At 67.9% G+C, this 57,671-nt stretch carries 40 protein-coding genes (1 of these 40 running past the window's edge); 7 read left to right on the plus strand and 33 right to left on the minus strand.

All coding sequences use genetic code 11. The features are described 5' to 3' along the window. Window positions 1–75: 75 nt before the first annotated feature. Entirely contained in the window at window positions 76–1,197 is a 1,122-nt protein-coding gene (locus KF833_19455; GenBank protein MBX3747492.1) for a trypsin-like serine protease, read from the plus strand. Here KF833_19455 and KF833_19460 read toward each other — a convergent pair. Then, window positions 1,194–1,556, minus strand: coding sequence for a YhbY family RNA-binding protein (locus KF833_19460; GenBank protein ID MBX3747493.1), 363 nt, complete (start codon window positions 1,554–1,556; stop codon window positions 1,194–1,196). The genes KF833_19455 and KF833_19460 overlap by 4 nt on opposite strands. Window positions 1,557–1,717: 161 nt before the next feature. Between KF833_19460 and KF833_19465 the strand changes: the two genes are divergently transcribed. Together KF833_19465 and KF833_19470 are read left to right on the plus strand one after the other, a co-directional pair. Further along, entirely contained in the window at window positions 1,718–3,613 is a 1,896-nt protein-coding gene (locus tag KF833_19465; protein ID MBX3747494.1) for a carbon starvation protein A, read from the plus strand. A 363-nt stretch (window positions 3,614–3,976) separates the two neighbouring features. After that, complete coding sequence (locus KF833_19470; protein ID MBX3747495.1) at window positions 3,977–5,158, plus strand: ATP-binding protein; 1,182 nt, start codon at window positions 3,977–3,979, stop codon at window positions 5,156–5,158. A gap of 27 nt (window positions 5,159–5,185) precedes the next feature. On the opposite strand, the gene KF833_19475 is transcribed toward KF833_19470, so the two are convergent. Genes KF833_19475 through KF833_19485 form a run of 3 tightly spaced genes read right to left on the minus strand, consistent with a single transcriptional unit; the run spans window position 5,186 to window position 10,669 of the window. Continuing rightward, entirely contained in the window at window positions 5,186–7,966 is a 2,781-nt protein-coding gene (locus KF833_19475) for a serine/threonine protein kinase (protein MBX3747496.1), read from the minus strand. Window positions 7,967–7,997: 31 nt separating this feature from the next. After that, window positions 7,998–8,573 carry a sigma-70 family RNA polymerase sigma factor gene (locus KF833_19480; GenBank protein MBX3747497.1) on the minus strand — a complete coding sequence of 192 codons (576 nt, stop codon included), beginning with the start codon at window positions 8,571–8,573 and terminating at the stop codon, window positions 7,998–8,000. Window positions 8,574–8,575: 2 nt separating this feature from the next. Next, entirely contained in the window at window positions 8,576–10,669 is a 2,094-nt protein-coding gene (locus KF833_19485) for an ATP-dependent DNA helicase (protein ID MBX3747498.1), read from the minus strand. Window positions 10,670–11,042: 373 nt separating this feature from the next. Between KF833_19485 and KF833_19490 the strand changes: the two genes are divergently transcribed. The 3 genes from KF833_19490 to KF833_19500 all read left to right on the plus strand — a co-directional run bounded on the left by KF833_19490 (window position 11,043) and on the right by KF833_19500 (window position 19,183). Further along, the gene (locus tag KF833_19490) at window positions 11,043–14,201 is read left to right on the plus strand and encodes a hypothetical protein (GenBank protein ID MBX3747499.1); all 3,159 of its coding nucleotides are present in this window, start codon (window positions 11,043–11,045) and stop codon (window positions 14,199–14,201) included. 1,182 nt (window positions 14,202–15,383) lie between these two features. Next, entirely contained in the window at window positions 15,384–16,391 is a 1,008-nt protein-coding gene (locus KF833_19495; GenBank protein ID MBX3747500.1) for a type II secretion system protein, read from the plus strand. 851 nt (window positions 16,392–17,242) lie between these two features. Then, on the plus strand, window positions 17,243–19,183 hold the full coding sequence (locus tag KF833_19500) for a hypothetical protein (GenBank protein ID MBX3747501.1): 1,941 nt from the start codon (window positions 17,243–17,245) through the stop codon (window positions 19,181–19,183). A 115-nt stretch (window positions 19,184–19,298) separates the two neighbouring features. On the opposite strand, the gene KF833_19505 is transcribed toward KF833_19500, so the two are convergent. The 13 genes from KF833_19505 to KF833_19565 all read right to left on the minus strand — a co-directional run bounded on the left by KF833_19505 (window position 19,299) and on the right by KF833_19565 (window position 44,720). Further along, on the minus strand, window positions 19,299–24,980 hold the full coding sequence (locus tag KF833_19505) for a S8 family serine peptidase (protein MBX3747502.1): 5,682 nt from the start codon (window positions 24,978–24,980) through the stop codon (window positions 19,299–19,301). After that, complete coding sequence (locus tag KF833_19510) at window positions 24,977–25,537, minus strand: hypothetical protein (protein ID MBX3747503.1); 561 nt, start codon at window positions 25,535–25,537, stop codon at window positions 24,977–24,979. The genes KF833_19505 and KF833_19510 overlap by 4 nt, the downstream gene beginning before the upstream one ends. A 139-nt stretch (window positions 25,538–25,676) precedes the next feature. Then, complete coding sequence (locus KF833_19515) at window positions 25,677–25,934, minus strand: addiction module protein (GenBank protein MBX3747504.1); 258 nt, start codon at window positions 25,932–25,934, stop codon at window positions 25,677–25,679. A 456-nt stretch (window positions 25,935–26,390) separates the two neighbouring features. After that, entirely contained in the window at window positions 26,391–36,563 is a 10,173-nt protein-coding gene (locus tag KF833_19520; GenBank protein ID MBX3747505.1) for a chitobiase/beta-hexosaminidase C-terminal domain-containing protein, read from the minus strand. Between the two features lie 559 nt (window positions 36,564–37,122). Continuing rightward, window positions 37,123–38,058 carry a flagellin gene (locus KF833_19525; protein MBX3747506.1) on the minus strand — a complete coding sequence of 312 codons (936 nt, stop codon included), beginning with the start codon at window positions 38,056–38,058 and terminating at the stop codon, window positions 37,123–37,125. A 54-nt stretch (window positions 38,059–38,112) separates the two neighbouring features. Continuing rightward, a complete protein-coding gene (flgK, locus tag KF833_19530; protein ID MBX3747507.1) occupies window positions 38,113–39,540 on the minus strand; it encodes a flagellar hook-associated protein FlgK in 1,428 nt (475 codons plus the stop codon). A gap of 14 nt (window positions 39,541–39,554) precedes the next feature. Further along, window positions 39,555–40,052 (minus strand): flagellar protein FlgN, encoded by a 498-nt coding sequence (locus tag KF833_19535; GenBank protein MBX3747508.1) that lies wholly within the window; start codon window positions 40,050–40,052, stop codon window positions 39,555–39,557. A 6-nt stretch (window positions 40,053–40,058) separates the two neighbouring features. Then, window positions 40,059–40,433: a rod-binding protein gene (locus KF833_19540; GenBank protein ID MBX3747509.1), complete on the minus strand. Its 375-nt coding sequence runs from the start codon at window positions 40,431–40,433 to the stop codon at window positions 40,059–40,061. Window position 40,434: 1 nt separating this feature from the next. After that, complete coding sequence (locus KF833_19545) at window positions 40,435–41,544, minus strand: flagellar basal body P-ring protein FlgI (GenBank protein ID MBX3747510.1); 1,110 nt, start codon at window positions 41,542–41,544, stop codon at window positions 40,435–40,437. Window positions 41,545–41,548: 4 nt separating this feature from the next. Then, a complete protein-coding gene (locus tag KF833_19550) occupies window positions 41,549–42,178 on the minus strand; it encodes a flagellar basal body L-ring protein FlgH (protein MBX3747511.1) in 630 nt (209 codons plus the stop codon). Next, the gene (flgA, locus tag KF833_19555) at window positions 42,150–43,154 is read right to left on the minus strand and encodes a flagellar basal body P-ring formation protein FlgA (GenBank protein ID MBX3747512.1); all 1,005 of its coding nucleotides are present in this window, start codon (window positions 43,152–43,154) and stop codon (window positions 42,150–42,152) included. Before flgA ends, KF833_19550 begins: the two co-directional genes overlap by 29 nt. 16 nt (window positions 43,155–43,170) lie before the next feature. Then, entirely contained in the window at window positions 43,171–43,953 is a 783-nt protein-coding gene (gene flgG, locus KF833_19560) for a flagellar basal-body rod protein FlgG (protein ID MBX3747513.1), read from the minus strand. 20 nt (window positions 43,954–43,973) lie between these two features. Next, the gene (locus tag KF833_19565; GenBank protein ID MBX3747514.1) at window positions 43,974–44,720 is read right to left on the minus strand and encodes a flagellar hook-basal body protein; all 747 of its coding nucleotides are present in this window, start codon (window positions 44,718–44,720) and stop codon (window positions 43,974–43,976) included. 174 nt (window positions 44,721–44,894) lie between these two features. On the opposite strand from KF833_19565, the gene KF833_19570 reads away from it, so the two are divergent. Further along, window positions 44,895–45,155 carry a hypothetical protein gene (locus KF833_19570; protein ID MBX3747515.1) on the plus strand — a complete coding sequence of 87 codons (261 nt, stop codon included), beginning with the start codon at window positions 44,895–44,897 and terminating at the stop codon, window positions 45,153–45,155. 7 nt (window positions 45,156–45,162) lie between these two features. Here KF833_19570 and KF833_19575 read toward each other — a convergent pair whose 3' ends face one another. From KF833_19575 to KF833_19650, 16 genes are all read right to left on the minus strand, one after another. After that, window positions 45,163–45,450, minus strand: a complete 288-nt coding sequence (locus tag KF833_19575; protein MBX3747516.1) for a hypothetical protein — start codon at window positions 45,448–45,450, stop codon at window positions 45,163–45,165. Then, window positions 45,440–46,195 carry an OmpA family protein gene (locus tag KF833_19580; GenBank protein ID MBX3747517.1) on the minus strand — a complete coding sequence of 252 codons (756 nt, stop codon included), beginning with the start codon at window positions 46,193–46,195 and terminating at the stop codon, window positions 45,440–45,442. Before KF833_19580 ends, KF833_19575 begins: the two co-directional genes overlap by 11 nt. Before the next feature lie 18 nt (window positions 46,196–46,213). Then, window positions 46,214–47,083, minus strand: coding sequence for a flagellar motor stator protein MotA (gene motA / locus KF833_19585; protein MBX3747518.1), 870 nt, complete (start codon window positions 47,081–47,083; stop codon window positions 46,214–46,216). Continuing rightward, window positions 47,080–47,913, minus strand: coding sequence for a FliA/WhiG family RNA polymerase sigma factor (locus KF833_19590; protein ID MBX3747519.1), 834 nt, complete (start codon window positions 47,911–47,913; stop codon window positions 47,080–47,082). Before KF833_19590 ends, motA begins: the two co-directional genes overlap by 4 nt. After that, window positions 47,910–48,149, minus strand: coding sequence for a hypothetical protein (locus KF833_19595; protein MBX3747520.1), 240 nt, complete (start codon window positions 48,147–48,149; stop codon window positions 47,910–47,912). The genes KF833_19590 and KF833_19595 overlap by 4 nt, the downstream gene beginning before the upstream one ends. An 81-nt stretch (window positions 48,150–48,230) precedes the next feature. After that, window positions 48,231–49,322 (minus strand): hypothetical protein, encoded by a 1,092-nt coding sequence (locus tag KF833_19600; protein ID MBX3747521.1) that lies wholly within the window; start codon window positions 49,320–49,322, stop codon window positions 48,231–48,233. Beyond that, a complete protein-coding gene (gene flhA / locus KF833_19605) occupies window positions 49,319–51,439 on the minus strand; it encodes a flagellar biosynthesis protein FlhA (GenBank protein MBX3747522.1) in 2,121 nt (706 codons plus the stop codon). The genes KF833_19600 and flhA overlap by 4 nt, the downstream gene beginning before the upstream one ends. Before the next feature lie 4 nt (window positions 51,440–51,443). Then, window positions 51,444–52,532: an EscU/YscU/HrcU family type III secretion system export apparatus switch protein gene (locus KF833_19610; protein MBX3747523.1), complete on the minus strand. Its 1,089-nt coding sequence runs from the start codon at window positions 52,530–52,532 to the stop codon at window positions 51,444–51,446. 28 nt (window positions 52,533–52,560) lie between these two features. Next, the gene (fliR, locus tag KF833_19615; GenBank protein ID MBX3747524.1) at window positions 52,561–53,340 is read right to left on the minus strand and encodes a flagellar biosynthetic protein FliR; all 780 of its coding nucleotides are present in this window, start codon (window positions 53,338–53,340) and stop codon (window positions 52,561–52,563) included. Between the two features lie 17 nt (window positions 53,341–53,357). Then, on the minus strand, window positions 53,358–53,627 hold the full coding sequence (locus tag KF833_19620) for a flagellar biosynthetic protein FliQ (GenBank protein ID MBX3747525.1): 270 nt from the start codon (window positions 53,625–53,627) through the stop codon (window positions 53,358–53,360). Between the two features lie 43 nt (window positions 53,628–53,670). Then, window positions 53,671–54,471: a flagellar type III secretion system pore protein FliP gene (gene fliP / locus KF833_19625; protein ID MBX3747526.1), complete on the minus strand. Its 801-nt coding sequence runs from the start codon at window positions 54,469–54,471 to the stop codon at window positions 53,671–53,673. A gap of 32 nt (window positions 54,472–54,503) precedes the next feature. Then, a complete protein-coding gene (locus KF833_19630; GenBank protein MBX3747527.1) occupies window positions 54,504–54,980 on the minus strand; it encodes a flagellar biosynthetic protein FliO in 477 nt (158 codons plus the stop codon). A 374-nt stretch (window positions 54,981–55,354) separates the two neighbouring features. After that, complete coding sequence (gene fliN / locus KF833_19635; GenBank protein ID MBX3747528.1) at window positions 55,355–55,612, minus strand: flagellar motor switch protein FliN; 258 nt, start codon at window positions 55,610–55,612, stop codon at window positions 55,355–55,357. 14 nt (window positions 55,613–55,626) lie between these two features. Continuing rightward, window positions 55,627–56,646 carry a FliM/FliN family flagellar motor switch protein gene (locus tag KF833_19640; protein ID MBX3747529.1) on the minus strand — a complete coding sequence of 340 codons (1,020 nt, stop codon included), beginning with the start codon at window positions 56,644–56,646 and terminating at the stop codon, window positions 55,627–55,629. Between the two features lie 15 nt (window positions 56,647–56,661). After that, on the minus strand, window positions 56,662–57,213 hold the full coding sequence (locus KF833_19645) for a flagellar basal body-associated FliL family protein (protein MBX3747530.1): 552 nt from the start codon (window positions 57,211–57,213) through the stop codon (window positions 56,662–56,664). Between the two features lie 9 nt (window positions 57,214–57,222). Then, a protein-coding gene (locus KF833_19650) for a flagellar hook-basal body complex protein (protein ID MBX3747531.1) crosses the window boundary here: on the minus strand, window positions 57,223–57,671 show its final stretch. The gene runs 805 nt beyond the window's last position; 449 of the gene's 1,254 nt are visible here — the last part of the coding sequence; its start codon lies beyond the right edge, outside the window; the stop codon is at window positions 57,223–57,225.

A 57,671-nucleotide genomic window follows, 5' to 3' on the forward strand; every position in this document is an offset into this window, starting at 1 on the left:
CCATTCGGCCATTCGGCATCACGACGCATCCAGGATTGACCTCAGCCGGGTATTCCGGCAGAGGAAGGTCGGTTCATGAATCCCAGACACCTCGGCCCCGCGCTTGCGCTGATCGCGTTCCACCTGCCGGCCGCCGCTGCGGATACGTTCTTTCCGTTGCCGACCGCCCCGCTGGCGTCGCTCATCCCGTCCCCACCCGGCACGCTCGCCAGCCAGGCCACCCTGGCCCATGTCATCCAGGCCGGCCATCCCGCCCCCCATCCGCTCTCCGGCATCCTCCCGGACAACCCAACCCTCCGGATCGACCCGAATACCACCACGTCCCCTTTCGCCGGAGTCGGCAGCCTCTTCGCCAACGACGATCCCTCCACTCCGTTCGGCGTCCTCTGCACGGCCACCCCCATCTCCTCTTGGCAGGTCCTCACCGCCGCCCATTGCCTCGATATCGTCGATGGCGACGGCCGCTCCGATGTCCGCCCCGAAAACGCCCTGTTCATTCTCAATTACGGCAGCGACTTCAGTCACATCATCCCCGCCGCTTCCATCACCCTGCACCCCGACTACAACGGCTACTCCGGCCTCGGCGTCTCGGATGACCTCGCCATCCTCCACCTCACTTCACCCCTGCCTCCCGGCGTTCCCATTTATCCCCTCGCCGATCCCAACTGGCTCAGTGTCGCCCCCGTCATCCTCGTCGGCTATGGCGACTCCGGGGATGGCGTCAATGGCTACTCCGTCGGCTCCCAGTTCTCCATCAAGCGCGTCGGCGTCAACCTGATCGAATACGCCGAACTCGACGATGATGGCGGGCCCGAAGTCGAGATCATCGCCTGGGACTTCGAATACGAGGGCGACCCCGGCCGGTACGACCTGTTCGGCATCCCCTTCGCCTTCCCCAACCGCCTCGAAACCACCCTCGGCAGCGGCGACTCCGGCGGTCCCGCCTTCATGCTCAATCCCTACGACCCTTCCGACCCGCAATTGTACCTCGCCGGGGTCAATACCTTCTCCTTCTGGTTCGAAGGCGTGCCCAACCATGACCAACCCGGCCGCTTCGGCTCCGGAAGCGGCGGCATCTGGCTCAATGCAGAATACCAGGCCTGGATCACGAGCGTCCCCGAGACCTCCACCTGGCTCGCCGGCGGCGCCCTCCTCAGCCTCTTCCTCCTCACCCGCCGCCGCCCAGCCTCCCGCTAACCCGAACGGTCGCCCGAGAGTTCGCCTGCCCCATCCGCCCGCCCCTCGCCCCCCTGCGTGCGCGACAGCTTGCGCTTCGCCGGATCCGGATTGCCCCGGTACAACACCACCACGTGGCCGACCCGCTGCACCACCTGGCTGCCCGTCCGCTCTGACAATTGCGCCGCCAGTTCCTTCTTCCGATCCTTCCACGCCTCCAGTTTCACCTTGATCAACTCGTGATCTGCCAACGCCTGGACGGCCGTCGCCACCACGGCGTCCGTAAGCCCCTCCTTTCCGACAAACACCACCGGTCGGAGGTGCTGCCCCAAGGACTTCAAGCGGCGAAGTTCGGTCCCCCCCAGTGCGGCGCCATTCATGCGGACCCCAGCCTAGGCGCCGCCGGCCCCAATCGCCAGCGCATCCCATCCCGCTCCCCGGTTCAACCACGGCTGGCAATTCCGGGGCGATTCCGGTTTCCTCCCCGGGTTCCGCCACCGGGTCGGGCCGGCATGCCGATCCTGACGGGAACCCCAGCGCCATGGGCACCCTGACCATCGCCATCCTCTCCGGCCTCGGCTTCCTCGTCGCGTATCACACCTACGGCCGCTGGCTCGGCAGCCGGATCTTTGCGCTGTCCGCCCGCGCGGTCTGCCCTTCGTTCCGGCTCCGCGACGACACCGACTACGTGCCGACGCCAAAGTTCGTGGTCTTCGGACACCACTTCACTTCGATCGCCGGGACGGGACCGATCGTGGGGCCGGCCATCGCCATTCTCTGGGGCTGGCTGCCCGCCCTGCTCTGGGTGGTTCTCGGTTCGATCTTCATCGGGGCGGTCCACGACCTCGGGGCCCTGGTGGTCAGTCTCCGCAACAACGGCCGGTCGGTGGGCGACATCGCCGGCCGGGTGATGAACCGGCGCGTGCGGTTCCTGTTCCTCTTCATCCTGCTGCTCGCCCTCACGGTGGTCCTGGCCATCTTCGGACTGGTCATCGCCAACGTCTTTCGCCAGTACCCCGCCGCGATCGTCCCCTGCGTGCTCCAGATTCCCCTCGCCATCGCGGTGGGCGCGTGGCTGCGACGGCGTGGCTCCAGCCTGTTCGGGCCTTCCCTGGTGGCGTTGGGCCTGATGTACCTCACCGTCCTCTACGGAGATTCCGGGTGGCTCCACACCCTCAACGTCGCCATGGCCGGCTGGTCCCACCTGACCTGGGTGGTGGTGCTCCTCCTCTATGCCTATGTGGCCTCGGTCCTCCCCGTCGGCACCCTCCTGCAACCCCGGGACTACATCAATTCGCTGCAACTCCTGAGCGCCCTCGGCCTGATCGTCCTCGGGCTGGCGGTGGCCGCCTTCGCCGGCGGCGCCCCCCTGGCGGACGGCTCCCGCCCGGCGCTGACCCTGGCGGCTCCGATGATCGATCTCCGCCCCGCCGGTGCGCCGGCCATCTTTCCGTTCCTGTTCATCACCATCGCCTGCGGGGCCATCAGCGGCTTCCACTGCCTGGTCAGCAGCGGCACCAGCAGCAAGCAGTTGTCCAGCGAAACCGACGCCCGCTTCGTCGGCTACGGCGGCATGCTCACCGAAGGCTTCCTGGCCGTCCTCGTCATCCTCGCCTGTTCTGCCGGCCTCGGGCTCGGCATCACTGCGGGCGGTTCCACCCTCATTGGCTCGGAAGCCTGGGCCGCCAAGTACCGCGACTGGGCCTCCATCGGAGCCATCGGCGCCTTCGTCGAAGGGGCTGCCAACTTCCTCCGCGCCGCCGCCGTTCCCTCCACGGCCGCCGCCGCGCTCATGGGGGTGCTGGTGGCGTCCTTTGCCGGAACCACCATGGACACCGCCTGCCGCCTCCAACGCTATGTCGTCCAGGAACTCGCCCGCACCCTCCGAACCCCCATCCCGGCGCCTGCGCCGAACCTCCAACCCGTCCGAGCCGTCGCGTGGCATCCGCTGGCCTGGCTGCAGAACAAGCACGGCGCCACGCTATTCGCCATCACCATCGCCGCCCTCCTCGCTGCCGCACCGCCCCCCGGCAAGGCCTGGGGCTGGGACACCGCCGGCCAGGGCGGTTTGATTCTCTGGCCCCTGTTTGGCGCCACCAACCAGCTCCTGGGCGGCCTCTCGTTTCTGGTGATCACCTTCTATCTCTGGCGCCGCGACAAGCCGGTCTGGTTCCTCATTCCGCCCACCCTGTTCATGCTCGCCATGCCCCTCTGGGCCATGTCGGTGCAGTTGTTCATTGGCAGTGGCAGCGCTCCCGGCTGGATCTCCGGCGGCAACCTCGCCCTCGTCGCCCTCGCCGCCGGCACCCTGATCCTTCAGGTGTGGATGATGGTCGAGGCCATCGCCATGTTCCCCAAAGCCCGCGGCATCCTCGAACCCGGCAGCCTCGAGGCCCTGCCAGCCCGGGAACCGACCCCCTCCCCCGCCCCGCACTGACCCGGGATGGGCCCGGTTCCATCGCGCCGCCGACGATGAAATGACCCCTGATACCAAAACTGATGGTCGGAACCGAATTCCAGCCTGACCGCCCCGCCCGCTGACGTGCTGCCGCTGGTGAGAGACACCGAGGTGTTGGGGCCGTTGGGATGTCCGTCGAACAGCGCCCCCTGATTGCCGGAGAGAAACGGGGCGGCGTATTGGCCACTCAACGATCCCTGCACCGCCTTCGCATCCCCGACAACCGTCACCACGCCATCCCTCCCGCCTGCCCCGTGGGCAGATGCCACACCCGGACCAGTCCACCTGTAACCTAGTCTTCCTTGCATTTGTGGATCTATACTCCATAAATGCAAGGAAATCATGATTCCTCGCCAGCTCATGGGCACCGTGCTGGAGCGTCTTTCGATCCAGTCCGCCGTCGCCCTACTCGGTCCCAGACAGATGGGCAAGACCACCCTCGCCCTGCAAATCGCCGAATCGCGCCCCTCCCTGTACCTCGACCTCGAATCCGAGGCCGATCGCAGCAGGCTCGCCGAGCCCGAATTGTACCTGGCGGGGCATGTGGACAAGCTCGTCATCCTCGACGAGGTGCAACGGCAACCGGGGCTGTTCCAATCGCTCCGTGGCCTGATCGACCGCGGTCGCCGGCACGGCACGCCCAACGGACGCTTTCTCCTCCTCGGCTCGGCGTCGCCCGAACTCCTCCGGCAATCCGGGGAAACCCTGGCCGGACGCATTTCCTATCTGGAACTTCCCCCGTTGGGCCTGGATGAGGTGGACCCCTCGGCCTCCCATCCACTCTGGGTGCAAGGCGGCTTTCCGGAGAGCTATCTGGCCCGGGACATCGAGGCCAGCCTCCTGTGGCGACGCGACTTCATCCGGACCTACCTGGAGCGCGACATTCCCCAACTCGGACCGCGCATCGCCGCCGAAACCCTGAGGCGCTTCTGGACCATGCTGGCGCATCGTCACGGGCAATTGCACAACGCGGCCGAACTGGCCCGTGGCCTCGCGGTGGCCGGCAAGACGGTGGCCGCCTACGTCGATCTCTTCGTGGACCTCCTCCTCGTCCGCCGCCTGGAACCCTGGCACGCCAACTCCGGCAAGCGGCTGGTGAAGTCGCCCCGGCTCTACCTTCGCGATTCCGGACTGCTCCATTCCCTTCTCGGAATCTCCGACCTGGAATCCCTCCTCGGTCATCCCATCGTTGGCAGCAGTTGGGAGGGATTCCTGATCGAGAACCTGCTCGCCGCCGCACCCGAATCCGCCCGGGCCTGGTTCTATCGAACCGCCGCCGGCGCCGAAATCGATCTCGTGCTCGACCTGCCCCGCCGGGAACGGTGGGCCATCGAAATCAAACGGACCCTCGCCCCTTCCATCCCAAAAGGTTTCGCCTGCGCCTGCGCCGACCTCGCTCCCACCCGTCGTTGGATCGTGTACCCGGGCGAGGAACGCTTTCCGCTCGACCCGTTCACCGAAGCCATCCCGCCCCTCGAACTCCTGGCCGAACTCCGATCCTTCCCCAAACCTCCCGCCGGTTGATCCGAACCGGCCACCCTCCGCCCCCTGTCACCGGGGCATCCCACCCGCCGGCCCTGCGGGCAGACGCCACACCCCGATGCCCGGCGTCCCGCCCGCCTCCCAACGCCCGCGAATCGCCAGCACTTCCCGACCCGGTCCTTCCCCAAAACCGGTCGCCCGTACCTGCACGCCCCACTGCGGCGCCTTCGCCGCTCCTCCCGGTCCGATCCATCGGAGCGGGTGCCCGTGGACGAACGCCTCGCCTTCCTCCAACCCCGAGATCCGTGCCGCCCATCCCGGTTCCAATCCGCCCCCGTCCCAGACACCCCTCAACCACCACCCGCCCTCCCCTTCGGGCAGTCCGTCCTCCCATGCCGTATCGTCGAAGCCGGCGTCCGTCCACCCGACCGGCGGCGGCTCGCGTCGGTGCCGCCAGCGGACCCGTGGCCGCGCCGCCTCAACCGTCGCCGCCTCCCGGGCCCGCCAGGCTTCGAGCCACCGCCACAGGTGCGGCGCCAGACCATGCCGCTGCGGCCGCCACACCTGCATGGTCAGCAGATGGCCCAGCGCCTCGTCCGGCCGGTCGGTCGCGTCGTAAAGCAGCGCCAGGTTCTGCCGCAGGGTCAGTGTCAGTTCGTGGTTCTCCCCGCCCAACCGGACCAGCGTCGCCAGCGATTCCCGGTACAGCGATTCCACCTCATCCCAGCCCCGCCGGTAATCGTACAGGTACGCCCCAAGGTTGTTCCGGGCCCGCGCCGTCCGCAGGTGGTGCGCCCCGTACCGTTCCTCATGCGCGCGCAATCCCCGTCGCAGCCACCGTTCCCCCTCCTCCTCGCGGCCCGCCGTTCCCTCCCGACGTGCCAGCAGATGCAAGGCCGGATAGGCATCCACTTCCGGCACCGCCGCCGCCCGTTCCGCCAGCGCCCAGGCCTCCGACGCGGTGGCAAAGGCCTCCTCGTGACGTCGCAGCCGGTAGAAGTTCCAGGCCAGCCGGATCCGGGTTTCGAGGGTGACCGGATGGTCCTCGCCCAGAAGCGCCTTCGCCCGCCCGGCCGCCTCCTGCGCCAGGGCCAGCGCCGGGGTGGTCTGCCCCCCCTGCTCAAGGGCCCCGCTCAAGGTTGCCAGCGCCCGGACGGTCCGCTCATCCCCTTCCCCAAACTCGCCCCGCCACAAGGCGTAGGCCTCCCTCAGATGGGCCTCGGCCAGGACATGCTCGCTCAGGTTCAGGTACACCCGCCCGAGCACGGTATGGATGGAGGCGAGGACGCGCGCCTGGCCTTCGAGGCCGCCGGGCAACCGGCCTGCCGCCCGATCCATCACCGCCCGCAAGGTCACCTCCCGCTCCGGTTCGCGATCCGGATCGGCAAGGCCAAACAGGTCCTCGGTCACGAACTGCGTCACCGCTTCCGCCGCCGCCGCCTCCGTACGCGCCCGGCGCGCCTCGTCGTCAGCCCGCTGCCGGGCCTCCTGCAACTGCGCCAGCAACCGCTCCAATTGCTCGCGCGCGGTCTGCTCGGTCTGCAACTGCGCGCTGGTCGTCTCCTCGGCCTCGAGGGCCCGCAGCGCCAGTCCCAGACTCGCCAGGCTCGTCGCCACCAGCAGCACCACCACACCCGCCGCCACCCCCACCGCGGTCCCATGCCGCCGCACGAACTTCCCCGTCCGGTAGGTCCAGGTCGGAGCGGCCGCCGAGACCGCCTCATTGGCCAGATGACGTCGGATGTCCTGGGCCAGGGCACTGGCCGACTCGTAACGCCGGCCCCGGTCCTTCTCGATGGCCTTCATCACGATCCAGTCGAGGTCCCCCCGCAATCCCCGGCTCCAGTGTCGCGCCTCGACCCCCCGGCGCCTGGCGAGCTCCTGTCGCTCCGGCTCCTCCAGCATCCGCACCCGCGTTGAAGGCTTCACCGGGTCCCGTTCGAGCACCGCGCGCCGCAACGCCTCGTACACCGGCCCGGAAGTCGTCCCCGCCTCGAACGGCGTCCTCCCGGCCAGCAACTCGTACAGCAGCACCCCCAACGAGTAGATGTCCGTCCGCGTGTCGATGTCGGCGTCCCCCAACCGCGCCTGCTCGGGACTCATGTACGCCGGCGTGCCCAGGAGTTCGTGCCGGTGCGTCAACACCTCCCGCCCGGTGATCGGCCCCTGGATGGCCTTGGCGATCCCGAAGTCGATCACCGTGGGAACCGACCGCCCGTCCTGGTCGGTCACCAGCACGTTGCTCGGCTTGATGTCGCGGTGCACCACCCCCTTCTGGTGCGCGTGCTGGATCGCCGCGCACACATCGAGAAACAACTCCAGCCGCTCCCGCGTCGTCGCCGCCCGCCCGTCACAAAAGTCCGTCAGCGGCTTGCCCCGCACCCATTCCATCACGAAGTACGGACGTCCCCGCCCGGTCGCCCCTCCGTCCAGCACCCGCGCGATGTTGGGATGGTCCATCAGCGCCAGGGCCTGACGTTCCACCTCGAACCGGCTCACCACCTGCCGGGTGTCCATGCCGGGTTTGAGGATCTTCAACGCCACCCGCCGGCGCACGGGCTCCCGCTGTTCCGCCAGATAAACCACCCCGAACCCGCCCTCCCCGATCCGCTCCAACAGCCGGTACCGCCCCACCTCGCTCCCCGGCCCTTCGGCCAACGCCTCCCCCCGCCCGCCGTCCCCGGCCGGTTCCAGGAAATCCGGCACCACCCCGCCGTGAGCCGCCAGCAGGGAGCGGACCGCCTCCAGCAATGCTGCGTCCCCTCCACAGGCCTCGCGCACCCATGCCTCCCGTTCCCCCTCCGTCCCCAGGGCCAGCGCGTCGCAGAAAATCTCCCGTTCCCGGCTCACCGTCCCGCCCCTCCCGCTCGCGCGTGCCCGGTCACCCCGCGCCCTCCCTCCGCGCCCGCTCGATCTCCCGGTGCAACCATGCCCGGGCGTAGGCCCAAAGCCGGGTGGCGCTCCGTTCAGGAATCCCCAGCGACGCCGCCGCCTCCTGGGCCCCCAGCCCTGCGAAGAACCGCAGCTTCACCAGCTCCGCCGCCTGGGCGTCCGCCCGTGCCAGTCCGTCCAGCGCCGCATGGACCTCCAGCACCTGGTCGTCGTCCTCCGGACCCGCCAGTTCCAATTCATCCAGATCCATCCGCGCCGCCCCGCCACCCCGCTTCAAGGCCCGCCTCCTCCGTGCCCGCTCGACCAGGATCCGCCGCATGGCCTCGGCCGCCGCCCCGAAAAAGTGCCCGCGCCCCTCCCACTCCCGTTGCTCGTCCGATCCCACCAGCCGCAGCCACGCCTCATGCACCAGCGCGGTCGGCTGCAGGGTCTGACCCGGCCCCTCCCGCGCCATCCGTGCCGCCGCCAATCGCCGCAATTCCTCGTACACCAGCGGCAGCAACTCGTCCGCCGCCGCACCCTCCCCCCGCGCCATCGCCGCCAGGATCGCCGTCACCTCGCTCATCGCTACACCACCTCCACCGGGCACTTGGGGATCGCGTCCAGAAAGGCCTGCCCGTAACGCTTGCCCAGGATCCGGTTGTCCAGCACCACCACCATCCCGGTGTCGGTCTTCGTGCGGATCAGCCGGCCCACCCCCTGCCGGAACTTCAAAATGGCCTCGGGCAGCGAATAGTCCCCAAAGGCGTTCCCGCCCCGCGCCTCGATGGCCTCCAGACGCGCCTCGATCAGTGGATGATCCGGCACCGCGAACGGCAGGCGCGTCAGGATCACGTTGCTCAAGGATTCCCCCGGCACATCCACCCCCTGCCAGAAACTGTCCGTGCCGAACAGCACCGAGTTCACGTCCTCCTTGAACCGCTCGAGCAGCGTCGAGCGCGGCACCCCCTTCCCCTGAACCCAGCAGGTCAGCCCCAGCTTCTCAAAAAACGGCTTCATCCGCTCCGCCAGCTCCTGCATCAGCCGCGTGTTGGTGAACAGCACGAAGGCCTTCCCATGGCTCTTCTCCACAAAATGCTCGATCCATCGCACCAGCGCGTCCCGGTACCCGTCCTCCCGCGGGTCCGGCATCCGGTTCACCACGTACACCCGCATCTGCCGCTCATAGTCGAACGGCGACCCGACCTGCAGCGCCCGCACCCCGTCCGCGCCCACCCGCCGGGTGAAATACCCCAGGGCCGCCGCGTCCGCCCGGTCCCCGGCCTTGCTGCCTTCCTTGGCCCGGATGCCCAGGGTCGCGCTGGTCATCACCACCGAGGTGTCGCTCCCGAACAGACGTCGCCGCAGATACGGCGCCACGTCCACCGGCGCCGCGTTCAACGCCAGGTTCCGCTGCGTCCGCCCCCCGCGCTCCACCCAGTACACATAGTCCTCCTCCACCTGCCCCAGAAAGGAAGCCAACTGCCCGCGCACCTCCCCCAGCCGGCGCTGGCAATCCTGCAGTTCCTCACCCGTCTCCAGATCCTCGGTGGCCTTGATCAATTCCCCCAACGCCTCCCGCAACCGCTGCAACGGCAGCGTCAGGTTGTCCTCCACCCACCCCGCCCGCCGGATCCGCAATTCGGTCCACTCCCGGCGTCCTCCGTCCCCGGTGCTCTTGGCCGACCGCGCCTCCGCCGCCGCCGCGTCGCACCGTTCCTCGACCGCCTTGAAGAATCCGTCGCTCTCCCGCAGCACCTCCGCCACCAGCTTCACCACCGACCCCTGCCGCAACGTCGCCAGCAGCCCCTTCTCCGTCCGCGGATTCCACAGCCGGTTCAACGCAAACCGGAACTGCCCGCTCGAGACGCTCAACCCGATGTGCCGGGCCGCCACCTGCTCCACCGTGTGCGCCTCGTCGAACACCAGGAAGTCGTTCCGGAACAGCACGCCCCCCTCCTGATCCTCGTCCACCCCGGCCAGCAGCGAGAAAAACAGCGTGTGGTTCAGCACCAGCACGTCGGCCGTGAGGATCTTCTGCCGCGCCCGCTGGAAGAAGCACACGCCGTGCTCCTTCCCGAACTCGCTCGGATACCCGCACTGCTTCGGCGAACACAACCCCCGCTCGGAACACACATGCGCCCACACCTTCGGGTCCGGCTCCACCTCGAAATCCGACAAGGTCCCGTCCTCGGTCGTCTGCGCCCAGGCCTCGATCCGCTTCAGCTCCTCCTGCTCCGGCGAGGTGAACAGCCCATCCACATGCAGCAGCGCCTTCCGCAGCCGTCGCCGGCACAGGTAATTCCCCCGGCCCTTCAACATCCGATACTCGAAGGTCACCGGCATCACCCCCGCCAGCATCGGAAGGTCCTTCTCGATCAACTGCTCCTGCAGGTTGATCGTGTGCGTCGAGATCACCGCCTTCTTCTTCCGCGCCACCGCAAACAGAATCGACGGCACCAGGTACGCCAGGCTCTTCCCCACCCCGGTGCCCCCCTCCACCACCAGGTGCTCCCCACCCTCCAACGCCCGCGCCACCGCCACCGCCATCGCCTGCTGTTCCGGCCGGTACTCGAAATTCCGCGCCCGCGACAGCGGCCCGGACGGCGAAAAGAACGCCGCCACCTGCTGTTCCAGGTCCGCACACGGCGCGGAGGACGTTGGCTCGGCCAGACTGATCATCGAAGCGCGACAGATTGGCGCGTCCGGCCACCGTTGCAAGGCAGCCGTGTCCCCGGACTCGCTTCTGCGACCCAGCTCACCCGTCACGTTCCATCGAAATCGAAATCGTGATCGGAATCGGACCTTCAGACTCCCCCATGCCCTTCCAAGACGCATTCCAGGTCGTGTCGCTCGTCGGGTGCACCACGCGGCAAGGGCGGATGGGATGGAAGGATGGTACCAGATTCGGCCACCCTCCGTTGGGTGTACACGCTTCAGCGTGCCGGGGTCGTTGGAGAGGCTCACGCTGAAGCGTGTACACCCAACCGTCTCTGGAATTCCAGCGACTCCCATTCGCTTGCGGCGAATCCCCGGCCCGTCGAGCATCCCTCCCATGCCCGGGCGGCCCTGGAACCTCCACGCGCTCCTGCTTGCGAGCTGGCTGACCCTGCTGCCATCCGCACCGGCCCAACCCTCCCCGCGCCTGGTCGCGTGGCGGGCTGCCGACGGTCTCCCGCAATCGGCGACGTTCGGCGTCTGGATCGAACCCGACGGCCAGATCCTCACCGCCCATGGCCCCAACTGGCCCGCCGCCCGCTTCGACGGCTTCCGCATCCACAGTCTCACCAACTCGACCGGCGCCCCCCATCGCGTGTACGCGGGACCCGGAGACACCCACTGGGCCGTCGATCGAAACGGTCTCCTCGAGCGCAACGCCTCCGGCTGGCAATCCCACCCTGTCGCCGAAATCGCCGCCGATGCCCGCGCCCACCCCATCCGAGCCGTCCGCCCCGTCCCCCTGCTGCCTGCCGACCGGCATCGGGTCCTCATCCTCCTCCCCGACCGCCTCCTCCTCTATGATGCGCGGGAACGAAGAATCGAACGTCTGCGCAGCGCGGAGGAAACGGTCATCGGAACCTTCAACGAATTCGCCCCCGGCGTCGGCGATACCGCCTGGATCTCCGGCAGCCGAGGCCTCCTCCGCATTCCTCAACCCCTCCATCGCGTGACCGCTTCCACGGTCTTCGAGGAGTTCGCCGTTCCCGCCGACCTCGCCTTGGCCGAACTCCAGCGGCCCTTCGAAGGCCCCCCCGGGACCGTTGTCTTCGCCGCCGAAGACCCGTCCACCCGCGACAAACTCATCGGTCGTTTCAGCCGCGGACAGTGGGAGGCGTGGACCGTTCCCAATCAGACCCTCCGCCAGGCCTGGGGCGGCCCCGACGGCGAACTCTACGCCCACACCGGCGGCACCCTCTTCCGGTTCGATCACGCGGACGCCGCCCTCGCCTCGCGCTCCCTGCTCCAGGTCGCGCGCATCGCCGATGTCGCCGTCGATCCCCGCGGCGTCGCCTGGCTGGCCACCTCCGAAGGACTCATTCGTGTCGCCCCCCTCCCCTGGCGCCCCCCCCCCGGCCTCCCCGGCGATGCCGGACCCGCCTTCGCCGTGGCGCCCGATCGCCGCGGCCAGGTGGTCACCCTGACCGCACGGGGAGTCCACTGGTTCGAAGGCACCCGCTGGCGCACCGTCCCTTTCCCAGGCGAACCCCGCGAAGACCCGCCGCCGCGCGGCCCGCTCCTGGTGCCCCTCCCCGACGGCAGCCTCTGGATCCGCCTGGCCGATGCCAACACCCTCGTCGGTCAGGATGGCACCCTCCGTCCCATCGACCCCCTGCTCCTCGGCGCCCATCCGCTCGGGTCCCTCCCCGACGGACGCATCCTCGTCTGGGCCCCCGATCTCGAACCGGCGCAACTCCTCGCCTACGACGGCGCCTCCCCCCCGGTGTCCTATGCCACCCTCCCCGTCGAGGCCGCAACCATCGCCCCCCTGGCCTTCGCCCTGAACACCCGCGACGGCGAACTGTGGCTGGGCGGCGAAGGCGGCCTCCTGGTCCGCCGCGGCGACCTATGGGAATCCCTCGACGAACCCGAATCCGGGACCGCCGACGGCGCCCTCGCCGCCCTCGAACTCCCCGATGGCCGCCTCCTGATCGGCGGCGCCGAAAGCGTCCGCGAATTCGACCGTCGGCGCTGGAGGGTGCTGCGACGCGGCTTCGACCGGGTCCGCAGCCTCATCCTCGCCCGCGACGGCGCCGTCTGGATCGCGTCCGGCAGCGGACTGCACCGGTTCAAGGACCAGTCCTGGCTCACCCTGGGCGAGGAGGAGGGTTTTCCCGCCACCGCCGCGTTCGGGGTGTTCGAGGACAGCTCCGGCCGCCTCTGGGCGGGCACCACCGGCGGGGTATCGGTCTTCGATCCCACCGCCGACCTCGACCCTCCAAGGGCCGAGATCGTCGAAGCCGACGTGCCGGCAAGCGGTGGAGACAACCGCGCGCTCTTCATCGTGGGCGGCGAGGACCGCTGGCGTTTCACCCCGCCCGGCCGGCTGGTCTTCTCCTCCCGCCTCAACAGCGACCCGTGGTCCGCCTGGCGCCCCGCCGGGAGCGTCCAGTTCACCAACCTCCCCGCCGGCAACCATCGCTTCGCCATCCGCGCCATGGACCCCGGCGGCAATGCCCAACTCACCCCCGCCCTCTTCGAGTTCACCGTTCCCCTGCCCTGGTTCAGGGACCTCCGCCTGGTCGGAGCTTCCGCCGCCGTCGCCCTCCTTCTCGTCGCCCTCGCCGTCCAGGTCCTCCTCGGCTACCGCCGTCTCAAACGCTCCTACGCCGAGGTGGAACGTCAGGTCGCCGAACGTTCCGCCGCCCTCGAACGCGCCAACTCGGAACTCCTCCACGCCCACAAAATGCGCGCCCTCGGCACCCTCGCCGCCGGGGTCGCCCACGACTTCAACAACCTCCTTTCCATCATCCGCGGCTCGGCCCAACTCGTCGAAAACCAGCTCCACGACACCGACAGGGCCCGTCAGCGCCTTCAACGCATCCGCACCGCCGTCGATCAGGGCGCCGGTCTCGTCCGCGCCATGCTGGGTTACAGCCGCGGCTCGGCCGCCCCACGCCAGCGCATCGACCCCGCCCAGGCCGTGGACCGTGCCGTCCGCCTCCTCGACGAACGCCTCAAGGCCCGGCTCCAGTGGACCCCGCCCCACCGGCCCCTGCCCTCCGTCTTCGCCCCCCCGGAAATGCTCCAGCAGATCGTCCTCAACCTCGTCCACAACGCCGATGAGGCCATGGACTGCCTCGGCGAAATCCTTGTCGCCGTCGCCTCCAACCCATCCCCCCCCGACGGCCTCCTCAAACCCGTCCCCGCCCCCGCCTACGTCGAACTCACCGTCGCCGACAGCGGCCTCGGCATCCCCCCCGAAATCCTCGGGCGCATCTTCGAACCCTTCTTCACCACCAAGGCCTTCAGCAGCCGTCGCGGCACCGGCCTCGGCCTCTCCATGGTGTACGAATTCGCCAAGGAACTCGGTGCCGGCATCGCCGTCGCCTCCACCGTCGGCCAGGGCACCACCTTCCGCATCATCCTCCCCGCCACGGACGAAACTGCGCCCGGGCCTCCGGAATCCATTCCCGGATCTGCCGGATCCGCGCCTCGTCCAGCGGATGCGTCCGCAGGAACCACGGCGTGTTCGCCCCCCCCGCCTGCCGGTTGAACTCCCCAAACCGCTGCCAGAACGCCACCGCCGCCTCAGGATCGAAGCCGGCCCGCGCCATGTAGATCAGGCCCATCCGGTCCGCCTCGGATTCGTTCGCCCGGCTGTGCGGCAGCGCCACCAGAAGCTGCGATCCCACCCCGTACGCCTGCCCCACCGCCGCCCCGTACTTCGACTGGCTGCCCGCCACCGACACCACCGTTCCCAACGCCTGCGTCGCCATTGCCCGGCTCACCCGCTCCCCGCCGTGCCGCGCCACCGCATGCGCCACCTCGTGCCCAAGCACCGTCGCCAACCCCGCCTCGTCCCGCGTGATCGGCAGAATCCCCTTGTACACCCCCACCTTCCCCCCCGGCAGGCAAAAGGCGTTCACCTCCGGACTATCGAACACCACGAACTCCCACTGCGCATTCGCCAGCGGCGCCACCGACGCAATCCGGTGCCCCACCCGCTGCACCATCGCCGTCACCGCCGGGTCCTGCAGGACCGGCACCTCCTGCTTCATCCTCTCGAACTCGCTGAACCCCAGCTTCATCTCCTCCCCCTCGCTCAGGAAGTTCAACGCCCGCCGCCCCGTCTCCGGCACCGTGTAACACCCCACCCACACCCCCGCCGCCAGGACCACCGGGATTCCAATCCGCATCCAGTGTCGCTTCATCCCCCATTCCCTACCGGCCCCCATCCCCCCGCTCAACGCCGAAAACGTCATTTCCCATCTCCCCATGCACCCCGGAGTGGTGGGGCGAGGTGCGGGTTTCGCAAAGCGTCATCTCGGAGCGCCGGGTTCCACGAGGCCGCAGCGGAGTGGTGCAATGGACTGAGGACTCGCGGACCTCCCCACTCCGAGACCTGAAACCTGAAACCTGAAACCTGAGACCTGAAACCTGAAACCTGAGACCTGAAGGCGGAAGGGTGTATCTCCGAGTTGTCGAAAGGAGCAACAGGATCGGGGTCGGTATCGGAATCGTTATCGACAGGAGCAACGAAGTTTCGCTCATACCCGGAGATCGGTCCGGTCCCATTCCGATTCCGACCCCGACCCCGACCCCGACCCCGACCCCGACGATCCCCTCGTCGTATCCCTCGACCGATCCCATCTCCGACACCATGGAGGTGCGGCCAGACCGGAAATCCGACGCAAGAAACCATTGACAGCCGCTCTTCGTTTGAGGATAAGCACCGATGAAATGCACAGGCAGCATCCACCTTTGCGCTTCGTGTTCCAAGGGGATCTCGCCCCGTCGGGGGGGGGGGGGTAGAACCAGCCGGCTTGATCGAAGACGGCCCGCCCCTGTTGCTTCTCCGAACGCCTTCACGCTGATCGAACTGCTGGTGGTCATCGCCATCATTGCGATCCTGGCCAGCCTCCTCCTTCCCGCCCTCGGCCGTGCCCGCCACGCCGCCCACGGCATCCAGTGCATCAACAACCAGCGCCAGATCGCCCTCTCCCACCGCCTCGCCCTCGATGAAGACCCCGGGGATCGTCTGGATGAACCGGCGGTGGCGGATTGGTATCTCGATACCGTGGGGCTCAAGGAGCACGGCTGGATCTGTCCCAGCGCGCCGCATCGGCCGGAGCGCGTCATGCCAGGAGGCGGTGGCACCGGTCGTATCGATCAAGCCTGGAAATATGACAACTTCACCAGCATGCGTTTGGAATTCGCCCATCTGACCGAAGATCGCCATGTGGCCCAGCCGTTCCGTACAGGCAGTTACAGCATGAATGCACACGCGTTGCGAACCGATCGACATTTCATCCACGGCTCGTTGCCGTACCCGGCCGTCATTTATTCCTTTTACAGCGAGTCCCGCATAGCGCTTCCCTCCAAGACCCCTGTCGTTTCAGATGGCGTTGGTGTGACCTCCGTGTGCGTGCCGAATACAGACCTCCGAGGCACCGAAGTTCCGCCGACGTGGAAGTACGTTCCGGGAGTTAATCCTCAGTTCGCCGAGGCCCAACGTGGGTTGGGTGAGACTGGATTGGCTCGAGTCATGATTGCCCGCCATGGTCGCCGTCCATTGTCCATACCGGAGCACTGGGCGTCGGGGCAGCGACTTTCCGGCTCCATCGGGATTGCGTTCTTCGACGGGCATGTGGCGATGGTGCCGCTGGAACGGCTTTGGGGCGCTGCCTGGCATCATGGCTACCAGCCTGTGGAGGGAGGAAGACCCGGTCCGCGGACCCGATAGTACCGTGACGCCGGAAGGTGTGAACCTTTGCCACGTACCTGCACCTGAAGACCGAAGGCGTGGTGTTCGAACCGAGTCTCGCGGACCGGTGGCACTCCCGCGGGTAAGACTGCCATTCCTCCCCTTGGCGTCTTCGCGCCTTCGCGTGAGACCGGCCTTCCAGCCCACCCACTTACCGCACCCTCCCATTGCGTGGAAGTCGGACTGAAGCCTGAAGCCTGAAGCCTGAAGCCTGAAGCCTGAAACCTGAAACCTGAGGCCTGAAACCTGAAGCCGGAGACCGGAAGGGCGCATCTCCATGGTGTCGGGGATGCAATCGGTCGAGGGATACGACGAGGGGACCGTCGGGGTCGGGGTCGGGGTCGGTATCGGAATCGAACCGGAACGAATTCCGGGGAGGCGCGAACTCCGCCAAGCGTTGCCTCGGAGGGCCGGGTTCCACGAGGCCGCAACGGAGTGGCGCGTTGGGGTGAGGACTCGCAGAACTCGTCCCTCCGATTCGCCGCCTCCTCACCCGCAACTCCGGGATGCGCCCGCCGTGCGCCAGCCCTTCCGATTTTTGCCGTCAATCGGCGGGCTTTCCGATATACCCGGGGACCAGCGTCCGGCCGCCGCCGGTGCAAACCATGAGCGAGCCGTTCAACATTGCCGCGAATTTCATCGCCGATCTTCGGCCTTGGAACCCGCCCGCGGAGGAACCGTTCCCCGCTCATTCCCCCGGAAGGTCCCCATCGCGGCCACGGGTCTTGGAGCCGAACCCTCCCCAGATCCCCATTCATCCCCATCGCGAACCGGCTCGCGTGCGACCTTTCCTCCCATCGTCGAGCTTCGCTTCCTAGCCGTTCGAGCCCATGCGCCTGGTCGTTCTCTTCCTTGCCGTTTCGGCCCTGATCGCGTCCTGGACGGAGACCTATGCGACCTCCGGAACGACGGCCGTGGGTCCGCGCATCATCGAACAACCCATGGGCGGCAAGGCGGAACTGGGGGGCGATTTCATCCTGCAAGTCGGCGCCACGGGCATCGGAACCCTCCAATTCCAATGGTTCCTGGACGGCCAGCCGCTTCCCAGCGAAACGAGTGCCAGCCTGGCGCTGGTGAACCTCGACGAAGACCAGTTCGGTGCCTACACCGTCGTGGTCGCGGACTCGACAGGTTCCGTCATGAGCGAACCGGCCTTCCTGACCCTGGCCGCAAGCGCCTATCCGGTCTGGTTCGAACAACCGCGCGACGTCACGGCGGCGCTGGGCTCCGCTGCCCGATTCACCGCCGTGGCAACCGGTCCCGCCCCGATCGCCTATCGCTGGCGGCTCAACGGCAGTGACATCCCGGATGCCAACGGCCCGACGCTCGATCTGCCGTCGGTGAGCCTGGCGGACGGCGGCGCCTACACCCTCTTCGTGACCACGTCGATGGGAACGCTTCGAAGCCAGCCCGCGGTTCTCCGCCTCGATCTTCCCGCCCTCCCGGCGACCTCGCGGTTCGCGGATCGTCCGCTGATCACCGAGGCGTCCGGGGCCGGCACCCTGCACAACGCGGGCGCCGTGTCGGAGACTGCGGCCGGCGAACCGCGCCATGCCGGCAAGCGGGGCGGATCCTCGGTCTGGTTCTCATGGCAGCCACCGGATTCCGGGCAGGCCAGTGTCTCCACGGTTGGATCGAGCTTCGACACCCTCCTGGGCGTGTACACCGGCGACACCCTCGGCTCGCTGATCGAGGTGGTCAGCGACGACGATCGCGGCGGCTACCGGACCAGCGCGGTGCGCTTCAACGCCGAGGCGGGCACGGTGTACCACATCGCCGTGGACGGCTTCGCCGGTGCCCAGGGCCAGGTGGTGGTGTCGTGGGATCTGCTGGCCAACGCCGGATTGCTCCCGCGCATCCTGATCGCCCCCGAGGACGACATCGCCATCTCCGGAGGGGACAAGGCGCTGACCGTCAAGGCCGAAGGCGACGCCCTCACCTACCAGTGGTATTTCAACGGCATTCCCATCCCCGGCGCGTCGGATGCCACCATTCCGCTGGGCACCGTTTCCGAAGGCCGGGCCGGGCTCTACGTCGTGCGCGTTTCCACCCCCGCCGGGGATACCATCGAGACCGTCGCGGCGCGCGTCGAGATCGCCTCGGGACCCGCGGCGGCGGCTCAGGACAAACTGGACGACCTCTTCGAGAACCCGCCGGCCTCGCCCCTCGCCCGACATGTGTTGAGTGCGGGCGGGTTCACCTCGGTGGCCCCGGGGATCCCCGGCTGGCGGGAAACCACCAATGAGGGAGCCCAACGGTCCCCGGAGGATCCCATCGTGTACGGCGAACTGGGCGGCGCCACGCTGTGGTTCCGATTCCAGGCCACCGCCAGCGGCTGGATGCGGCTGAGCACCGAGGGCAGCTCGATCCCCGTCGTGCTGGGCGTCTATACCAACCGCCACCGGCTCCAGCCCATCTCCGAAGCCAGGCCGACCCCGCCCGGGACCCATTGCGAACTGCTCTTTCCCGCGCACGCCGGCACCGACTACATGGTCATGATCGATGGAGTGAACGGTGCCCAGGGAATCTTCCGCCTGTCCTATTCGATCGAACTCGCCCCGATCGACTCACCCCTCCTCACCCACACCTCCGAGGGCCTGCTCTATCAGCGACGGCTGCCTCCCGGACGGTATGCCATTGAAGCTGGAGACAGCCTCGCCCGCATGACCCCGTTGCTGGTCACCAACGCCGTTGACGGCGTGCTCCGGTTCCTCGACACCCGGTCCGGAGGGAGGACCCGCCACTTCTACCGGGTCACCGGACTCCCGTAAGTCGCATAGGCCCTAACGGCCCAACGGCCCAACGGCCCAACGGCCCAACGGCCCAACGGCCCAACGGCCCAACGGCCCAACGGCCCAACGGCCCATACGCCCCGTCCCCGGCCCATCACGGCACCTGTCGTGCCCGATAGTAGCGCGACGCCTGGCGTGGCATCTCGGCGTCGCGGAACTCCAGGGTCCCGTCGGTCAGCGTGAACGTGCCGCGCTCGGTCCAGGACCGAAGGTCGGGCGACATCTCGATGGCCACCCGGCTTCCGGCGGCGCCCTCGACCGACAACACGAACGCTCCATCGGCCTGAGGCGCACCCGCCATCAAGCGGATCGGCACGATCTGCGGCACGGCCAGTTGGGCGGCGTCACTAACAACGGAACCGTAGTAGTTCCCGACGACCACCGAATACGTGCCGGCCTGGGTGGTGGCGACATTGGGCAGGCGAAGCACCGGATCGCTGGCTCCCTGCAGATCGGCCCCGTTGAAACGCCACTGGTAACTGACGGGTTCCCCGCCCTGGGCTCCCACGCTGAAGGTCACGTTGGCACCCGGCGGCGCCGTCTGGCTCTTCGGCTGGAGGACGATCGACGGAGCCTGACTTCCCTCGGCGGCCACCCGGTAATTGTCGAACACGAGGTAATTGTCGCCCGGGAAAAAGTCGTCCCGCGGAATCCACACCGCATCGATGTCCCCGAGATCGAGCGGCAACCCGGTGGTGGTGATGGGAGCGTTGTCCACCACCGGCTCACCATCGATGAAGGCCGTCCAGCGGTTCGCCGCGAAATCCATGACCACCACCAGGTCATAGATGACGTCGTTCTCGAAATCGTACCCGGTGTAGATGTAGCCCGAAGGGCCGTCGAGCCGGTAGAAGATGCCCAGGTTCGAGTTGTCGAAACTCAGCGTGAACAACCGCTCCGCACGGCGGTTGTACACGGACCATTCGAAGTCGTCGTAGGCCAGATTCCACGAATCCACGACCATCATCAGCACCGAGAACCGCACCACGGGTTGCGTGGCGGGGTTGGGCACGTAATCGAGCGGGCGCCACACATAGAGCGCATCCCCAAACCGGGTCGGGGGCCGGAACCCGACAAACGCCTGCTGACCCAGCCCGAAGAACGCACTGTCCACGATGCCGTTGCCGCCCGTTCCATCGCCCATCCAGCCGCCCTGCCCGACCAAAGGCAGCGCCGGGTTGAATCCTTCCAGCCGCTCGAACCGGGTCTCATACAGCACCTGCGGAGGGGCAACGGGCATGAGCCGGACGACCAGGAAGCCGCGGTCGCCTTCGTACCCGTCCACCGCAATGTGATAGGTGGTGCCCTCCACCGCGGACAGCGCGACCTGGCTGGTGAGCATCCCCGGGGCGTCATCGTTGGAGGCCACTTCGATGAGGTTGCCCAGGCCGGTTCCCCGATACACCGCCAGGGTCGTGTCGAACCGGCTGCCAAAGGTATCGACGGACCAATCCCCGCTGGCAGGCGCCACCCATCGATACCAGACCGAACGTCCGCCCGGGGCCTCCGCGTGATCCGGTTCACCAGGTTCCACGGTCGCGCCCACATTGCTCCCGGAGGCCACCGCCGCCGCGCCCTCCAGGATCTCCGCGCTGGCGAAATGATCGTTGTTGGGACCCCCCGTCACACTGAACGCCACCGAACTCACGGCGTTGCCTCCAGGTGTCGTGACCCGTATCGCCCCCGGGGTCGCATCGGCCGGCACAATGGCCGTGATCTGGGTGGGCGAATCGACCGTGAAAGCGGCCGCACCGGTCTGGAAGTGGACCGCCGTGGCTCCCGCCAGATGGATCCCCTGGATGATCACGGTGGTGCCCACACCACCCGATGTCGGGCTGAACTGCGCAATGGACGGCGCATCCGGCGTGGAACCCCAGCGCAGGACGTAATCCCCGGCCAGGCCGACATAGCCGTCGATCGCAATGGCGTACTGGGTGCCACCCTGGGCGGTGAAGGTGACGCGGCTGGCCCGGTTGGCCAGATCCGGGGCGTCGTCGTTCTCCGCCACCAGCGTCAACGCCGTCACCTGCGTGCCGCGATACACCGCCAGCAGGGTGTCAAACGTGCTGCCCCCGGTGTCGAACGACCACGTGCCATCCGCCGGCGCGGTCCAGACATACCACACCGATCGCCCGCCCAGATTGCCGGCGTGACCCGGTTCCCCAAACTCCTTCGTCGCGCCGACATTGCTCCCGGTGACGGTTCCGCTGGAACCGCTCAGCGGCATCGCCCCCGCGAAGAGATCGTTGGCCGCTCCGCTGTCGAGGGTGAAGGGCTGCGCACTCACAGCCGATCCGATCGATGTCGTCACCCGGATCGGCCCGGTCATGGCCCCGACAGGAACCGTGACGGTCAGCCGGTCCGCAGCGTGTACCGTGAACGTCGCCGCGGGAACGCCGCCAAAATCGACCGCAGTCGCCCCAATAAACCCGCTCCCCTCGAGCGTGACCACGGTCCCGGCCGCTCCGCGGACAGGGAAGAAGCGGGTCAGCGTGGGACCGGCCGTGATCGGGGCCCAATTGAGCAGGACCGATCCCGAGGCGGCCTGGGCTGGATCGGACGGGTTGGCATTGAACCCGTCCACCGCGATTCGGTACGGCACGCCGGCCCGGGCGGTGACGATGACGCTGCTGTTGGTGCCTCCCCCGGCATCGTCGTTGGCGGCCACCTGCGCCAGCGTCGCCAGCGATTCGCCCTGATAGACCGCCAGCAGCGTGTCGAACGAACTCCCGAACGTGTCGAACACCCAGTTCCCATCCGTCGGCGCCTGCCATCGATACCAGATCGAGCGGCCCCCGCTGATGCCCGCATGGGCGGGTTCCCCGGCCTCCTTGGAAGCGCCGACCGTGCTCCCGGTCACCGAACCCGAAACGCCACTCAACAGCGCGGCATCGGCGAAGGCATCGTTGTTCGCACCCAGGACCACCGCAAAGGAAGCCGCACTCACCGCCGATCCCGAGGGCGTGACGACCCGCAGCGTCGCCGTCCCAGCCCCCGGCGGCACCACCGCCGTCAATCGTGTCGCGGATTCCACCTGGAAGCCGGCGGCCGGAACGCCACCAAACTCGACGACCGTCGCGTTGAGGAAATGGTCGCCCTGCAGAATGACGGTGGTTCCAACGGGCCCGCTCGACGGGGCGAAGCCGGCCAGCACCGGAGGAGGCAGGACGGTAAAGCTCCCGGCACTGGTGGCCGTTCCCTGGGGCGACGTCACGGCGATGGGCCCGGTGGTGGCGCCCGGCGGCACCGTGATGCCGATGCGGGTCGCCGATTCGACGTTAAACACCGCCGCCTGCCCGTTGACCGTCACCGCCGTGACCCCGGTGAAACTGGAGCCCAGGATGGTAACGGCCGTGCCGGCACCACCGCTCACCGGGCTGAAGCTGCCGATGACCGGAGCGGACGTCACCGTGAAGTTGCCTGCACTCGTCGCCGTTCCGCCCGGCGTCGTCACCGCAATCCGCCCGGTCGTCGCCTGGGCCGGGACAGTGGCCGCAATCTCCGTGTCCGAGCGGATCTGGAAGGTTGCACTGACGCCGCCGACAGTGACCGCCGTGGCGCCCGTAAACCGGGTGCCCTGCAGGGTGACCGTGCTCCCCGGCGCACCCCCCGGGGGTTGAAAGCTGGTGATGGCGGGACCGGCAGTCACCTCGAACGTCTGCGCGCTGGTGGCCGTGCCGCCCGGAGTCGTGACCCGGATCGGACCCGTCAGCGCCGCAGCCGGCACGACCGCCGTGATCTGCGAGGCGGACTGCACCGTGAACGGCGCACTCACCCCGTTGAACGTGACGGCGGTGGCATCGGTGAACTTGGTGCCGGTGAGCGTGACACTGGCCCCCACGTTGCCGCTGGCGGGTGCGAATCCCGTGATCGTGGGCGGACTCGAGGGGCCGTCCAGGATCGGTTCGCCCATGCGCACCCTCGCCCGAAAGGAGTTCCAGGTGCCCGTATCGCCCTGGAAGGCGTCCCGCACCGTCAGGGTCCAGGTGCCGGAAGGGTTCTCGCCCCAGAAGGCATTCGAGACGAACCACCAATCGAGGCTGCCCTGGTTGGAACGGTCGGCCAGTCCGTTCCGGATGAACAACCGGCTCGAGGTTCCCCGCGGGGAGGTGAGGTACGCCTCCAGGTCGCCCCGGAAGGTATGCTGGATGTTCAGGTGGATCTCGACCTCCTCCATCGGCGTGGTCGCGTCGATGTTGAACGTCCGGCTGATCTCCCCCTGGTCCGGAATCGGCGCGTTGACCGTCACCGGCTGGTTGTGCTCCGCCACCGTGAGCGGGGTGACGCCGCTGTACAACGCCACCTGGCGCGTGAGGGCATCCGCATCGATCAGTCCGAACCCGTAGTTCGGATTGAAGGCGAACCCGGCGGCGTTGGTTCGCCACCCGCCATGGCTCGACGCCGTGCTGTCGCCGACGTCCACCACCCGGCTCGTTCGGGCCAGCGCATGCTTCGCGAGGCGCACGTTCATGGCGGGATTGGCCTGAACCGCGAGCGCCAGAATCCCGCTCACCAGCGGGGCCGCCGAGGACGTGCCCCCAAAGTCCCCCGTGTAGGCCCGGTCCGGAAACCCGTTCACCCCCGCTTCCGCAGGCCCCGGATTGTATCCCGGACCGGCCGAGCGGTCCGTCGTCGCGATGCCCGTCCAGGTGCCCGGCTGGCCATGCTCGCCCTGGCGCCGGCTGTTCGAGGGCGCGGTCACGAACACGTTCGCCCCGTAACAACTGTAGTCGGAGAAGATCCCGGCGCTGCCCAGCGCCGCCACCGAAATCACGTGCGGGCTCGCATTGATCGGATCCTTGTTGGAGTCCTCCTTCGACTTGCCCCGCTCATTCCCCGCCGCCCACACGTGGATCGTGCCCACCCCGGCCGACGCCGCCGCCGCATCGCGCTCGCCGTCGCTGTTCACAAACGGCGCCCCCACGCCGTAACTGTGGTTCTTCACCTTGATCGTCTGGATGTTCCCGAAACTGTGGAACTTGATGACATCCACGAAGTCCGAAAGGCTCCCCCCACCCCCCAGCGGCACCCGAAGACCGGACAGACTCGCCAGCGGCGCCGCGCCCGTCACCCCGATCCCGTTGCCCCCGCGCGCCACCGCCACCCCCGCCACCGCCGTGCCATGATTGTCGTCGGTGCGCACCGGATTCGGATTCGAATTCCGCTCCACGAAATTCCAGCTGTCCGCCGCCACGTAATTCGGCGCCAGATCCGGATGCGCCGTCTCCACCCCGTCATCCGCAATCCCCACCATCACCCCCGCCCCCGTCAGATTCCGGTTCCATGCCCCGCGCACGTTGCTGTCCATCCCCGGACGCGCCGCGTTCACCAGGTGCCACTGACCCGGAAATCCCGCCGGATTGTTCGGACTGAAGAACGGGTCGTTCGGGACGAAGGCGCGGCGCCGGTTCTCCGACGGACGATCAAAGTACGCGGTCTGCACGCCTCGGTCCCCAAGCAGATCCCGCATCCGCTCCCGCGCCGCCTCGTCCGACGGCGCCTTCAGCACCGCCATGTTGGGATCACTGCGCAACCGCCGCACCACGTTCAACCCCCACCGGGCCGCGAACGCCTCGATGTCCGTCCCCTCCTTGAATTCGATCAGCAACTCGGCCACCGGACCCAGCCCCTCCGGCGCCGGCAACCTCGCAATGCCCTCGTAATCCTTCACCAGCGGATCCGGCCCGGCCGCGTCGGCACCGGCACCCGGCAACGAAACCAGCATCATCCCTGTCAGGATCGCGATCAGGGCCGTCATGCGATGGAGTGGGCTCATGGAGTGGAGTCGGGTCGGGTCCGGCGGGGAACGTGAGGAACTCTGATGTCGAGGTACGCCGAGCGGACCGCAGGGTCGCCCTGAAGCCGGGACAACGCCCGGCGCGCCTCCTCCTCCGAAGGCGCCGACAGCACATGCATGTCCGCGTCACTTTGCAGCGTGCGCACCCAGGTCAGACCATACTGCGCCGCCAGATCCCGCGCCGCCGTGCCGGGTGCCAGCGAAACCAGCAGATCGCTCGTTCCCGGCTCCGGTACCGGCGAGTCCTCGGGCATGGGTGGTTCCTTGACGGCGTTGGCGTCCTCGATGGCGGCCCCCCCCTCCGGTCGCGACCCCGCTCGATCGAACGGCTCGGCGGCCTGCACGGGCGCGGGGTCGATGGCGTGCCTCGTCCCCGTCCCGACATCGCCCGGCATGGGCGCGCATCCCATGGCACCCAGGGCCGCCACCAGGCACCCCAGGCTGCCCGTCAGGCGCCCCCCCGGCCCACCGGGCAATTCCCCCCGCCGCCCCCGTGAACGGGCCGGTCCAACGGTCCCCTTGATTGCCGGTTGCATGGATGTCGGGAGGTCACCCCCTGCCGACGGCAAAACGCTACCATGCCCGTCAACACCGCGAACCCCTTCCCGGCCACGCTGCCCGGAATCCATTCATCCAACGGTGTCCGATCCTCGAACTCACAGGCTTGCGTCAAGATCAGCGGCGGGGTGAAAGGCGTGGGGCTTCACCGACCCGCGATTGGGCGGATCCTGGCGGAGACTTCGTCTCCGGAATGGGCTGAACCTGGCCGCTTCGGAGCTCCTCCAGACGTCGCTCAACCTCCGCCTTCCACGCGGCTTCGATTTCGGGATCGACGGCATGCAGCCGCTCCCCGAGACGGTCCGCCAACTGGATGCGCGGTTCCTGCGCCCAATCGCGGCTTTCCTCAACGATCTGTTCCACGGTCCGTGGCATGGCGCTACGGCAGGCGTTCGGGGCTGGCATTCAACGTCTCTCCTTGCGGGGTGGTGCGCCTACGGGCGCATCTCAGTTCTTTGCAGCAGGTCTCGTAATCGCACTCGTGATCGTGATTGTCCTCCCCAGTGCCCACGTTGAATGGGAGATCCGAGCGGGACAGATCCCATCGGGCCAAGGCGACGCTCGAAGAACTGACCCGTTTAAGGGTCTCAGAGGTTCCGATCCCCGCCGCCACCGGGCCTTGAGCCACGGTGCATCCCCAAGTTGTCGGTACCGGGCCAGCGAACCGGAGGGACGAGCTCCGCGAGTCCTCAACCCAACGCTCCACACCGTTGCGGCCTCTTGGATCTCGGCCCTCCGAAGCGCCGCATGGCGGAGTTCGCACCTCTCCCCACAACTCCGGGATGCACTGCTTGAGCCACCCATCCCAATCCCTTCCTGTAACGACGCGGGTCATGGCTCTTCAATGAGGCGGAAGAACCGGTGGGGCGACGCGTCGCCGTGGTCCGGCTCGGGGTGGAACGGCCATGCGCCAGGCGGGAACCCACCGTCGAGACGCCGCCATTCGAGGAGATCGGTCGAGGTTTCGAGCCGGTAGGTCCGATGGGATTCGCCCGTCACGCGGAGAAGCCAGCGTCCGTCGGGAAGAGGTTCGACACCGTCGAGGCGCGGCGGTTCAGGAGGCCGCGATTCCAGCGTCGCGGTCTGGGGAAGGAGCGGGATCAGTTCGAACCCATCCGGACTGATCTCCCCTGCCGTCAGTTCCACCCGCCAAACAGCCCGGGCGGTGGCGCCGGGCAGCACGATGAACGGAATCTCGGCGACGAGGGCGTCGGCATCGGCATGCCAGGACCGGGCACTCACGACGGCGAAGTCGAGAAGCCCGTCCGGATTCCCGGATTCCGGTTCGGAGTCGAGGCGCCAGCGACCGAGGGTTTGCAGGGCCGGAAATCCATGGGCGCGTGGCGTGAGGTTCGCCGGGATGCGCAGCGCGTCGGCGGGATAGCGTATCCGGAAGACAACGCCGGCGACGTCCGGGAGCAGCGGGGAGGCATGCAGGCGTGCCACGGTGGTTTCGCCGGGCGTGGCCCGCGGGGGATGAAGGCTGAGCCGCAGAGGTGGAGGTGGGGCGTGGGTGGGCATCGAGGCGAGCGCCGGACGCGGGGACGGAAGCGGGGACGGAAGCGGGAAGCCATCGAGGAGCGCGAAGCTCGCGATGGCCGGGTCCGCCGAGTCCAGGGTGCCGTTGCCGTCCAGATCATTGCCGGTGAGATCCCAACGACGGGGAATGTCGTGCAGGGTCACATACCGGAACATCATCGCGGCATCTCCGACATCGACGCGCTCGTTGGCATTGATGTCGCCGACGACGGAGCGCGGAAGGATGCGGACGTCCGTGCCGGCGAGGTCGGTGCCGAGTTCCAGGGAAGCCCCAAGGGCATCGGTGAGGGTGAGCAGTTCGAGGCTGACCGGAGTGGCCACGGGTTCCGGGACGGAGCGGCACCGGAAACGGAGGGTCACCGGATGGCCGGAGCCGTCCGGGAGGCGGCGTCCGTCCACCATGAGTCGAAGCTGGCCCGGTTCATCGAGGACCGCCGAGACGGCGTCCGCGGCGGCGGAGTTGGGGAACAGAAGCTGGGGCGAACCGAGGTGATCCGGATCGTAAAGGATCCGCAGGCCGGCCTGCGAGATGACGTTCGGGATGTCCCATCGGAGGGGGACGTCGGTCCAGGTGCCTTCCTGACGGGGTTCGGGTGGATCCAGCCAGAGGCGGCGTACGGCGGTGACCTGGAGCACGGCGGCATCACTGAGGGAACTGCCGCCGTGACCGCGGATGGCGACGGTGTACCGGCCGGCATGGTGGGAGCGGAGCGGACCAAGCTCGAGGGTGGACTGGATGGCGCCGGGGACGGGGGATCCTTCGAACATCCATTGGTAGGTCAGACCTTCGCCCATGGCGGCCACGGCAAGGCGCACCGTGTCGCCGGCGGGCGCGGACTGGCTCCGGGGCTGGGTCACGATGACCGGCGGGAGTCCGGATCGCAGTGAGAACGAGGTCAGGCTGGTGAGCGGGGCGGGCGGCGTCGTTCCGCCTCCGGCGATGACCGTGACGATCTCGGATTGGCCCATCCGGCCAGCCTGTGGATTGGCGTCTTCCCACGTGTGGCCCGCGGCCAGGTCCCAGGCGCGCAGCCGGACGTAGGCGATGCCGCCGGGCTCCACCCCGGGAACCAGGCGCATGGCGGACGGGGCGGCGTCCACGTACCCGGCGTCCGTGCCCGACAGGAACGGGGCGGCGGGACCCAGGGGCGTGAGAGCATCCGGAGTGGGGCCGGCGAGGAGGTCCGCACGAAACTGGGAACCACTGACCGGCGTCGCACCATCGACATCGAGCACCGGGGCGTCGAGCAGGCCCACGATGCGGTTGGCGAGCAGAACGCTGCCCAACGGGACGGAGGCGGCATTGAGGTTCACCTGCACGACGGCGGGCTGGCTGAGGGCGGATCCGGCGACATTGGAGACGCGGACCCGATACGTTCCGTTATCGGAGGGCAGACTGATCGGGACAACCAGCACCGGGCCGGTGTGACCCGGAAGAAGCTGGTCGTTGCGATACCATTCGAAGGTCAGGGGCGCCGTCCCGGAAGCTTCGACCGCCAATGCGAACGGATAGGCAATGAGGACTTCGACATCGGCCGGATGGGAGCGGATGACGGGTGGCTCGGGGATCTCCACGACGAAGGTGGCCACGACGGGTTCGCCGGCCGGGACGTCGTCCCGGAAGGGCGCGGCCCGGAGCACCGTGGAAGCGCCCAGGACCAGGGGACCCGTGTAGCGGGGTGAACTGGCCGTCGGGGCGAGGCCGTCGGTGGTGTAGCGGAGAATGAGTTCGGGGAGGTTGGCCAGCAGGCGCACCGTGACGGGAGCGGTGTAGGCGCCGCCCGGTGGAACGATCTGAACCGACGCCGGATCCCGCGCCGCCGTGGCGCCCGGATGGGCGTAGAGAAAGGCAACCTGGGCGTCGGTGAGGGCGATGTCGTACACCTGCAGTTCGTCCAGATCGCCCTCGAAGGTGCCGACGATCGCTCCGGCATCGAAGCCGCCGATCACGGCACGGGCGGGAGACGGTACGGGCGTCTGGGCGAAGTCACCCGCCTCGGCGGGGCGACCGTCCACAAGGATCTCCATGCGCCCTCCCTGGTGCGACCGCAGCACCACGTGATGCCAGGCACCGTCGTGGACCGGCGTGATCCCGGTGATCTGCATGCCCCCGACCAGGGCGCTGGCACGTCCGGCCGTGTCCGGAATTCCCACCGGGTTGAGGAAGAGTCCGTAGCCGTTGGGCTGTCCCGGCCGGTGACGGGTGAGAATGGCCGCCAGTTCGGACGCCTGGCCGGGAGGAGTTCGAACCCAGGCGGCAACGGTGAAGCCCGGGCTGTCCAGCGGCAGGCTCCTCCCGAGATCGACGTAGCCGTTGTCGGCACGCCGGAGCGACAGGGCCCCACCGGCCACACCGTCGGGAATGAACGAGGCCCCTCGCGGCGAGAGCACGCCCGGATGGCGTCCGGTGGTGTCCTCGACCCCGGGACCAGCCAGCTCGTCGAACCGCCAGTGGGCCAGCAGGGAACTGACGGGAGCGGCGGCATCCCGGTCGATCTCGAACGATGCGGTCTCGATGGCGGTGACAGGTTGGCCGTCAAGGAATCCCCGCACGCGCAGGGTGCCCGACGTCGTCAGGACCAACGGCTGCGTGTAGATCGAAGACTCGATCCGGGGTTCCGTGCCGTCGGTCGTGTAATGGATCCGGACGTTGTCCAGGACGATCGCCACCCGCACCGTCACCGCGTCCCGGAAGATTCCTCCGCGGGGCACCAGATGGAGTCGGGACGTGGCGATGGCGTCGAGGGACCGGTCCGGGTGGGCGAAGAGGGCGTCCACCTCCGCATCGTTCAGCGCGAAGTCGTACACCTGGACCTCGTCGAGGTACCCGGTGAAGGTGCCGGTGGGGACTCCGGGATCGTGCCCTCCGAGGAGGGTCAGGGCCCCGGTGGGTTCGCTGGCCCCGGCAGGTGCGACGGCGCGAGGCGGGGTGCCATCCACGTAGAGGCGGACCGTTCCGCCGGTTTCCCGCACGACCACCACATGGTGCCAGCCGCCGTCATTGACCGGAACGCGCGTCGCCACAACCGAGCCCGGGCCGGCGCTGGCGGCCAGGGTGTGGCCAAGGTAGTTGAGGGCCAGGAAGTGCCCGTTGTGGGATCCAGGTCGGTGTCGGGTGAGAAGGCCGGCGAACGGGGTGACATCTCCCGGCGGCAACCGGAACCAGAGCGAGATGGAATGCGGCGAGTCGCCGGGCGGCAGGAATTCGCCCAGGCGGACATGTCCGTTGGCGCTCCGGCTCAGGAAGAGACTGCCGCCCGCCACCCCTTCCGGAACGAACGTGGCCCCGGATGCGGAGAGGACACCCGGCCAACGGCCGGTTTCGTCCGGGGCGGAAAGTCCGCCGAGCGAATCGAGGCGCCAGTGGGCGAGTAGCGTTCCACGATGGGTGGGGTTGGGTTGGAGGAGGTATTCCTCGACGACGACGGGCGAGATCGGGATCCCGCCCACGAAGGCGCGGGCGCGGAGGGTCACTCGGGCTGTGAAGGTGAGCGGACCGGCGGCCAGCAGGGATTCCACCGTGGGTTCGGTCCCGTCGGTGGTGTAGCGGACTTCGGCCTCCGGCCGGGGGGAGACGCACTGCACCTGAATCCCGCCGGTGAACGTGGTGGACGAAGGCACGACGATCAGCGGGGACAGAAGATCGCTTGCCAGGGGAAGTCCGGGATGGGCGAAGAGCACTGCCACCTCGGCAGACGTCACCGCCCTGCCATAGACCTGAACATCATCAATCGCCCCTCGGAACGTCCCCTTGGGCACACCCGGGTCGAGTCCGCCGAGCACGACCTGGGCGGGCGACGTCAGGACGGGCGGGGCGGGCGCCATGGAACCGACGCTCACGGCATCGATGAACAGCCGCGCCTCCCCCTCCGGATCGACGCTCAGGACGACATGGTGCCATGTCCCGTCGTTGATGCGGGGGCCCCCGGTGATCACCCGACCCGACCCGACATGGGCCGACACCGCGTGGTGGGCGCCGTCCATTGCAAGGAAGTAGCCATTCCCGGTGCCCGGCCGGTGTTTCGAAAAGAGGACCGCTCCAGAAGTCAGGGTGTCCGGCATGACCCGGACCCACAGCGCCACGGAGAACGGCGTGTCGAGCATCGGCAGAACCTCTCCGAATGCGACGTGCCCGTTCAGGGAACTCTCGAACTGCAGCGCCCCGCCCGCGATTCCCCCCGGAACAAGGGTCACGCCCTGGGTGGACGCCCTGCCGGAATGCCGGGCCAGGTCGTCCAGAACGACCCCGTTGGGGAGGGCGTCCAGCCGGTAATGCGCGATCAACCCGCCGGACGACGGCGGCGCGGCGATCGAGGTGTATTCGGCCAGACCGACCGGGGACACCGCATGCCCGTCGAGAAACGCGCGGGCACGCAGCGTGGTGGTGGAGGTGAGGGGCACCGGAGCGTGATGGAGGGGGCTCGTCGGCGTGGGGTCCGATCCATCCACCGTGAAATGGATCGATGCGCCCGGCACCTCCGTGGTCAATCCCACGGCGACCATGCCTTCGAAGGCCCCGGACGGCGGGTCGAACACGGGAGGATTCCAACTGGCGACCCGCAGTTCCGCAGCCTCGCTGAAGATCCCGTCCACCGGATTGGCCACCGCCACGTAATAGGTCCCGGCATCGGCAAAGGTGACCTGGTTCAGCACGAGGGTCGCGCCGTCGGGCCCGCGCTCGGATACCGGCACTCCTTCCCGGAACCACTCGTAGAGGATCGGCTCGCTTCGCGACTCCGCGACGACCCGGAATGTGGCGGTGGATCCAACGGGGATGGTCACATCCTGCGGTTCCTCGAGGATGCGCGGGATCTCCGACAGCGGGAGCCTCGGCAGGACTTCCACGAGCCCGTTGCCGCTGGACACCACGCCGGCGGCATTGACGACGTCCACCCGGTAGTTCCCTGCGTGTTCCGGACGGGCCTCGGCGATGGAGATGACCGTACCCTCGACCTCCGGCATCGGCGCATCCTCAAACCACCAGACGTAATGCAGGGGTTCGGGACCCACGGCCTCGACGTGGAGGTACATGGGATGGCCGATCTGGAAGATGGCGTGCCTCGGGAAGTACCCGATCACCGGCAGACCCGGCGTGGGCTCGGCCCTGGGAACGTCGAGGGTCCGTCCTGGATGGGTTCGCAGGAATTCGATCTGGTCCCCCGAAAGCGCAAAGTCGTAGTACTGGACGTCATCCATCCGGCCCGTGAACAGGCCCACGGGCGGGTCGGTGTCCAGTCCCCCAAGCACCATCGCGGCGGGCGTCGAGAGGACGGGCCCGGCCATGCCGGACGCCACGGGCTCGGGGCCGTCGATATGGATTCGGACCCGGCCGGCGGCATCATGGGTCACGACAAGGTGATGCCATGCGCCATCGTTGACGGGGGTGTGGGCACCGAGAACCAGGGCACCACTGAAGGCCTCGACCGAGTGCCCGTTGGCATGGAGACGGAGGAAGTGGCCACGGTGGGAGCCCGGGCGGTGCTTGGAAACGATCATCAGATTCTGCGCGGTCGTTCCCGGTTCGAGCCGAACCCAGACGGAAAGGGTGTAGGGCTGATCCGCCATCCCCAGGACATCCCCCACCATGACCCGCCCGCCCCGTCCCTGATCCAGATCGAGCGCATGGCCGTCCACACCGTCAGCCGTCCAGCCGGCGCCGGAACCGACCAGGCGCCCGGGATAGGTTCCGGCGTCGTTATGGGCCAGCAGCCCGGAGCCCTCGTCGAAACGCCAGTGGGCCAGCAGCCGCCCCGTTGGGATCGGCTCCGGGACGACTTCGAAGGCGGCGGAACCCACCGCTGTCACCGGCTGGCCGGCACGAAACGCGCGCACCCGGAGTTCGGCCGTCGCAGTGAGTTCGATCGGCCCGGTGTAGCGCGGTGAGTCGAGGACGGGGTCCGTGCCGTCCAGCGTGAAATGGAGGTCCGCATCGGACCAGGGGACGATCAGATGGATCGGTCCGGTCCGGTCGGTGAAAATGCCTCCCCTCGGGAGGATCAACACCTCTTCGGGGGCGGCCTCGTGGAGGGTTGAACCCGGACGATCCCGCAGACGGTCGATCTGACCGGGGGCCAGCGCGAAGTCGTACACCTGGACGTCATCGAGATCCCCAAGCAGGCCACCGCGGGCACCCTGGGTCGTGTCGTTGTATCCGCCGAGGAGGAACCCGGCGGTCGAGGGGACAATCCGCCCGACGCGGACGCGGGCGCGAAACAACCCGCCATCGACATAGAGCCGCACCGTCTCGGTGGCCAGATCGTAGGTCATGGCCACATGATGCCATGCGCCATCCTTGGGGAAGCCCTCCGCATGAACCATCGCCACATCCCCGCTGTAGGCGGTCATCTGACCCCGGTCAGGCTGGACACTGAGGAAGTATCCGTTGCCATACCCGCCGTTGTGCCTCGAAAACAGAGCCGCATCGGACGCCAGTCCATCGGCCGGCAACCGTGTCCAGAGGGCGATGGTCCACGACTGGTCGAGAAGAGGCAGGATGTCCCCGAAGCGGACGTAACCCGCCCCGTTTCGACCCAGCGACAGGGCGGCACCGGACACCCCATCCGGAATGTATCCGGCGCCTGCGTCGGAAAGGAGCCCGTGATGGTCCCCCGCACTATCGGGCACGATGCCGTCCGGCCCCCCGTCGAGACGCCAATGGGCCAGCAGACGGCCCGTGCCTTCCGGAATGGGATCGATCACGAAGGACGCCGACACCTCCGGGGAGACGGGTTCGCCTCCCAGAAAGGCGCGGGCCCGGATCTCCGCCGACTGCCTCAGCAGGACCGGTCCGTCGTAATGCGGTGCCGCCTCGGTGGGGGCCGAGCCATCCAGGGTGTAGTGGATGCGCGAACGACGGTCCCAGGCGTCCATCGTGAACACCACTTCCTCTGCATGACGCCCCCCCTCCGGTTGGATGCGCAGGGGTCCCGCAGAGGTCTCGGGAAGCGGGGCCTCCGGATGGTCGAAAAGGTGTTGGGCCTGGAGATCGCTCAGCGCGAAGTCATAGAGGCGCATCTCATCCAGGGCGCCGTCGAAATCGCCGACGGGCCGGTGAACCACATGGGCTCCGACAAGGCTCACGGCGTCGGAGGGCGGGACCGGGACCCCTTCCGTCCGACCCACCCAGCGTCCCCCGTCCACAAGGACGCGGAGTTCCCCGCCGGGTTCGTAGGCCATGACGACATGATGCCATGCGCCGTCGCGCAGCCAGGGCTCAACCACCGCCGCGGCTGCCGTTCCGTTCTGGACCGTGACGGCGTAGCCACCGGCGTTGAGAACGATCTGCGGTCCGTCCCGCCAGAGAAAATGAGAGGTCCCCCCGCTCGCTCCGTCCGCCCGAATCCACAAGGAAACCGAATGGGTGCGGTCCGGCGACGGGAGGTGGCCGGGCAGTCGGACATGGCCGCTGGCGGCTGCCCGCAAGGCAAGCGCCCCCCCGACAAGACCGTCGTCGATCCAGCGGACCCCCGCTTCAGAGAGGGTCCCGTCGTACCGCCCCGTCTCGTCCCGGACCCTCCCTCCCGCCCCATCGTCGAAGGTCCACCGGGCAAGCAGCGGACCGGTGGGGACCGGAACGGGTGTGACCTTGAACCACGCCGCCACGACATCCGAAACCGGCGTGTTCCCCGTGAAGGCCCGCGCCCGCAGCGGGGTGGGCTGGGTCAGCACCAGGCTGCCCTGGTAGAGCGTGGAATCCGCGTCCGGATCGCTGCCGTCCGTGGTGTAGCGGATCTGCGCGCCTGGTTGCGACGCGGACAGCACCACGCTCAGCCCGCCGATCGCCGAGGCGCCGGGGGGTACGATTTGCAGGGGGACCTCCCATTCGGGAAACAACGGGACACCCGGCTGGGCGCGAAGAACCTCGAGCTGGGACTCGGTGAGGGCGACATCGTACACCTGCAAGTCATCAAGATGGCAGGACACCCCGCCGCCCATCACCGCAGGGGCCGGCGTGGCACCGACGGGTTCGGACGCCGCGACGACCCGGGGCGCCCCGCCGTCCACGTACACCTTGAGCCCGGCCGTGGCGGAATGGGTCATCGCCACGAAATGCCAGTGGCCATCCCCGAGGGACGGCACCTTGGCGACCGCCTGACGGCTTCCCACCGTTGCCGTCACCGCCTGGAGTCCATCCGCCCAGCCGAGCGAAAAGGCGTACCCGCCCGGCTCGCCGGGCGCCGCCTTTGAAATCAGGTGGCCTTGCACCACGGACGAATGCGGCGGCAGCAGGACCCACCCGGCGATGGTGAAATCCGTGCCGAGCAAGGAAAGCCCCTGTCCCACATCCACACGGCCCCGAACATTGCCATCGAGGCCAAGGGCGCGTCCGGAGACGCCTCCCTCCGATCGCCAGACGCCCGGCGGGCGCAGCGTTCCGTGATGGACGCCGGTGCCGTCGATCACCAACTCGCCGTCCGGCTCATCGAAGGACCACCGAGCCAGAAGCCTGCCGGCCGGGGGCGGTGGGATCGCAAAGGTGAACGCCGCCGCCACCACCTCCGATGCAGGCACCCCGTTGGTGAAGGCGCGGGCCTGGAGCACGGTGTCGGCCCGCAACCGCCACGGTTCGGTGTACCGCGGCGACTCCGCGGTCGGCGTCGCACCATCCATCGTGTAATGCAGATCCACATGGGGAAGCGGAGTCAGGAGCGACACCGTGACCGGTTCCTCGAAGCGACCCCCCGCCGGGACGATCTGGAGCGGCGGCGGCAGCGGAATGAAGAGCGATTCCCCCGGATGACGGAACAGCTCGTTCACCTCCTCCTGGGTGAGGTCGAAGTCGTAGATCTGGACCTCATCGATCCAGCCGGTGAACGCGCCGACCGGCTGTCCCTGGGCGCCCGTGCCGCCCAGGACGAGATGGGCGTTGGCGTGGCTCACCGGGCCAGCGGAGGCGGTGGCCACCGGCATGCCGCCGTTCACGTACAGCCGGACCAGGCCGCCGGCCGAACGGGTCATGACGATGTGGTGCCAGGCATTGTGATCGAGCGCCGGTCCCCCCACCACCAGCCCGCCGGGCCCAGCATAACCAACGACCGACCCCATCACATGAGGGGTTCCAAACGCAGTGAGATGAAGGAAGAGAAAGTAGCCCTCGTGCGGCGGACTCTCGTACCGGCCGATCAGCGCCGAGTTGGCCTCGCCACCCCCGGGAGGCTGGTGCACCCACAGCGAGATCGTGAACGGCGTGTCGGTCAGCAGCAGCACGTCCCCCGCTGACACGTAACCGTTCCCGCTCCGGCCCAGGACAAGCGCCCCGCCCGAGACGCCTCCATGCGTGAACGCGGCTCCAGTCGGCGACAGCGTGGCGGGATGGCGCCCGGTTTCGTCCGCGGCCACGCGGGTTCCGGGCGGTTCATCGAAACGCCAGTGAGCGAGCAGATGACGCAGCCTGGGCGGCGGTTCGATTCCGGGCTGGCCGTGGGCCGTCGTGGAGCCGTAGGGAAGGGCCAGGGACAGAGCCATCAGGCCGGTTGCGACACAAACGAGACGACATGCGCGGGAGAAATCGCCGGAGGCGACGCTCCACGCCCGTCCGGGTGGGTGGGAGGACATAGGCGGTCGCGACGCACAGGCGGGCGCGCGATGGGCGGACGCTGACAGGTCCGGAAACGGGTGCAAGCCACCCGGGGCGACTCTGGGTCCGACGGGGCGCCTCCCAGAGTGGAGGGGAGAGGTGCAGACTTCGCCAAGCGTGGCTTCGGAGGGCCGGGTTCCACGAGGCCGCAACGGTGTGGCGCGTTGGGACGAGGACTCGCGGAGCTCGTCCCTCCGATGCACTGCCGCCTCACCCACAACTCCGCACGGCGGGCCCCGGGGTCGGCGCACCCCGGGGTCAGATCTGTGAATTTGACACATGGAACGGCAGCACCTGAGAGGGGGGACCGAATGTCAAATTCAGAGATCTGACCCCGGGGTGAAAGCCTTGAAACGCCCGAAACGGCGTGCATATGCACGCCGTTTGCGTCCATTTCCGTCCATTTGCAGCGCCTCCTTCCCCCATCCCGCCACCCCGGGAACAGCCTCAGCGGATGTAGTCCATCAGGGACCGGCCGAGGATGGTGCCGCCGCTCTGGAGGGCGGCCTGGTAGGCGGTCTGGACCTCGTTGAGGCGGACGAGGGTCTGGGCGAGGTCGGCGTCGGCCTCCTTGGAGATGAGTCCTTCAAGCGACTGGCTCCGCTGCTTGAGCAGGCTCTGCGAGGTTTCCAGCCGGGCCTGGACCGACGCGTTGGTGCCGAGGTGGTACACCACGCTGTCGGAGTCGGCCTCGAGGGCCGGGCGATCGACGGAGGCGATGGCGGCGACGTCCCCGGCAAGGAGATTGTCGCGAAGCGAGATCAGGTGGTTGAACAGGTCGGCGCCGGTGCGGGAATCGGTGATCAGGCCGCGCGGCCCGGTGCCGGTGGTGTTGGCGCCAAGGGTCTGGGCGGTGAGGTTCACCCCCGAGGCGATCTCGTTCTCCGCCAGCGTCGTGTTGCCGTGGTAGGTCACGCCCACGACCTTGCCTTCAGCATCGGTGACCTTGGAGAAGGGGGCGACATCGGCGCGGGTGCCGCCGAAAAGGGAGTCGCCGCGGTTGCGGGAATTGACCAGTTCGAGGGCCTGCCCGATGAGCTGGTCCACCTCGGCGGCGTAGGCCTTGAGTTCGGTGGGAGACTTGAGGCCATCGGCCAGCACGGCGATCTCGCTGGCGCGATCGACCACCTTGCCGACGGCGCGGATGGGAGCGAAGGAGGCCGAGGCCAGCTCCTGGTTGCGGGCGACGTTGCGCAGGTACTGTCCGACCGAACTGGCCTCGCCCTGCATGTCCAGCACCCGGCGCATGGCGACGGGGTCGTCGTCCGGGGTGGTGATCCGCTGGCCGGTGGCGGCCTGGTTTTGCAGGCGGTACTGGCGGGTCGCCAGCCGGTTCAACTGGTCGATCAGCGAATTGGGGAAGGTGTTGGCGGTGACGCGCATGCGGGGAGGGCCGCGGGGCGGGCGGATGCGGAGTGGCCCGCGCCCGGTGACGGCCTAGCGTTTCATGTTGAGAACGGTGTCGAGCATCTGGTCCACGAGGGAGACGAGGCGCGCCGAGGCCTCGAAGGCCTTCTGGAACCGGATCAGGTCGGTCATCTCCTCGTCCAGCGAGACGCCGCTGACGGAGTCGCGCTGCCGCAGGAGCATCGACTGGACCACATCCTGGTTGCTGAGCTGGGTGTTGACGGACGAGAGGGACTGGCCGAGCCGGGCGACGCTCTGACCGTAGTGCTGGAGAAAGGTCTGGTTGCCCAGGGCGGCGATCGGCTGGTCCCCCAGGCGGGCGAGGGCGAGGGCGACCTGGTTGTCGCCGGCGGCGCCGTCCTCTCCGCTGGCCTGGATGCGCGCGGGATCGTCGAGGAGGACCGCATTGACGCGGATCGAGGCGGCGTCGGTGCCGGTGAAGAATGCTTCGCCGGTGGTGCCGGCCAGACCGTAGCCCCCGGCATGGATGCCGTTGACCTGCGAGATCATCTCACTGGCAAGGCGTTGGATGTCACCGCGCAGGGTGGCGATGGCGCCGTCCCGTGCTTCGAGGGTGCCGTGCAGGGCGCCGCTCCCGAGACTCAGCGGGGTGCTGGAACCCTGGGCGCGCACCAGGAGCTGTCCGTCGCCGGGATCGAAGGCCTCGAGGCGGTCGAGCACCGATGCCCCCGAGGTCATGGCGACACCGCCGATGGAGACTTCGATCGAACCGGAGGGGAGTTCGGTGGTGGTGAAATCGACCAGGCGCCCCAGTTCCTCGAGGCGCTGCTGCCGGATGTCGCGCAGGTCATTCGCAAGGCCGCCGCCCACCTCGATGCGGATGATCTGATCGTTGAGCTTGGCGACGTCGCCGAGGAGGGTGTTGGCCGTGGACACGTCCGAGCGGACGGCGTCGTTGAGGAGGCTGTTGACGCCATCGAGCCGGGTGGAGACCTGGTTGAACTGGGTGGCGACGTTCTGGGCCTTGAGGAGAAGGACCTGGCGTTCGGCGGTGGACGTGGGGTTGGTCGAGAGGCTGTGGAAGGCGTTGAAGAACGCGGAGAACTCCTCGGCCAGGCCGTGCTGCCCGCCCACGCCACCGGCCGCCGCCGCGCCTTCCGCGCCGCTGGTGTGGCGGTCGAGGAACTGTCCGAGATTGGCCTGGGCATACTGGAGGGCCCGCTGCTGCGAGGCGAGCGAACCCTGGACACCGCTCTCGGTGAGGATCTGGCGGTCGAGCAGCCCGTTGCGGAGCTGCACGATGGCCGTGCCCTCGGCTCCGGTGCCCTGCGGACCGAGCCCGGAGGGGATCGGGTTCGAAGTGGCAATTGAAAGCCGCTGCCGGGCGTAAGCCGGGTTGTTGACGTTGGCCAGGTTGTGCCCGGCGACTTCGGTGCCCAGCCGTTGCGTGGAGAGCGAGCGGGTGGCGAGGTTGAGCGTGCCGAAAAGTCCTAGCATGGGAGGAGGGGAAATCAGCCGACCGCTTCATACCGGGCCGGCACCAGGGGATGCCGCATCGGGCGCTGGCCGTGGTCGTCGTACACCTGGGTGTCGCGCGACGGAAACAGCGTGGCGATGAAGCGCTGCATGAGTTCGAGGGAACGGGTCAGCAGGAGATGGTTCTGGCGGGCCCGCTGCTGGACGCGGACCAGGAGCTGGTTGTTCTCGCGGATCAAGGCTTCGACCAGGGGCTGATAGTCGGACGGGAGCTGCGGGACGATCGCGGTGATCGACGTGTCGTCGGGCTGGCGAAGGGCCCGGGCGAGGGCGGTGCGGTCATCCTCCCGGCGCGCGCGCGCCTGTTGAATGACGGCGGCCTGCATCTGGATGCTTCCGACGGTCTCGAACAGTTCGGCGCTCGCGCGCTGAATCACGAGTTCCTGCTCGCGGTCCAGCAGGGCCAGCATCTCGCCATACTGCTGCAGCTCGTCGCGGAGACCGGCGATCAGGCGTTCGAGTTGGGCAATCATGGCGTATCAACGATGGGGTTCGGCACCCTGAATCCCGGCGGCTCCAGGAAGACCGTCCGCCGCTGGATCGGTCCCCTTCCCCGACTCCAGCTGCACCTGCAAACTCCGCGCCAGCCCGAAGCCGCCGCTCTGGCTCATGGCGTCCGCGAGCTGGGTGTTGATCATATCCTGATAAATATCGGATGTGGCCGACTCACGGTTGAGGTCGGAGGGGATGACCGCCTTGCGCGCGTCGGTGAGCATCTGCCGGAGGAGGATCGCCTCGAACTGGCGGCAGGCCTCGGCGACCTTGTCGCCCTCGGAAAGTCCGCGGTGATGTTCGAGCCGTTCGACCGGGACGGAGGCCGGGGACGGCAGCGGGGTGAGGGCGGAGAAGGACATGTCAGCGGAGCACCAGTTCGGCCTGCAGCGCGCCGGCCTGTTTCATCGCCTGGAAGATGGCCATCATGTCCCGCGGGGTGACCCCCAGGGCGTTCAGCGCCGAAGCCACGCGCTCGATGGTGGGCATCTCGGGCAGCGGCACCAGGGAGCCCGGCTCCTCCCTCACACTGGTCTGAGTGCTGGGCGTGACCACCGTCTGCCCCTGCGGACTGAAGGCCGGCGGCTGCGACACATCGAGCGTCGAGGCCACCGTGATCGTGATGTTCCCGTGGGATACGGCGCAACTCGAGATCCGGATCCGCGAATTGGCCACGATGGTCCCGGTTCGCTCGTTGATGATGATGCGCGCCGGCGTGTCGGGCTGCACTTCGAGCGCCTCCAGGCGGGCGATGAAGTCCACCGGCGATCCCTGGAGCCCAAAGGGCATCCGCACCCGCACCGTGGTCGAATCCAGGGCCGTCGCCGCTTCCGGGAACGCCTGGTTCACCGTCACCGCCAGCCGCGCCGCCGAGGTGAAGTCCGGTTCCCTAAGCAGGAGATCGATGCTGTTGTCCCGGACGATCTGGGTGGGAATCTCCCGCTCGATCAGGGCGCCCCCGATGATCTGGGCGGTGGTCGGATGGTTCTTCTGGACGGTGGCGCCGCCGCCGCCATCGGGTCCGGCGGACAGTCCGCCCACCGAGAGCGCCCCCTGGGCCACCGCATACACCTGCCCGTCGGCGCCGACCAATGGCGTCTGGAGCAGCACCCCGCCCTGCAGGGTCTTGGCGTCCCCGAGCGAGGAGATGGTGATGTCGAGGCGGCTGCCCGGCTTCATGAACGCCGGGATGTCGGCGGTGACAAAGACCGCGGCCACATTCTTTGAGGACAGCGTGGCGGCGGGCACGGTGATGCCATAGCGCTGCAGGAGGTTGGCCACCGTCTGCAGCGTGTACACCGGGTTCTTGTCCCCGTCCCCGGCGATCCCCGCCACCAGTCCGTACCCGACCAACTGGTTGTCGCGGGCGCCCGAGATCATGGCGATGTCCTTGACCCTCGCGCTGGCGGCCCCAAGGCCGGGAGTGGCGATCAGGAGGGCGAGAATGGCACCCAGGCCGGCAAGACGTTTCATGGGATCAAAAGGGGGCGACCTTGTCCCAGACCTTGGTGAACCAGCCCTTGCGCTGGGCATCGCTCACCGGGCCCTTGGAGAGGTACTGGATGGTGGCGTCGGCGACGTTGTAGCTGAACACGGTGTTGTTGGCGGTGACGTCCTCGACACGGACGACCCCGCGCAGGATGGCCTCGGTGGTTTCGCCGCTGATCTTGGTCTGCCGCCGGCCCTCGATGACGAGGTTGTTGTTGGGCAGGACATCGACGACGCGCACGGCGATGCGGGCGGTCATGCGTTCGGCGTTCTGCACCTGGCCACCGCCGTCGAAGGAGGTCTTGGCGGCCATGTTGACGGCCGGCAGCTTGCCGTTGTGGGTGAGCATGCCGCTGGCGGCGGGGCTGTAGAGGAAGGTGTTGATCGCGGCGTCGATCCCGCTGGATCGCGAGGTCTTGGTGCCGTTCTCCTTCGAGGCCGAGGTGCTCTCCTGGACCAGGATGGTGACGATGTCCCCGATGGCGCGGGCGCGCTTGTCGGCGAACATCGATTGCGACGTGTCGTCCTTCCAGAGGGACTGGGCGGCGACGGAAACCCCGGTGAGCGGCAGGGCTGCCGCCAGGGCGAGGCTAGTGAGGGATGAGGATGGTTTGTTCATTGAGGACCTTGCCCGCCAGTTCGCGGCGCGTGAGTTGATTCCGGACACGGATGTTTTCGCCGGGAAGACCGTCCTGCAGCGCCTCCACCTTGAGGGTGATGCTGAGCGCGCCGCTCTCCATGACGGCCTCGACCAGTTGCCCACGGCGGATCACCGGGCGCGGACGGACCGAGCGTGCGAGGATCGGCTGCCCGGCAGCGATGTTCTCGACCAGTTCCAACGAGGGATCGCCCGGATCGAACACGCCAGGGGCACCGCGCAGGGCGAGAACGTCGCGGCGCTCGAGAATGACGGCGGCATCGGCGAGGGTCTGCCCCCGCAACAACGGAACCTGGGCCACCGGGATCTCCCGCCAGATGCGGGCCGAGGCGGCCACCTGCCAGTTGCCGAGCCGTTCGGAGCCGCTCCACAGTTCGAACCGGATGAAGAAGCTGGTCCCCGGCCCGGTGGCAGGCAGATCGACGATCTGAAGGGTGACCCCTTCGTCGGGAACCGGCAGCGAGGACCATGGGCGCGAAAGTCGAAGGTCCAGTTCGCCCCTCTCCTTCACATACTCGTCCTGCACAAGGGTGCGCAACCGCTCCCGGATCTCGATCTCGTCCATCGATCGCGAACGGCGGGTGACCCGCACGCGGTCCGCCCCGACCCATTGGGTGGGGTCCAGATCGGGGGCGTGCTGGCGCAGCCAGGCGTTCACATGGGCGCGGGACAGCATGGCGACCTGACCGAAGGGCGGTGCGGCAGCGACGCGGACATGCGGCAGATCGACGGGCGGAACCGTGCTGACCACCTGGGACAGATAGATGCCGTCCCCACTCACCTCGGCCATTCGCGGGAGTGTCAGGACCGGGTTCGTCGCCCAAAGCGCCCCCAGCGACGCCCAGGCGAAGCCGAGTCCGACAAACCACGGACAGGCGCTCCGGGAAACGGACGGGCCGACGACGGGTGGCTGGGCGATGGACCGCGGATCAGGCATCGTGATGGGGGATGGGTTAGCGACGGAGGTTGTTGCTGAGCTGCATCATCTCGTCGGCGGCCTGGACCGCCTTCGAGTTCACTTCGTAAGCCCGCTGGGCGACGATCATCTTCACCATCTCCTCGACCACCTTGACGTTGGACATCTCGAGGTAGCCCTGCTGGAGATCGCCGAAGCCGTTCTCGCCCGGATTGCCGATCTCGGCGGCGCCCGAGGCCGCCGTTTCGCGGTAAAGGTTCCGGCCCATGTTCTCGAGTCCGGCGGGATTGGCGAAGCGCACCAGTTGCACGCGGAAGTTCTGGGCCCCGTTGGCGCCCTGCGTGGTGACCTCGCCGCTGGGGGAGATGGAAATGGAGGTGGTCCCCGGGGGGATCGGCTGGAAGCCGCCCTGGAGCACAAGACCGTCGCTGGTGGTGATGCGGCTGTCCGCCGCCAGCTTGAAGGCGCCGTCCCGCGTGTAGGCCCGTGTGCCGTCGGGAAGCTGCACCTCGAAGAATCCGTCGCCCTGGATGGCCACGTCGAGGCGTTCGCCCGTCTGCGTGAGTTCGCCGGTCGTGAAGATCTTGGCCGTGGCCACGGGTTGGGCGCCATGCCCGATCTGGATCCCGGTCGGCAACTGGTTGCCGGCCCCCTGCTCGGCTCCCGCGGCGCGCGCCGTCTGGTAGAGCAGATCCTGAAACTCGATCTTGCTCTTCTTGAAGCCGGTGGTGTTGACGTTCGCCAGGTTGTTGGCGATGACGTCGAGATTGAGCTGCTGGGACTGCATCCCGGCCGCGGAGGAATAGAGGGCACGCAACATGGCGGGGTTCGAAGCCGGGTTCAGTTGGGAGTGCCGAGGTCGGAGATGACCCGGGACATCCGCTCGTCATGCATCTGGATCAGGCGCTGGTTGGCTTCGAAGGTCCGCATCGCCGTGATCAGGTTGGCCATCTCCCCGACGACCGAGGTGTTCGCGCCCTCGATCCAGCCCTGCCGGACCGTGGACTCGGCAGCCTCCCGCCCCGCCAGCCCCGGATCGCCACCCAGGAACAGCCCGCCACTCAGCGGCTTCAACAGCGAGGGATCGTTGAACTCCGTGATCCGCAGCCGCCCCTTCATGTCCACGCCCTGACTCACCTCACCCGTGGCCGCGATCGACAACGGTGCCGGGTTGTCGAGATCGAGCTGGATCGGTCCGCCATCCCCGAGGACAGCGTAACCCTGCTTCGTCACCAACTGCCCCTGGGCACTCCAACGGAACTCCCCGTCCCGCGTGAAGGCCGAAGTCCCGTTGGGAAGCTGCACCTCGAAGAAGCCCCGCCCGTCGATGGCCGCATCCGTCGGCGACCCGGTGTACCGCAGCTCGCCCGCCTGGAACGACGTCACGGCCCGCGCCTGGGGCAACTGGAAGGTTCCCGAAACCGGCGCCGGTCCGGCAATGGCCTGGCCCGCCTGGACCGCGGAGAAGGAAATCTCCTGCTTCTTGTATCCGGGCACCCCGCTCGATGCCAGGTTCTGGGCGATCATCTCCTGCCATCGATCCGTCGCGTTCAGCGCAGAGGCCGCATGGTACAGGCTGACATTCATCCGCCATCCCACTTAGCAGCCGGCGTGCCATCGTCGGAAGCGGCCCATTCCGGCCCGAATCCCGCTCCCCAAGGCGTCTCCCTGGCAATTCCTTCCGCGTCCGCCGGTCGATTCTGCCGGGAACCCACCGTCTTCCCGCGGCACCCGGCAGGGTTGTCCCTCCAAGCCCTGCCCTTGAAACGGCGTGGGAACGCAGGGGGGCGGCGTGCGCGCCAGAGACTCAAGGGACCCAAGGGACCCAAGGGACCCAAGGGACTCAAGGGACCCAAGGGACTCAAGGGACCCAAGGGACTCAAGGGACTCAAGGGACTCAAGGGACTCAAAGGACTCAAGGGACTCAAAGGACTCAAGGGACTCAAAGGACTCAAAGGACCCAAGGGACCCAAGAACGACGCAAACTTCGTGCATATGCACGAAGTTTGCGTCGTTTTCTGAACCGATCCTAATAGACCAGTTCGAGGTCCAGCACCTGCCCGCAGCCGCACACCACCCGCACCCCGGTCACCCGGTCTCCATCCCGGCGCAGCGTCACCTGGGGGGGCGTGACGGGAGCCGGTGTCGAGGCTGGAGCGGCCGTTTCCGCGGCAGCGGCAGCCGGTGGGTGGCAATGCAGCGGGGCGAAGGCCGGCGCAGGGGAATCGCCCGGCGGCGGCAGCACCCGGACGCGGAATCCGCCCGGATCCGCGGCCCGATGGGCGGGCACAGCAAGGGGAACGAAATCAGCCGGCATGGGACAGTTGGGTGGCCGAGAATCTGGGGTCGGGGATCTTGAGCATGATGGTGACACGACGGTTCACTTCCGCCTCCGGCGGGTGGTTGGGCATGGGTGCGGTATCGGCGAAACCCGCCACCTTGCGCATCTGTCCGGCGCTCACGCCATGCACGAGAAGCTTGCGCCGGGCGATGTTGGCACGGTCCGCGGACATCTCCCAGTCGCCGTAGCTGTCGCTCAGGGGCGGATGTCCCTGCTCGGTATGGCCCTCGACCTCGATGGTGAAGGATCTGTACCGGGCCAGTTCCCACGCGAGCGTGGACAGCACCCAGTCGCCGTAGGGGGTGAGGTTGATGGACTGGGGCTCGAAAATGGGCCGCTGCGAGCGGTCAAAGATGGTGATGCGCAGTCCTTCGGCGGTCAGTTCCAGCTCGACCGACCGCTCGGACGGGTCGTCATGCTCGTGCCGGAGCGTCTTCAACAGGTCCTCGTTGAGCCGACGCAGCACCGACAACTCGACCATGGAGGCGGCATCGAAATTGCCGCGGTCCTCGATCTTCATGGGGTCCGACTGGCTGGGGATGATCCCCATGCTCTCCTTGGTCAGGGCGCCGAAGGGATTCTTGAAGGCCCTCTCGACGGCCTCCTTGATCTTCTCGTCCTGGGCGGTGAGCCACAGGACCATGAAGAGCGCCATCATGGCGGTGACGAAGTCCGCGTAGGCCACCTTCCAGGCGCCGCCGTGATGCCCTTTGTGTTTCATGACAGGAGGCTGCTCCGGCTACTTCTTCCCGGGGGCATTGAGGGATTTGAGCATCGCCTCGAGGGCGTCCACGGGCGGTTTGACATCGCTGGCCAGACCGCGGCGGGCGACTTCGACGGCCATGATGGGAGCCATGCCGTTGGCGAACCCGACGACCGACGTCGCGATGCAGCGGATGTAGGACATGCTGGCCTGGTTGAGGAACTCCATGTTGACCGCCAGCGGATTGAGGAACCCGTAGGAAAGGAAGATGCCCAGGAAGGTGCCGACCAGCGCCGCGGCCACCTTGTAGCCGATCTCCTCGATGGGGCCGGAGATGGCGCCCATGGTGATCACGATGCCGAGCACCGCGGCGACAATCCCGAAGCCGGGCATGGCGTCGGCCGCCTTGGTGAGGACCTGCACCGGCTGGTGTTCCTCCTGCTCCATGCTCTCGATCTCGACATCGAGCAGAAGCTTCAACTGGTCCGGCTTGATCTTGCCATCCACGATCGGCCGCAGGCCGCTGCAGAGGAACTCGACCGCATGATGGTTGGCGAGGAACCGGGGGTACTTGGCGAAGATGCTGCTCGCCTTCGGATTCATCACGTGCTCCTCCAGCGCGATCATCCCGTTGCGGCGCCCCAGCATGAACAGCTCGTACAGCGCCTTGAACAGCTCCTCGTACTCGGCCCGTCCGTAGGGCGCCCCCTTGAGGCTCGCCAGCGTGAGCTTGCCCAAGTCCACCAGAACCCGCTTCGGCGACATGATCACCAGCGCCCCCAGGGCGGCTCCGCCGATGATGATGAACTCGGACAGATGCATGAGCGAGCCCACGTGGCCGCCGGCCATCGTGAACCCCCCGATGACCGATCCGAGTACAATGATGGCGCCGATGATGATGATCATGGGGTCGTCCTGCGGGGCTTCACGCCTCCGGATTCCGTGCGCCGCAGGTAGCTCTTCAACGCCAGGATCGCCTGGGCATGAATCTGGCAGATCCGGGACTCGGTCACTCCGAACACCTCCGCGATCTCACGCAGCCGCAGATCCTCGTAATAGTAGAGTGCCAGCACCTTTCGCTGCGCGTCCGGGAGCTGCTCGATGCGATCGGCCAGCAACTGCGCCAGCTCGCGCCGGGCAGCCTGTTCGCCGGGCGAGGGCTCCCGATCGTCCGACAGCGTTTCCATCGGCCGCGGCCGGTCTTCGTCGGCGCCGGTCTTGACGGCGTCGAGGGAGACAAACGTCGCGGGCCGGATCTCGGCGAGCAGTTCGCGGTACTCCTCGAGGCCCAGCCCCATGGCCCGGGCCACCTCCCCCTCGCCAGGCACGCTCCCGCACTCCTGTTCGAGGCGCTGCATGACCTCCTGCACGCGCCGGGCCTTTTCGTGCACGGAGCGGGGCACCCAGTCCATGCGGCGCAGCTCGTCGAGCACGGCGCCTCGAATCCGCACCCTCGCGTACGTCTCGAAGGAGGCGCCGCCGAGCGGGTTGAACCGGCGGATGGCATGGAGCAACCCGACGAGCCCGGCGCTCTGCAGGTCCTCGATGTCCACGTGGGGCGGGAGAGCCATTGCCAGGCGGCCCACGACCGTCTTCACCAGGCTGACATGACGCTCCACCAGGTCGTTCTCGGCGGTGCTCCCGTGACCCGCCCGGGCATAGCAGGTCCAGACCTGCGAAAGGTTGGCGACCGGTGGAGGCCCTTCCTGGGTGGCTTGGGAATAGGTGGCGATCATCTCGAATCGGGGGTGGAGGTTGGCTGCGAGCCCAGCGCTGCATGCTCTTTTTCGATCAGGGCGTGACGGAGGTTCTCCTCCCAGCGACGCCCCCACCACCGGAGCATCATCCCGGCGGCGTACGCCGCGATGCACGCGTGCCAGACGACGTTGGGCCACGGGCTCTCCCGCAGGAGGCTAAAGAGGAATCCCACGCCAAATCCGACCAAGGCCCCGATCAGCATCAGAAGTTTCATAGCGCTGCTACCGCATCCCGTGTGTAGCAGGCCGCCTGCCAGAAGGGGGACCATCAGGGGTGCCCGCTGATTCCAAAGGACTTACGCCGGGAACTGACGGGACAGGAGGGCTTCGGGCGATCCCGCGATGAATTCACCCGGAATATTCTGCCCAGCGCTGAGGTACCGGACGGAGTAATTCGTGCCCAACACCAGGTTCCACAGCTTCCCCCACCGGGTCTCCTCATCCAGATGGGTCACGATCAAATCCTCGATCGGCAGCGCCGAAAACGCACGGGCCTGACGCATCAGCACCGACACGTCATAGGCCCCGTTCAACACCAGGTGGAGGCGTGCCGACGGCAGTCGTGCCACCTGTCCCGTCAACGCCTTCAACGCCGTCGCGTCCTGCCAGTCCACCCCCGGCAGATCCACGAAGGCGAGCCCGCCCTCGTCCACCTCCATCGACCCGCGCCAGGACCGTTCCAGGGGAACTCCCAGCACTTCGCAATACACGCTCAACGCCTCCGCCGTGTTGGCCGTCTGGCCATCCAGCCGCCAGACCTGCGCCCGCCGGGCCTCCACCAGCACCGCCTGGGTCAGCCACTTGCACAAGGCCGTTGTCTTGCCCACCCCGGGCGCCCCCAGCATCACATGAGCGCCACCCCGCCCGACCTCGCCCCGGGCCCGCGGCCAGAACGCCGTCAACGCCGACCGGGCCAGCGCCAGTTCGCGCGACAGCTCCGGAGGCGGTGCGTCCCCATGCCCGCGCCGCAGGGTGTCCACCACCCGCTGCGCGTGGCTGGGCTGGAATCCGGTCGCCTCGAGCAACCGCCCCACCCGCCAACCGCCCCCGCCGGAGAAGCTCTCCCCCCCGTTGGCGGACGCCTCCTCCAGCGGCAGGGACTCCACGGAACGCCGCTCCTCCCCGCCCATTCCGCCCCCGGCCGTGCCGTCCACCCCTGGCTCCACCCATCGGGGCGCCCCGGACCAGCCCCCCGTCTCCCCCGCCTCCGGCCGATAGGCCAGGATTTCCAGCCGCTGACGCGGGCGCCGCAGGAAACGTCCGGACTGCACCGGGATGCGCCGGACATGGACGACCACGGCCGAAGGACCGAGTTGGGCCCGCACCTGGGCCACCGCATCCTCGACGGAATCGGCCACGAACGGCACCAGCTGGTCGTCGGCGCTCATTCCGGACAGGGAATGGTGGTGGCGCTCTGCACCTCAACGCGGGCGGGGATCTCGGCGTACGACAGCACCGCCAGCTCGGCGAAAGTCGTCTCGAAAAAGCGCCGGAACGCCAGCCGGATCTGCGGCGCGCAAAGCACGACCGGGGGCTGCCCGACCGCCAGGAGCTGCTGGATCCGACCGGACAATCCCTCGACCAGGTGCCGGGCCAGTCTGGGTTCCATGACCAGGGACACCTCCATGGGGGTCTGCCGCACGCCCTGCGAGATCTGCTGTTCGAGGCGCGGATCCAGCGTGATGGCCCGCAGCATCCCGTTGTCCTGCTGGTAGGGTTTCACGATCTGCCAACCCAGCGCCCGCCGGGCGTGCTCGGACAGCTCGTCGGGATTCTTGGTCACCGCGGCGTAATCGGCGACCTTCTCGAGAATGCCGGACAGATTGCGGATCGAGATGCCCTCGGCCAGGAGGTTCTGCAGGATCCGCTGGATCTGACCGAGGTTGAGCATCCCCGGAATGAGATCGCTGACGATCGCCGAGTGGGTCTGCTTGAGGTTGTCCACCAGGGTCTGCACGTCCTGCCGGCTGAGAATCTCGTGCGCGTTGCGCTTGATGGTCTCCGAAAGGTGGGTGACCAGCACGGAGGCCGCGTCCACCACGGTGTACCCGGCCAGCTCCGCGTTGCGGCGCTCGACTTCGGTGATCCAGGTGGCGGGCAGCTTGAACACGGGTTCCACGGTGGGCATGCCGCGCAGCACAGTCTTGCTGTTGGTGGCGTTCATGGCCAGCCACTGGCCGGGCATCAACTCGCCCTGGACCACCGGATTGCCCTTCAGCAGGAACCGGTACTCGTTGGGACCGAGCTGCATGTTGTCGCGCAGCCGGATGGGGGGCACCACCATCCCCATCTCCTGGGCGAAGGTCTTGCGCACCCCGGTCACCCGTTCGAGCAGATCCCCGCCGCGCCGACCGTCCGCCAGTCCGACCAGCCCGTACCCGAGTTCGATTTGAAGGGTGTCGAGGGGCAGCAGGGACTCGAGCTTCTCGGCCGCACCGCCCTCGGGCTTGGCCGGTCCTCCGCCCGCTCCGCCCGCACCCTTGGCGCCGGCCCCCGCGCCACCCCCCGCCGCCGCCTCCGCCTCCTTGAGCTGCCCCTGGTGCTGCTTGAGCGCCCGGGCGAGCAGGAAGGTCACCACCGCCAGCCCGAGGAACGTCAGGGTCGGCAGGCCCGGCACCAGGGCGAAGATCCCCAGCATCCCCGACAACACGAACATCGCCCGCGGAAACAGGAAGAGCTGCTTGCTCAACTCCCGGCCCAGGTCGTCCTTGGCGGCCGCCCGGGTCACCAGAATGCCCGCCGCCACCGAGGTGATCAGGGCCGGCACCTGCGAGACCAGGCCATCCCCGATCGACAGCAGCGTGAAGCGCTGGAGCGAATCCGCCACGGTCATGCCCTTCTGCATGATCCCGATCGCGAATCCGCCGATGACGTTGATCAGGGTGATCAGGATCGAGGCGACGGCATCGCCGCGGACGAACTTGCTGGCACCGTCCATCGCGCCGTAGAAGTCGGCCTCCTGCTCGACCCGACGGCGGCGTTCCCGCGCCTCGGCCTCGTTGATGACCCCGGCATTGAGTTCGGCATCGATGGCCATCTGCTTGCCCGGCATGGCATCGAGGGTGAACCGGGCGGCCACCTCGGCGATGCGGCCGGCGCCCTTGGTGATGACGATGAAGTTGATGATCACCAGGATCGCGAAGACCACCAGGCCGACCACGAAGTTCCCCCGCACCACGAAGTCCCCGAAGGACTGGATGATCTGACCGGCATAGCCGTCGAGCAGGATCAGCCGCGTCGAGGCGATGTTCAGGCCGAGCCGGAACAGCGTCACGAAGAGCAGCAGGGTCGGGAACCCGCTGAAATCCGCCGGTTCCTTCACGTAAAGGATCACCAGCAGGATCAGGAGCGAGATGGCGATGCTTCCCGCCAGCAGGCCGTCCAGGAGGAACGGCGAGACGGGCAGGATCATCAGCAGGATGGTCCCGAACAGCGCCGCCGTAAGGAACAGGTCCCCGCTGCCGAGCAGGCGCGAAATCCTGGAAGGTGTCTGAGGGGCGGCCATGGGATCAGGTTCCGGCGTGTTGCTCGCGGTAGTAGCGGTAGGCGTTCACCCGGTACACCCAGGCCAGCACCTCGGCGACCGCCGCGAAGACCTGGGCCGGGATCTCCCCGCCCACCCGCCCGTGCTTGAACATCAGCCGGGCCAGCGGCTTGTCTTCGAGGATCGGCACCTGGTGCTGCCGCGCCACCTCGCGGATCCGCAGCGCATTCAGGCGCGATCCCTTGGCCACGATGCGCGGAGCCTTCATCGTCCGCCGGTCGTACCGCAGGGCGATGGCAAGGTGGGTCGGGTTGGTCACCACCACGTCCGCCTGCGGCACGTCCATCAGCATCTTGCGCTGGTTGACGCCCTGGCGGCGACGGCGCTGCTGGGCCCGCACCTGGGGATTGCCCTCGGTGTTCTTCATCTCATCCTTGACCTCCTGACGGGTCATCATCATGTCACGGTGGTTCTTCCAGAACTGGTATCCGTAATCGAGGGCGGCGATGACCATCAGGGCGAAGAGGACCCGCAGGATGATCTTCCGCGCCGAGTCGGCCATGAACAGGTTGATCCGCTGCACATCCACCATCGCGGTGAAGATCGGGTCGTCGAGCACCCCGCGGATCACCTGCGCCGTCAGAGCCACGATCACCGTCAGCTTCAGCAGCGCGATGCCCGCGGTCACCGTCGAATGGATCGAGAAGACCCGCTTGAACCCGCTCACCACGCTCAACCGCTCCCACTTCGCCTCCAGAGCCTCCGGAGCCGTCCGAAACCGGCTTTGAATGCCGCCGGCGAGCAATCCGCCGAGAATGGTCGCCGCCATGATGGGCCAGAGGCACTGACCGAGGGCCACCGCCGTGCTCACCACATGCCCGTGCATGGCCACCGGCGTCAGCGGCACCTCGTGCAGGTGCCCGAGCGTCGAGCCCACCGCCACGCTCAGGATCCGCCAGATCTCCCGGCTGGTGAACAACAGCGCCAGGAAGCCGGCCCCCAGCACAAACACCGTCTGGATCTCCGTGCTCCGCGCGAACTGGCCCTTCTTCCAGGCGTCCTCCAGCCGACGCGGTGTCGGTTGCTCGGTCTTCTCGCCAACTTGCTCGCTCATGACCTCATCGGGCGCTCCTCCCGCCCCCCTATGGCCGGACCCGCATCAGGGCCGCGATGCGGACCACGTCCTCCGGCAACCGCCCCAGGTAGTTGCCGATCTGGTGCGACATCAACTGGAACCCGAGCCCGAACACCACCAGGCCCGAGAACAGGCGCACGGCGAAACTCTCCGTGAAGACGTTCATCTGGGACACCGCCCGTCCCAGAACCGCAAACACCAGCGAGATGATGAAGGACACCGCCATCACCGGCGCCGCCATCTGCAACGCGATCACGAAGACCAGCCCGGCCCAGCGCAACACCTCGCCCAGCACCGCCTCCGGCAACCCCGCCGTCCCCACCGGCAGCAGCGCAAACGACCGCTGAAACCCCACCAGCATCCAGTGGTGCAGATCCAGCACCAGCCACAGCATCGTCGCCAGGTAGTTCAGCATCGTCCCCGGCACGCTCGCCTGCGAGTTGGTCAGCGGGTTGTAGCTCGGCGGCAGGCTCAATCCGATCTCCGCCCCGATGATCGCCCCCGCCATTTCGACCGCATAGAAGACCATCCGGCACACAAATCCGAACAGCAGCCCGATCCCCACCTCCGCCGCCATCAGCCCGATCAACCCGGCCATGTCCATCCCCGACGCCACCCCGCCCGGCACCATCGGGCTCACCAGGAAGGCCAGCAGCGCGCCCAGCGCCACCCGGATCGGCACCGGGACCGACGGCGCGGAGAAAACCGGAAACACCATCAGCAGGCCGCTCGCCCGCAGGAAGACCATCACCCACCCGGCCAGCCACTCGGAGGTCAACGGTATCATTGCGTTCCATGCCCCTCCTATCGCGTCATCTGCGGAATGCGCTCGATGACCGCCACCGTGAACTCGATCACCGTCCGCAACATGTAGGGCAGCAGCACCAGCAGCACCCCGGTGATGCCCAGCGCCTTCGGCACGAACGTCAGGGTCTGCTCATGGATCGATGTCACGGTCTGAAAGAGGCTCACCGCCAGCCCCAGCAGCATGGCGGTCAGCAGGAAGGGCGCCGCCAGGCCCACCGCCTGCATCATCATCGACTTCAACAGTTCCGCCGCGAATTCCGGATTCATGGTCTTGTTCTGGCCGCGTCCGCCTCCCACCCGTCCCCTCCCGTCATCCCCCGAAACTCAACACCACCGACCGCACGATGAGGTTCCATCCATCCACCAGCACAAACAGCAGGATCTTCAACGGAAGCGAGATGGTCATCGGCGGCATCATGAACATCCCCATGCTCATCAGCACCGTGGCCACCACCAGGTCGATCAGAATGAACGGCACGAACAGCAGGAACCCCATCTGAAACGCCGTCCGCAGTTCGCTCACGATGAATCCCGGAATCACCACCTTCATCGGCAGTTCCTCCGGTGCCATCGGACCCAGCTTCGCCAGTCCGACAAACAGCTCCACATCCTTCGGCCGGCACTGACGCAGCATGAACGCCCGCACCGGCCCGGTCGCCCGGTCCAGCGCCTCGGCCCCCTGGATCTCCCCGGCCCGGTAGGGTGCCAGCGCCTCCCGGTCCACTTCCTCCCACACCGGCGCCATGATGAACAAGGTCAGGAACAGCGAGAGCCCGATGATGATCTGGTTCGCCGGCGCCCCCTGCACCGACAACGCCGTTCGCACGAAGGACAGCACGATCGCGATCCGGGTGAAGCTCGTCATCAGCAGCACCAGCGACGGCGCCAGCGTCAGCAGCGTGATGACAAACAGCACCTTGATCGCCGAATCGACATCCGACGCCTGCGACAGACCGTTCACGCCGATGTTCAGGTTCATCCCCCCCGTCGAGGCCGGGGCCGGTTCCGGTGCCGGAACGGTCTGCGCCTCCGCCACCCCGCCCCACACCAGGCACGCCGCCAGCCCGACCAGCGCCAGCCCCCGAACGATCCACCCGGCGCTCCGCCTCATCCCCCACCCCGTCTGCATGGTCGATCCGGTCTTCATGCGCGGCGCCCGAGGACCTGTCGAAACGCTTCCTGGAAATCCAGCGACGGCGCGGTCGGGACCACTTCGTCCTGGCCCGCCTCCGGCAGATGCGTCAGGAGGGACACACCGGATGGCGACGACGCCACCAGCATCCGCTGCTGCCGGTAGCCCACCACCCAGAGTGCCTGCCGGGCTCCGAGCGATCGCATCTCGATCACCTTCAGGTCCGGTCGCCCCGCCCTGCCCGCCGAAAGGCGCTGCCAGTTTCGCACCAGCCAGACACCGCCCAGGAACAATCCCAGAACGAGGGCCAACGCGCCCATCAACCGGATCATCGAAACGCCCAGGCCCGGCAGAGGCAGCGCCTCGTCACCCGGGACGCCCGCCGCCGACGGCTCGGCGGCGACCGCCAGTCCCGAGGCGGCGAGCAGGACGACAAGACCGGCCCTGGCCGGCAACCGGCAGCGGAAGGCTTGAATGGGGAATACCATCGACACGCCCTTCCAGAGCAGCGCCCATGCCGGACGTTCCGCAGGGCAAAAACGGCCCGAATCGACGGTTCCGATCCCCCATTGCGGCAGGAGTTGCCCCCATCCCCCGCCCTCGAGGCAATTTCAACCGGGCTGGCAGGGTGTCGATCCGTGCATCCCGGAGTGGTTGGGCGAGGTGCAAGCTCCGCGAAGCGTGGCCTCGGAGGGCCGAGTTCCACGAGGCCGCAAGGGTGCGGAGCGTTGGGTTGAGGACTCGCAGAGCTCGTCCCTCCGATTCGCTGCCTCCTCACCCACAACTCCGGGATGCACCGTCCCCCATCCCCCATTCCCGATTCCCCTCGCCGCAGGCCGGCGCTCGGTTCAGGCGGGGTCGATCAGCCGCTGACGATCTCGGTGATCTTGATGCCGAACCGGTCGTCCACCACCACCACTTCGCCGCGGGCGATACGGCGCTGGTTGACGAAGAGGTCCACCGGGCTGTCGGCAACCTTGTCGAGCTGGACCACCGATCCGGCGGCCAGGCGCAGCACCTCCCGCATGGGCATGCGGCAGGCACCCAGCTCGACGGTCAGTTTGACCGGCACATCCAGGAGGACATCCAGGTTCGGGGAGGCGTTTGGGGAGGGATCCATGGCGGGCGAAAAGGCTATTCCGTGCGGGGTTCGATCAATTGCACGGCCCATCGGCCGTCGCGGGTGCCCAGGCGGCCGCGGAATCGAGGCGAATCGTCGAGGCGCACGCTCACCTGTTCGGCGCTGGACGGCGACAACTCCACGATGTCACCCACCTTCAGGGCGGCGACGTCGCGGACCGCCATTTCGAGCCCCGACCACCCGGCACAGAGCGGGACGGGCACCTCATCGAAGCGCGAATCCCAGGCCAGCGGGGCATCGGCGGACGCGGCAGGCCGGTCGGCAGTCGAGGCATCGAGTGTCCGGCTCAGTTCGCGAATCAGGGGCTCGAGGGTGTAGTAGGGAAACCCGATCTGCATCGCCTCCATGCAGTCCCCGATCCGCGCCTCCATGCACAGAACGAGCATGACGGTGTCGTGGGGGGAGGTCTGCAGGAAACGCCCGTTGGTCTCCTGGCCGAGCAGCACCGGGCGCAGCTCCTGGATGCCGCGCCAGTGGTTGCACCACTCGCCGAGGATCACCTGCACCGCCTGTTGCAGCAGCGCCAGCTCGATCTCGGTGAAGTCGTGATTGGGATTGACCGAATGGGCCGGCCCTCCCAGAAGCCGGTCCACCAGGGTGAGGCCCAGCCGGGGGGTGATCTCGAGGATGCAAACGCCCGGCAGCGGTTCCGCCCGGAACAGGGTGAGGTGGGTCGGGTTGCCCAGGCTCTCCGTGAACTTCTTGTAGAGCAGGGTCTGGAGCTTCGACATCTGGAGCGTGAACTCCATCCGCAGATACAGGGAAAGCTGGGCCGCCAGGGCGCGCAGGAACTCCTCGTGACGCAGCCGCAACCGGCGCAGCTCGCCCTGCGACAGAAAGACCGGATGCCGGAAGTCGTAGGGCTGGATCCGGTCCTTGGGCAGCCGCACCTGCCGGTTCTCCGCCGTGTGCACCAGGAGGGTGTTCTCCTCCTCGGTGACCTGCGCCAGGAGGTTTTCGACCTCCGATTGCGACAGCACCTGGGCAAGAATGTCATCGGCACCAGCGTCCATGGCGTGGGGCTCCCCCTACTGGATGGCGAACTCGGTGATGTACAGCTCCTGCACCATGTCGGCGCCCAGGGCCTGGTTGAAGACGGTCAGCAATTCCATGCGGATCTCGTTGCGCGCCCCCGGCCGTTCCAGATCGGCTATGGTCTTGTTGCTCAACGCGCTGGATGCCAGATCCAGGAGCAGATCCCGATTCTGTTCCACCTTCGCCTTGAAGCCGGCGGTCGTGCCCACCAGCGTCATGCTGCTCAACAGGTACCGGGTCCCCATCGTTCCCGCCACGTTGACCACCATCTTCGTCAGGGGCACCGACTCCTTGGTCCCGCTCCCGCCCCTGGCCGGGACGCCACCCGCCCGGGCCGGAGCCCCTCCCTCGCCGCCCTCCACGCCGGCCAGCGGCGCGACGGCCTTCTGGATCTGCGGCACAATGACGAACGTGGTCATCCCGTACGCCAGAGCCGGCATGGCCACAAGGGTGAGGATCAATGGCAACCAGGCCCCCAGTCCGCCCTTCGCCCCGCCCGGTGCCGCCGCCGCTGGGGCGTCGCCTTCTGGTTTGGTGTCCGCCATGGGGCCGCCTTACCGCTTGAGGTTGACCAACTCCTGCAACATGTCGTCACTCACCGAGATCACCCGGGCGGTGGCCTGGAAGGCCCGCTGCGCGGTGATCATGGTCGAGAATTCGTTGGCCAGATCGACGTTCGAGAGTTCCAGCGCGCCGGACTGGATCCGACCGAGACCCTGCGTGCCGGCGGCGGCCATGTTCTCCAGCGGTCCGGCCATGGTGATGCCGGAATAGAGGTTGTTGCCCTCCTTCACCAGGCTCTGCGGATCGCGGAAGTTCTGCAGCAGGACCTGGCCCCGCACGAACTGGCTGCCGTCCGACAGGTTGATGTTCACCCGCCCTTCGGTGTCGATCGCGTACGACGCCAGCGTCGGCAGAGGCTTCTGCGCCATGGCCGATCCGTAGGCGTCCTCGAGAAGCATCCGGTTCATCCGGGCCAGTTTTTCGCCCTCCATCCCCTCGC

This window comes from Verrucomicrobiia bacterium, from assembly GCA_019634625.1.
Classification (GTDB): domain Bacteria; phylum Verrucomicrobiota; class Verrucomicrobiia; order Limisphaerales; family CAIMTB01; genus CAIMTB01.

What these genes read in the sequence shown, in the direction of transcription:
- flgG (MBX3747513.1), bottom strand. Translation starts at nt 43,953, where the DNA reads ATGTTGCGTGCCCTCTATTCCTCCGCGGCCGGGATGCAGTCCCAGCAG.
- KF833_19470 (MBX3747495.1), top strand. Translation starts at nt 3,977, where the DNA reads ATGATTCCTCGCCAGCTCATGGGCACCGTGCTGGAGCGTCTTTCGATC.
- KF833_19515 (MBX3747504.1), bottom strand. Translation starts at nt 25,934, where the DNA reads ATGCCACGGACCGTGGAACAGATCGTTGAGGAAAGCCGCGATTGGGCG.
- KF833_19460 (MBX3747493.1), bottom strand. Translation starts at nt 1,556, where the DNA reads ATGAATGGCGCCGCACTGGGGGGGACCGAACTTCGCCGCTTGAAGTCC.
- KF833_19480 (MBX3747497.1), bottom strand. Translation starts at nt 8,573, where the DNA reads ATGAGCGAGGTGACGGCGATCCTGGCGGCGATGGCGCGGGGGGAGGGT.
- flgK (MBX3747507.1), bottom strand. Translation starts at nt 39,540, where the DNA reads ATGCTAGGACTTTTCGGCACGCTCAACCTCGCCACCCGCTCGCTCTCC.
- KF833_19505 (MBX3747502.1), bottom strand. Translation starts at nt 24,980, where the DNA reads ATGAGCCCACTCCATCGCATGACGGCCCTGATCGCGATCCTGACAGGG.
- KF833_19545 (MBX3747510.1), bottom strand. Translation starts at nt 41,544, where the DNA reads ATGAAACGTCTTGCCGGCCTGGGTGCCATTCTCGCCCTCCTGATCGCC.
- KF833_19520 (MBX3747505.1), bottom strand. Translation starts at nt 36,563, where the DNA reads ATGGCTCTGTCCCTGGCCCTTCCCTACGGCTCCACGACGGCCCACGGC.
- KF833_19645 (MBX3747530.1), bottom strand. Translation starts at nt 57,213, where the DNA reads ATGGCGGACACCAAACCAGAAGGCGACGCCCCAGCGGCGGCGGCACCG.
- KF833_19620 (MBX3747525.1), bottom strand. Translation starts at nt 53,627, where the DNA reads ATGAATCCGGAATTCGCGGCGGAACTGTTGAAGTCGATGATGATGCAG.
- KF833_19455 (MBX3747492.1), top strand. Translation starts at nt 76, where the DNA reads ATGAATCCCAGACACCTCGGCCCCGCGCTTGCGCTGATCGCGTTCCAC.
- KF833_19540 (MBX3747509.1), bottom strand. Translation starts at nt 40,433, where the DNA reads ATGTCCTTCTCCGCCCTCACCCCGCTGCCGTCCCCGGCCTCCGTCCCG.
- KF833_19595 (MBX3747520.1), bottom strand. Translation starts at nt 48,149, where the DNA reads ATGAAACTTCTGATGCTGATCGGGGCCTTGGTCGGATTTGGCGTGGGA.
- KF833_19575 (MBX3747516.1), bottom strand. Translation starts at nt 45,450, where the DNA reads ATGCCGGCTGATTTCGTTCCCCTTGCTGTGCCCGCCCATCGGGCCGCG.
- KF833_19510 (MBX3747503.1), bottom strand. Translation starts at nt 25,537, where the DNA reads ATGCAACCGGCAATCAAGGGGACCGTTGGACCGGCCCGTTCACGGGGG.
- KF833_19525 (MBX3747506.1), bottom strand. Translation starts at nt 38,058, where the DNA reads ATGCGCGTCACCGCCAACACCTTCCCCAATTCGCTGATCGACCAGTTG.
- fliN (MBX3747528.1), bottom strand. Translation starts at nt 55,612, where the DNA reads ATGGATCCCTCCCCAAACGCCTCCCCGAACCTGGATGTCCTCCTGGAT.
- KF833_19490 (MBX3747499.1), top strand. Translation starts at nt 11,043, where the DNA reads ATGCCCGGGCGGCCCTGGAACCTCCACGCGCTCCTGCTTGCGAGCTGG.
- KF833_19535 (MBX3747508.1), bottom strand. Translation starts at nt 40,052, where the DNA reads ATGATTGCCCAACTCGAACGCCTGATCGCCGGTCTCCGCGACGAGCTG.
- motA (MBX3747518.1), bottom strand. Translation starts at nt 47,083, where the DNA reads ATGATCATCATCATCGGCGCCATCATTGTACTCGGATCGGTCATCGGG.
- KF833_19495 (MBX3747500.1), top strand. Translation starts at nt 15,384, where the DNA reads ATGAAATGCACAGGCAGCATCCACCTTTGCGCTTCGTGTTCCAAGGGG.
- KF833_19500 (MBX3747501.1), top strand. Translation starts at nt 17,243, where the DNA reads ATGCGCCTGGTCGTTCTCTTCCTTGCCGTTTCGGCCCTGATCGCGTCC.
- KF833_19580 (MBX3747517.1), bottom strand. Translation starts at nt 46,195, where the DNA reads ATGAAACACAAAGGGCATCACGGCGGCGCCTGGAAGGTGGCCTACGCG.
- KF833_19590 (MBX3747519.1), bottom strand. Translation starts at nt 47,913, where the DNA reads ATGATCGCCACCTATTCCCAAGCCACCCAGGAAGGGCCTCCACCGGTC.
- KF833_19465 (MBX3747494.1), top strand. Translation starts at nt 1,718, where the DNA reads ATGGGCACCCTGACCATCGCCATCCTCTCCGGCCTCGGCTTCCTCGTC.
- fliR (MBX3747524.1), bottom strand. Translation starts at nt 53,340, where the DNA reads ATGATACCGTTGACCTCCGAGTGGCTGGCCGGGTGGGTGATGGTCTTC.
- KF833_19640 (MBX3747529.1), bottom strand. Translation starts at nt 56,646, where the DNA reads ATGGACGCTGGTGCCGATGACATTCTTGCCCAGGTGCTGTCGCAATCG.
- flhA (MBX3747522.1), bottom strand. Translation starts at nt 51,439, where the DNA reads ATGGCCGCCCCTCAGACACCTTCCAGGATTTCGCGCCTGCTCGGCAGC.
- KF833_19610 (MBX3747523.1), bottom strand. Translation starts at nt 52,532, where the DNA reads ATGAGCGAGCAAGTTGGCGAGAAGACCGAGCAACCGACACCGCGTCGG.
- KF833_19485 (MBX3747498.1), bottom strand. Translation starts at nt 10,669, where the DNA reads ATGATCAGTCTGGCCGAGCCAACGTCCTCCGCGCCGTGTGCGGACCTG.
- KF833_19565 (MBX3747514.1), bottom strand. Translation starts at nt 44,720, where the DNA reads ATGAATGTCAGCCTGTACCATGCGGCCTCTGCGCTGAACGCGACGGAT.
- KF833_19630 (MBX3747527.1), bottom strand. Translation starts at nt 54,980, where the DNA reads ATGGTATTCCCCATTCAAGCCTTCCGCTGCCGGTTGCCGGCCAGGGCC.
- fliP (MBX3747526.1), bottom strand. Translation starts at nt 54,471, where the DNA reads ATGAGGCGGAGCGCCGGGTGGATCGTTCGGGGGCTGGCGCTGGTCGGG.
- KF833_19600 (MBX3747521.1), bottom strand. Translation starts at nt 49,322, where the DNA reads ATGAGCGCCGACGACCAGCTGGTGCCGTTCGTGGCCGATTCCGTCGAG.
- KF833_19550 (MBX3747511.1), bottom strand. Translation starts at nt 42,178, where the DNA reads ATGAACAAACCATCCTCATCCCTCACTAGCCTCGCCCTGGCGGCAGCC.
- flgA (MBX3747512.1), bottom strand. Translation starts at nt 43,154, where the DNA reads ATGCCTGATCCGCGGTCCATCGCCCAGCCACCCGTCGTCGGCCCGTCC.